General features: G+C 34.0%; 53 protein-coding genes (2 of these 53 cut by a window edge). 17 read left to right on the top strand and 36 right to left on the bottom strand.

Going from position 1 to position 57,671, the window contains the following annotated elements; genetic code table 11:
• The 6 genes from ACNQGH_RS10605 to ppsA form a co-directional block, all read right to left on the bottom strand.
• Positions 1-841: the 5' portion of an alpha-ketoacid dehydrogenase subunit beta gene (locus tag ACNQGH_RS10605; protein ID WP_417955979.1), read on the bottom strand. 158 nt of this gene lie to the left of the window's left edge; only the first 841 of its 999 coding nucleotides appear in the window; it begins with the start codon at positions 839-841; its stop codon lies beyond the left edge, outside the window.
• A 19-nt stretch (positions 842-860) separates the two neighbouring features.
• The gene (locus ACNQGH_RS10610; protein WP_417955980.1) at positions 861-1,133 is read right to left on the bottom strand and encodes a zinc ribbon domain-containing protein; all 273 of its coding nucleotides are present in this window, start codon (positions 1,131-1,133) and stop codon (positions 861-863) included.
• Positions 1,134-1,417: 284 nt separating this feature from the next.
• Positions 1,418-2,413, bottom strand: coding sequence for a pyruvate dehydrogenase (acetyl-transferring) E1 component subunit alpha (gene pdhA, locus ACNQGH_RS10615; protein ID WP_417955981.1), 996 nt, complete (start codon positions 2,411-2,413; stop codon positions 1,418-1,420).
• A 63-nt stretch (positions 2,414-2,476) separates the two neighbouring features.
• Positions 2,477-3,988, bottom strand: a complete 1,512-nt coding sequence (locus tag ACNQGH_RS10620; RefSeq protein WP_417955982.1) for a trypsin-like peptidase domain-containing protein — start codon at positions 3,986-3,988, stop codon at positions 2,477-2,479.
• Between the two features lie 24 nt (positions 3,989-4,012).
• On the bottom strand, positions 4,013-4,768 hold the full coding sequence (locus ACNQGH_RS10625; protein ID WP_417955983.1) for an SDR family oxidoreductase: 756 nt from the start codon (positions 4,766-4,768) through the stop codon (positions 4,013-4,015).
• A gap of 10 nt (positions 4,769-4,778) precedes the next feature.
• Positions 4,779-7,199, bottom strand: coding sequence for a phosphoenolpyruvate synthase (gene ppsA, locus ACNQGH_RS10630; protein WP_417955984.1), 2,421 nt, complete (start codon positions 7,197-7,199; stop codon positions 4,779-4,781).
• A gap of 574 nt (positions 7,200-7,773) precedes the next feature.
• Between ppsA and ACNQGH_RS10635 the strand changes: the two genes are divergently transcribed.
• The 6 genes from ACNQGH_RS10635 (at position 7,774) to ACNQGH_RS10660 (ending at position 14,657) form a co-directional block, all read left to right on the top strand.
• Positions 7,774-10,095, top strand: coding sequence for a PAS domain S-box protein (locus ACNQGH_RS10635; protein ID WP_417955985.1), 2,322 nt, complete (start codon positions 7,774-7,776; stop codon positions 10,093-10,095).
• Positions 10,096-10,101: 6 nt separating this feature from the next.
• Positions 10,102-10,815 (top strand): sensor histidine kinase, encoded by a 714-nt coding sequence (locus ACNQGH_RS10640; protein ID WP_417955986.1) that lies wholly within the window; start codon positions 10,102-10,104, stop codon positions 10,813-10,815.
• A gap of 32 nt (positions 10,816-10,847) precedes the next feature.
• Positions 10,848-11,258 (top strand): response regulator, encoded by a 411-nt coding sequence (locus tag ACNQGH_RS10645; protein WP_417955987.1) that lies wholly within the window; start codon positions 10,848-10,850, stop codon positions 11,256-11,258.
• 22 nt (positions 11,259-11,280) lie between these two features.
• Positions 11,281-11,691, top strand: a complete 411-nt coding sequence (locus ACNQGH_RS10650) for a response regulator (protein ID WP_417955988.1) — start codon at positions 11,281-11,283, stop codon at positions 11,689-11,691.
• A 20-nt stretch (positions 11,692-11,711) separates the two neighbouring features.
• Complete coding sequence (locus ACNQGH_RS10655; protein ID WP_417955989.1) at positions 11,712-14,072, top strand: response regulator; 2,361 nt, start codon at positions 11,712-11,714, stop codon at positions 14,070-14,072.
• A gap of 225 nt (positions 14,073-14,297) precedes the next feature.
• Entirely contained in the window at positions 14,298-14,657 is a 360-nt protein-coding gene (locus tag ACNQGH_RS10660; RefSeq protein ID WP_417955990.1) for a response regulator transcription factor, read from the top strand.
• Between the two features lie 94 nt (positions 14,658-14,751).
• Here ACNQGH_RS10660 and ACNQGH_RS10665 read toward each other — a convergent pair whose 3' ends face one another.
• The 13 genes from ACNQGH_RS10665 to truA all read right to left on the bottom strand — a co-directional run bounded on the left by ACNQGH_RS10665 (position 14,752) and on the right by truA (position 28,401).
• On the bottom strand, positions 14,752-15,198 hold the full coding sequence (locus ACNQGH_RS10665) for an endo-arabinase (protein ID WP_417955991.1): 447 nt from the start codon (positions 15,196-15,198) through the stop codon (positions 14,752-14,754).
• Positions 15,199-15,745: 547 nt separating this feature from the next.
• Positions 15,746-16,165, bottom strand: coding sequence for a cupin domain-containing protein (locus ACNQGH_RS10670; protein WP_417955992.1), 420 nt, complete (start codon positions 16,163-16,165; stop codon positions 15,746-15,748).
• A gap of 638 nt (positions 16,166-16,803) precedes the next feature.
• A complete protein-coding gene (locus tag ACNQGH_RS10675) occupies positions 16,804-17,292 on the bottom strand; it encodes a hypothetical protein (RefSeq protein WP_417955993.1) in 489 nt (162 codons plus the stop codon).
• 254 nt (positions 17,293-17,546) lie between these two features.
• Positions 17,547-18,332, bottom strand: a complete 786-nt coding sequence (locus ACNQGH_RS10680; protein ID WP_417955994.1) for a hypothetical protein — start codon at positions 18,330-18,332, stop codon at positions 17,547-17,549.
• A gap of 484 nt (positions 18,333-18,816) precedes the next feature.
• Complete coding sequence (locus ACNQGH_RS10685; RefSeq protein ID WP_417955995.1) at positions 18,817-19,656, bottom strand: SDR family NAD(P)-dependent oxidoreductase; 840 nt, start codon at positions 19,654-19,656, stop codon at positions 18,817-18,819.
• Positions 19,649-20,638, bottom strand: a complete 990-nt coding sequence (locus ACNQGH_RS10690) for an NAD-dependent epimerase/dehydratase family protein (RefSeq protein ID WP_417955996.1) — start codon at positions 20,636-20,638, stop codon at positions 19,649-19,651. The genes ACNQGH_RS10685 and ACNQGH_RS10690 overlap by 8 nt, the downstream gene beginning before the upstream one ends.
• Positions 20,635-21,324 (bottom strand): CPBP family intramembrane glutamic endopeptidase, encoded by a 690-nt coding sequence (locus ACNQGH_RS10695; protein ID WP_417955997.1) that lies wholly within the window; start codon positions 21,322-21,324, stop codon positions 20,635-20,637. Before ACNQGH_RS10695 ends, ACNQGH_RS10690 begins: the two co-directional genes overlap by 4 nt.
• A gap of 10 nt (positions 21,325-21,334) precedes the next feature.
• On the bottom strand, positions 21,335-22,030 hold the full coding sequence (locus ACNQGH_RS10700; RefSeq protein WP_417955998.1) for a DUF6134 family protein: 696 nt from the start codon (positions 22,028-22,030) through the stop codon (positions 21,335-21,337).
• A 108-nt stretch (positions 22,031-22,138) separates the two neighbouring features.
• Entirely contained in the window at positions 22,139-22,495 is a 357-nt protein-coding gene (locus ACNQGH_RS10705; protein WP_417955999.1) for a hypothetical protein, read from the bottom strand.
• A 110-nt stretch (positions 22,496-22,605) separates the two neighbouring features.
• Positions 22,606-23,709 carry a helix-turn-helix domain-containing protein gene (locus ACNQGH_RS10710; protein WP_417956000.1) on the bottom strand — a complete coding sequence of 368 codons (1,104 nt, stop codon included), beginning with the start codon at positions 23,707-23,709 and terminating at the stop codon, positions 22,606-22,608.
• A 421-nt stretch (positions 23,710-24,130) separates the two neighbouring features.
• Positions 24,131-25,519 carry a dihydrolipoyl dehydrogenase gene (lpdA, locus tag ACNQGH_RS10715; protein ID WP_417956001.1) on the bottom strand — a complete coding sequence of 463 codons (1,389 nt, stop codon included), beginning with the start codon at positions 25,517-25,519 and terminating at the stop codon, positions 24,131-24,133.
• Positions 25,520-25,852: 333 nt separating this feature from the next.
• A complete protein-coding gene (locus tag ACNQGH_RS10720; RefSeq protein ID WP_417956002.1) occupies positions 25,853-27,607 on the bottom strand; it encodes an ABC transporter ATP-binding protein in 1,755 nt (584 codons plus the stop codon).
• Between the two features lie 59 nt (positions 27,608-27,666).
• Positions 27,667-28,401 (bottom strand): tRNA pseudouridine(38-40) synthase TruA, encoded by a 735-nt coding sequence (gene truA, locus ACNQGH_RS10725; RefSeq protein WP_417956003.1) that lies wholly within the window; start codon positions 28,399-28,401, stop codon positions 27,667-27,669.
• A gap of 225 nt (positions 28,402-28,626) precedes the next feature.
• Here truA and ACNQGH_RS10730 point away from each other — a divergent pair, with 225 nt between their 5' ends.
• Positions 28,627-29,124 (top strand): metallophosphoesterase family protein, encoded by a 498-nt coding sequence (locus tag ACNQGH_RS10730; protein WP_417956004.1) that lies wholly within the window; start codon positions 28,627-28,629, stop codon positions 29,122-29,124.
• A gap of 3 nt (positions 29,125-29,127) precedes the next feature.
• Here the strand turns inward: ACNQGH_RS10730 and ACNQGH_RS10735 are convergent, their stop codons facing one another.
• The 3 genes from ACNQGH_RS10735 to ACNQGH_RS10745 all read right to left on the bottom strand — a co-directional run bounded on the left by ACNQGH_RS10735 (position 29,128) and on the right by ACNQGH_RS10745 (position 32,063).
• Complete coding sequence (locus ACNQGH_RS10735) at positions 29,128-30,819, bottom strand: tetratricopeptide repeat-containing sensor histidine kinase (protein WP_417956005.1); 1,692 nt, start codon at positions 30,817-30,819, stop codon at positions 29,128-29,130.
• A 24-nt stretch (positions 30,820-30,843) separates the two neighbouring features.
• A complete protein-coding gene (locus ACNQGH_RS10740) occupies positions 30,844-31,506 on the bottom strand; it encodes a response regulator (protein WP_417956006.1) in 663 nt (220 codons plus the stop codon).
• Positions 31,507-31,649: 143 nt separating this feature from the next.
• Positions 31,650-32,063, bottom strand: a complete 414-nt coding sequence (locus ACNQGH_RS10745; protein ID WP_417956007.1) for a DUF4293 domain-containing protein — start codon at positions 32,061-32,063, stop codon at positions 31,650-31,652.
• A gap of 181 nt (positions 32,064-32,244) precedes the next feature.
• On the opposite strand from ACNQGH_RS10745, the gene rho reads away from it, so the two are divergent.
• Positions 32,245-34,017 (top strand): transcription termination factor Rho, encoded by a 1,773-nt coding sequence (gene rho / locus ACNQGH_RS10750; protein ID WP_417956008.1) that lies wholly within the window; start codon positions 32,245-32,247, stop codon positions 34,015-34,017.
• A gap of 119 nt (positions 34,018-34,136) precedes the next feature.
• Here rho and ACNQGH_RS10755 read toward each other — a convergent pair whose 3' ends face one another.
• The 3 genes from ACNQGH_RS10755 to ACNQGH_RS10765 form a co-directional block, all read right to left on the bottom strand.
• Positions 34,137-35,372 carry an RsmB/NOP family class I SAM-dependent RNA methyltransferase gene (locus ACNQGH_RS10755; RefSeq protein WP_417956009.1) on the bottom strand — a complete coding sequence of 412 codons (1,236 nt, stop codon included), beginning with the start codon at positions 35,370-35,372 and terminating at the stop codon, positions 34,137-34,139.
• A 142-nt stretch (positions 35,373-35,514) separates the two neighbouring features.
• Positions 35,515-37,476: a KUP/HAK/KT family potassium transporter gene (locus ACNQGH_RS10760; RefSeq protein WP_417956010.1), complete on the bottom strand. Its 1,962-nt coding sequence runs from the start codon at positions 37,474-37,476 to the stop codon at positions 35,515-35,517.
• 125 nt (positions 37,477-37,601) lie between these two features.
• Positions 37,602-39,071 carry a hypothetical protein gene (locus ACNQGH_RS10765; protein ID WP_417956011.1) on the bottom strand — a complete coding sequence of 490 codons (1,470 nt, stop codon included), beginning with the start codon at positions 39,069-39,071 and terminating at the stop codon, positions 37,602-37,604.
• A gap of 115 nt (positions 39,072-39,186) precedes the next feature.
• On the opposite strand from ACNQGH_RS10765, the gene ACNQGH_RS10770 reads away from it, so the two are divergent.
• On the top strand, positions 39,187-40,251 hold the full coding sequence (locus ACNQGH_RS10770; protein WP_417956012.1) for a WD40/YVTN/BNR-like repeat-containing protein: 1,065 nt from the start codon (positions 39,187-39,189) through the stop codon (positions 40,249-40,251).
• A 67-nt stretch (positions 40,252-40,318) separates the two neighbouring features.
• On the opposite strand, the gene ACNQGH_RS10775 is transcribed toward ACNQGH_RS10770, so the two are convergent.
• The 4 genes from ACNQGH_RS10775 to ACNQGH_RS10790 form a co-directional block, all read right to left on the bottom strand.
• Positions 40,319-40,777 carry a sensor of ECF-type sigma factor gene (locus ACNQGH_RS10775; protein WP_417956013.1) on the bottom strand — a complete coding sequence of 153 codons (459 nt, stop codon included), beginning with the start codon at positions 40,775-40,777 and terminating at the stop codon, positions 40,319-40,321.
• 41 nt (positions 40,778-40,818) lie between these two features.
• Positions 40,819-41,232: a hypothetical protein gene (locus ACNQGH_RS10780; RefSeq protein WP_417956014.1), complete on the bottom strand. Its 414-nt coding sequence runs from the start codon at positions 41,230-41,232 to the stop codon at positions 40,819-40,821.
• 33 nt (positions 41,233-41,265) lie between these two features.
• The gene (locus ACNQGH_RS10785; protein ID WP_417956015.1) at positions 41,266-41,808 is read right to left on the bottom strand and encodes an RNA polymerase sigma factor; all 543 of its coding nucleotides are present in this window, start codon (positions 41,806-41,808) and stop codon (positions 41,266-41,268) included.
• 62 nt (positions 41,809-41,870) lie between these two features.
• On the bottom strand, positions 41,871-43,061 hold the full coding sequence (locus ACNQGH_RS10790) for an SRPBCC family protein (protein ID WP_417956016.1): 1,191 nt from the start codon (positions 43,059-43,061) through the stop codon (positions 41,871-41,873).
• A 292-nt stretch (positions 43,062-43,353) separates the two neighbouring features.
• Between ACNQGH_RS10790 and ACNQGH_RS10795 the strand changes: the two genes are divergently transcribed.
• Together ACNQGH_RS10795 and ACNQGH_RS10800 are read left to right on the top strand one after the other, a co-directional pair.
• The gene (locus ACNQGH_RS10795; RefSeq protein ID WP_417956017.1) at positions 43,354-45,390 is read left to right on the top strand and encodes a dipeptidyl-peptidase 3 family protein; all 2,037 of its coding nucleotides are present in this window, start codon (positions 43,354-43,356) and stop codon (positions 45,388-45,390) included.
• A gap of 342 nt (positions 45,391-45,732) precedes the next feature.
• Positions 45,733-46,122, top strand: a complete 390-nt coding sequence (locus ACNQGH_RS10800) for a pyrophosphohydrolase domain-containing protein (RefSeq protein WP_417956018.1) — start codon at positions 45,733-45,735, stop codon at positions 46,120-46,122.
• Between the two features lie 87 nt (positions 46,123-46,209).
• Here ACNQGH_RS10800 and ACNQGH_RS10805 read toward each other — a convergent pair whose 3' ends face one another.
• The gene (locus ACNQGH_RS10805) at positions 46,210-47,277 is read right to left on the bottom strand and encodes a branched-chain amino acid aminotransferase (protein WP_417956019.1); all 1,068 of its coding nucleotides are present in this window, start codon (positions 47,275-47,277) and stop codon (positions 46,210-46,212) included.
• A 307-nt stretch (positions 47,278-47,584) separates the two neighbouring features.
• On the opposite strand from ACNQGH_RS10805, the gene mnmC2 reads away from it, so the two are divergent.
• A complete protein-coding gene (mnmC2, locus tag ACNQGH_RS10810; protein WP_417956020.1) occupies positions 47,585-48,247 on the top strand; it encodes a tRNA (5-methylaminomethyl-2-thiouridine)(34)-methyltransferase MnmC2 in 663 nt (220 codons plus the stop codon).
• A gap of 148 nt (positions 48,248-48,395) precedes the next feature.
• A complete protein-coding gene (locus ACNQGH_RS10815; RefSeq protein WP_417956021.1) occupies positions 48,396-48,593 on the top strand; it encodes a hypothetical protein in 198 nt (65 codons plus the stop codon).
• A gap of 32 nt (positions 48,594-48,625) precedes the next feature.
• Here the strand turns inward: ACNQGH_RS10815 and ACNQGH_RS10820 are convergent, their stop codons facing one another.
• A complete protein-coding gene (locus tag ACNQGH_RS10820; protein ID WP_417956022.1) occupies positions 48,626-49,567 on the bottom strand; it encodes a LysR substrate-binding domain-containing protein in 942 nt (313 codons plus the stop codon).
• Between the two features lie 431 nt (positions 49,568-49,998).
• Between ACNQGH_RS10820 and can the strand changes: the two genes are divergently transcribed.
• Positions 49,999-50,634: a carbonate dehydratase gene (gene can, locus ACNQGH_RS10825; protein WP_417956023.1), complete on the top strand. Its 636-nt coding sequence runs from the start codon at positions 49,999-50,001 to the stop codon at positions 50,632-50,634.
• Positions 50,635-50,659: 25 nt separating this feature from the next.
• Here the strand turns inward: can and ACNQGH_RS10830 are convergent, their stop codons facing one another.
• From ACNQGH_RS10830 to ACNQGH_RS10840, 3 genes are all read right to left on the bottom strand, one after another.
• Positions 50,660-51,862 (bottom strand): LETM1-related biofilm-associated protein, encoded by a 1,203-nt coding sequence (locus tag ACNQGH_RS10830; RefSeq protein ID WP_417956024.1) that lies wholly within the window; start codon positions 51,860-51,862, stop codon positions 50,660-50,662.
• A gap of 86 nt (positions 51,863-51,948) precedes the next feature.
• A complete protein-coding gene (locus ACNQGH_RS10835) occupies positions 51,949-52,518 on the bottom strand; it encodes a YdeI/OmpD-associated family protein (RefSeq protein WP_417956025.1) in 570 nt (189 codons plus the stop codon).
• A 17-nt stretch (positions 52,519-52,535) separates the two neighbouring features.
• The gene (locus ACNQGH_RS10840) at positions 52,536-53,063 is read right to left on the bottom strand and encodes a superoxide dismutase family protein (protein ID WP_417956026.1); all 528 of its coding nucleotides are present in this window, start codon (positions 53,061-53,063) and stop codon (positions 52,536-52,538) included.
• 240 nt (positions 53,064-53,303) lie between these two features.
• Here ACNQGH_RS10840 and ACNQGH_RS10845 point away from each other — a divergent pair, with 240 nt between their 5' ends.
• From ACNQGH_RS10845 to ACNQGH_RS10855, 3 genes are all read left to right on the top strand, one after another.
• Positions 53,304-54,221, top strand: a complete 918-nt coding sequence (locus ACNQGH_RS10845; RefSeq protein WP_417956027.1) for a YihY/virulence factor BrkB family protein — start codon at positions 53,304-53,306, stop codon at positions 54,219-54,221.
• Between the two features lie 130 nt (positions 54,222-54,351).
• Positions 54,352-54,780 carry an META domain-containing protein gene (locus tag ACNQGH_RS10850; RefSeq protein ID WP_417956028.1) on the top strand — a complete coding sequence of 143 codons (429 nt, stop codon included), beginning with the start codon at positions 54,352-54,354 and terminating at the stop codon, positions 54,778-54,780.
• 97 nt (positions 54,781-54,877) lie between these two features.
• Positions 54,878-55,402 (top strand): DUF4251 domain-containing protein, encoded by a 525-nt coding sequence (locus ACNQGH_RS10855; protein ID WP_417956029.1) that lies wholly within the window; start codon positions 54,878-54,880, stop codon positions 55,400-55,402.
• Positions 55,403-55,484: 82 nt separating this feature from the next.
• On the opposite strand, the gene ACNQGH_RS10860 is transcribed toward ACNQGH_RS10855, so the two are convergent.
• Positions 55,485-57,275: an acyl-CoA dehydrogenase family protein gene (locus ACNQGH_RS10860; protein ID WP_417956030.1), complete on the bottom strand. Its 1,791-nt coding sequence runs from the start codon at positions 57,273-57,275 to the stop codon at positions 55,485-55,487.
• A 124-nt stretch (positions 57,276-57,399) separates the two neighbouring features.
• Positions 57,400-57,671, bottom strand: partial view of an acetyl-CoA C-acyltransferase gene (locus ACNQGH_RS10865; RefSeq protein ID WP_417956031.1) — the 3' portion only. It continues 910 nt past the right edge of the window; only the last 272 of its 1,182 coding nucleotides appear in the window; its start codon lies beyond the right edge, outside the window; its stop codon occupies positions 57,400-57,402.

Genomic DNA, 57,671 nt, shown 5'->3' on the forward strand with positions numbered 1-57,671 from the left:
GTGCACTGATTTCTGAAGAAATACTAACCGAACGCCACGCCTGTTCCACAACAAGTACACGATTCGTTTTAGCGACAGAAGCCAATACGGTTTTCTCATCCAATGGTCGCAAAATCCTCAGATCAATGACTTCAGCATCAATCCCCGCAGAAGCTAATTCGGCTGCGGCTTCCAAACATTTATAAACCCCTGTTCCATAGGTAATAATCGAAATGGCTGTCCCTTCTCTCAACACCTTGGCTTTAGAAATATCTACAGTTCCTATATCTGCCCCTATTTCTTCTTCCATATTCAGCATGGCCGTATATTCAAAAAGTACAACTGGATTCTGACTTTGCAAGGCGGTGTGTAACATACACCGCGCATCTTGGTGTGTTCCCACAGACAAAATAATTAATCCTGGTATGTGTGCATAAAATGGTTCCCAGCTATATGAATGTTGCGCTCCCAACTCACCGCCAATGCCACAAGCCATCCGTATGACCACCGGGGCATGCCATTGTCCGCCGGACATATGCCGTAAAATGGCCGCATTGTTTACAATCTGGTCCATGGCAATCAAACTGAAAGTAGCGCTCACCACTTCAATAATTGGTTTCGTTCCAGCCATCGCTGCTCCGATTCCAGCTCCCACAAAACCAGCTTGAGAAGCCGGTACATCCATAATACGCTCTTCTCCAAATTCTTGCAGAAACCCTTTGCTTGCCGAAAAAGACCCCCCGCAACGGCCCACACCTTCTCCCATCAAAAAAACGCGTTCGTCATTTTGCAACGCTTCGCGAAGACTTTGATTCAAAGCCTCCCGATAGGTGATTTTTATTTTACCGTTACTGTTTTCCATGGATTGAACCGTTTATTTTTTAGATGATGAATCGTTTATTTTTCCAACGCTTTAATGCAGGTAAAATGGTTAACGCCTTTTGAACCATATACTGAGGAAGATTGTTTTTCTCCATATGAGCTTTTACGGCATTTTTCATTTCTTCCAAATTCATTTCCGGATTCTTAAAGTGACTGTCTTCATAGCAATACCTGCAATAATCATTATTTTTAAGGCCGTTGTTTTCTGTCCCTTTTACTTCTTCTGTTGTCAAGGGCATTCCGCAACTTTGACAAAAATGAACATTTTCCATCTTGATTTTTTTTTAAATAGTTAGTTTTTTTTCATTGTTGTAAACGAATTTTGTTAATTACGCTGCAGATTTCTTGGTCCGCTTCTGCAAAATGAACTGCGATCTTAATTTTTATTTCAATTTTGCTTTAAAAGGCGCTACATAAAGTCCTTTAATGTGGATGAATTACTTTTCCATCGTTTTAACATGGGGTAAAATAGCTACCGCTTTTTGAATTGCATATTTATCAAGTTCTACTTTTTTCATTTGACTTTGACCATTTATTTTATTATCCATAGTTCATATCAAAATGCCGGTTCATTGTAAACAAATTTTGTTAATTGGTCTAAAGGCTCCCAAGTTCCTGCTTCCGCAAAATTCAGTGCAATCTTAATTTTCGTTTCAATTTTGCTCTCAAATTCGGCAATTTCACTCTCCGTAATCCATTGATGTTGCAAAAGAAACTGCTCGAATTGAAGAATGGGATCTCTTTTTTTCCATTCTTCTGCTTCCTTTTTATCGCGGTATAATTCGGTATCAGGCAGGGAGTACAACCCAAAACGGTACGTGTTGCAAACCAAAAAATAAGGTTTGCCGCTGCTTCTTATTTTTTCGACGGCCATATCGGCAGCCGCCGCAACAGCCATCAAATCCATTCCGTCGACCGCTGCAGATTCAATTCCGTAAGTGGAACCTTTTTTTTCAATCTCAGTCACGGCAGGTGAATGTTTTATAGTGGTTCCCATAGCATACACATTGTTTTCGCAAACAAATAAAATGGGAACTTTCCAAAGTGAAGCTAGATTCATGGCTTCATGAAACACTCCTTCTTCAACAGCGCTTTCGCAAAAAAAACAGCAGCTAATATTTGTTTTCTTTTGTTTTTTTGAGGCTAAAGCCATTCCAACAGCAATAGGAAGGTGGCTGGACACAATACCATTACGTCCATAAAAATTATTGGAAGCGTCAAACAAATTCATTGCACCGCCACGACCCCGGCTGCAGCCTTCCGCTTTGCCGTACATTTCAGCCATAATAACATCCGCATCAATGCCACGAGCCAAGGCATGCCCATGAACGCGGTAGCTGCTTAAAACAGTATCATCATCTCTTAAAGCCTGAGTTACACCTACAGCAACCGCTTCTTCACCTATATATAAGTGCAAAAAACCGCTGATTTTGCCTTTTTTGCATTGTTCGGCTGCTTTCTCCTCAAATCGTCGAATGAGCAGCATCTGATAAAAAAGAAGCAATCCTTTCTTAGCATTCATGGGGTTTTGTGTTTGGTCTAATTGTGCCATCCTTAATGTTATTAGATTGGTGGTTTTTTCATCCAAATGATAAATCGTACTTCTTCTCGGTTTTTACAATCCAAAAGCATAATAGTAGTAGGTAGAATCGCCGGCATATTTTCCTTCCAACATAATACCTCCTTTTTGGGCCTGAACGGCTTCCATAAAGGAATTAATTGTTGATACAGCTCTATTGTTGACTGACGTGATTACAAACCCTTCGCGTATGTTGGTGTATCTTTTCAGTTTTCCCTCATAAAGTTTTGTGACCTTTAGTCCATTTCTAACATTGTAACTTTTTTGGTCTTCCTTATTAATTGGAACAAGTTCCACACCCAGATCCCTGAGTAAATTTTTTCCTTCAGTTTTTATAATTTTAGTAGTTGCTTCTTGTTTTTTTAGGGTTACAATAAGATCTTTTTTTTCTTTACCGTTTCGGATCAGCGTAATTTTCACTTTATCTCCGGGATGTTTTCGCATAATAATCTCCTGTAATTTTGCTGCAGAAACGGTTTCAAAATCATCAATGCTGATTATTACATCTTTCTCTCTGATGCCGGCTTCTTTTGCGGGTCCGTTTACCATCACGCTGTCCACATAAACACCATTGGCACGGCCAATATTTATTTCTTTGGCAAGCGTGCTGTTCAAATCGCGGATACTGATTCCTAAAACACCTCTTTTAACTGATCCGAAATTCATCAGATCATCAGCAACTTTTTTCACAATGTCTACAGGAATTGCAAAAGCATAACCCGCATAAACTCCCGTAGGTGTAGCTATTGCAGTATTGATTCCAATTAATCTTCCATCTAATGTCACTAATGCACTGCCGCTGTTTCCGGGATTCACTGCCGCATCGGTTTGTATGAATGATTCAATGGCGCCCTGATCACTTAAAATATTTATATTTCGGGCTTTGGCACTTACTATTCCTGCTGTAACAGTTGAGGCAAGATTAAAGGGATTCCCCACGGCAACCACCCATTCTCCTACTTCAATAGTATCAATATCGCCATATCTGATAAAAGAGAGGTTTTTTTCGTCAATTTTAAGGAGCGCTAGATCCGTCTGTGGATCGGTGCCTATGATTTTAGCAGGATAGGAACGTCCGTCAAACAATGTGATATTAATATCATCGGCATCTTTTACTAAGTGATTATTGGTAATGATGTATCCGTCAGGCGTGAGTATTACGCCCGATCCACTGCCAATTAATGGTTCCGAGTCGTATTGTTGTTGGAATTTAAATTGTCTTAAAAGAGGATCATCTTTAAAAAAATCTTTTAATGGGTCGGGTAAATTATAAAATCCATTCCCTTCTTCATTTCCATCCTGTTGTATTTGTGATTTAAAAAGACATTTGATATGGACTACTCCAGGTGTGGCTATCTTAGCGGCTAGTTTGAAGTCTACAATGCCTGCATAGGAAGCTTTCTCAGGGCCGGAGCCTGCATTTTTCTGGATAGCTTCAATATTTTTTTCATTTTCTTTATCCTGTGACTGGCATCCCTGAAATGACAGAAGAATAATCAACCAATAAATTCCGTGACTTTTCCAATTCCTTTTTTTTAATGGTATCATGACTGAAATTGATTTTAGTAAAAATTATTGCGCCACAAAGCCACCGTCTACAGCCATAGCATGTCCGGTTACAAAAGAGGCATCGTCAGAACACATCCACACTACTGCGTTAGCTATTTCTTCCGGAAGTCCAAAACGGCCTACAGGCTCCAGGCCTGTGAACTGTTTTACAGCTTCTTTATTGTTTCCGGTAAGCCTGTCTATCATTGGTGTTTGTATTACTCCCGGACAGACGGCATTCACTCGGATTCCGAGTTTTGCGCATTCCAGTGCCGGAGTCTTTGTTAATCCTACAACACCATGTTTAGACGCTACATAGGCAGGTAAGCCTGCGAATCCAACCAGTCCGGCTACAGACGAGCAATTGACAATCACGCCTTTTCCTTGTTTGAGTATTTCGGGGATTTCGTATTTCATGCAAAGCCAAATTCCTTTTAGGTTTATGCTAATGGTTTTGTCCCAATTTTCCTCAGTACAATCCTGCGTAGGAGCTGATGCTCCTTCTATTCCCGCATTATTATATGCATAATCCAATCGGCCAAAAGCAGCAATGGTTTTCTCCACCATCGCTTTTACATCGGTAGCTTTTGATACATCACATTTGATAAAAATGGCTTCTCCTCCCATTTCCTTTATCAGGGTCACTGTTTCATTGTTCTCTACCCAATCTATAACGGCTACTTTAGCTCCCTTTTTGGCGAAAGCAAGTGCAGTTGCGCTACCGATTCCTGATGAACCGCCAGTTACAATTGCCTCTTTATTTTTGAATGTGCTTTCCATAATAGCATTATTACATTAGAATTTTTCTCTTTGTTTTCTTTTCTGCTTCCAAAATATTCTCAATTCCTTTTATTAGAGCATCAGGATTAAATGAAATGCTGTCGATGCCTTCATTAACTAAAAATTTAGCGAATTCTGGAATGTCGCTCGGGGCCTGTCCACACAATCCGACTTTTATTTCAAAACGTTTGGCGACCCGAATTGTTTCTTTAATCAAATGTTTTATGGCTGGATTTTCCTCATCAAACAAGTAGCTCACTAATGCGGAGTCGCGGTCCAGACCCAATGTGAGTTGGGTTAAATCATTGGAGCCAATAGAAAACCCGTCAAAGAGTTTGGCAAATTCATCTGCCATTAATACATTACTTGGAATTTCAATCATTACATACACTTCCAGTCCATTGATGCCTTGTACCAATCCATTTTTAGCCATTTCATTAAGGACATTTTCCCCTTCTTCGAATGTTCTGCAAAAAGGAATCATCAGCTTTACATTATGGAGTCCCATTTCATTTCGTACTTTTTTCATAGCTTCGCATTCCATAGCAAAACCTTTTCGATAAAAATCACTGTAATAACGGGAAGCGCCACGAAAACCAATCATAGGGTTTTCTTCCTGAGGCTCATAATATTTTCCTCCAATGAGGTTAGCATATTCATTACTTTTAAAATCACTCATTCGTACAATCACCTCTTTTGGATAGAAAGCGGCCGCAACTATAGCCACTGCTTCGGCCAGTTTGTCAATGAAATAATTTTTAGGGTCGTCATAGCCTTTAGTTAATACTGCTATTGCTGCTGTAATTTTCTCATCGGTTATTTTTTCGGGTTCACACAATGCCAGCGGATGGATTTTTATAGTATTTGAAATAGCAAATTCCATTCGCATCAGACCCACACCCTGGTTGGGATAATGACTTAATTCGAAAGCTCTTTCCGGATCGGCAAGAATTAGCATGGGATCTGTTTTTGGCATTTCGAGTTTGCTGAAATCCTGTTCCGTTATTTCCCATTCCAGTAATCCCTGGTATATATTTCCTTCCTTACCTTCAGCACAGGAAACAGTAATTTCCTGTCCATTTTTTATCGCCGCAGTGGCATTGCCACAGCCCACTACCGCAACGGTTCCTAATTCACGAGCTACAATAGCGGCATGGCTGGTGCGTCCGCCTTTGTTAGTAATAATCGCCGAAGCTCTTTTCATGATGGGATCCCAATCCGGATTAGTCAAATCCGTAACTATAATTTCTCCATCTTGTAATAAATCGCCCTCCTGAGGATTGTTTAGAATTCGGGCTTTTCCCGAAGCAATCTTATCCCCAAGAGCAATTCCTTGAGCTAAAAGGGTACTTTTTTCTTTCAGTTTGTAGATTTCCCGAACCTGTTTATTTGCTTTTCCATAAACGGTTTCCGGACGTGCCTGAACAATAAAAAGCTGGTTGTTGAGACCGTCTTTCGCCCATTCAATATCCATTGCTTTTTTATAATGTTTTTCAATTTTGTAACACCATTGGGAAAGCTGAACAACTTCTTTATCGTTTAGCGAAAACCGGTTTTGCTTTGCTATGGAGGTGTCTGTATTAACAATTGTATTTTCGGCCGATGTTTTCGCTGATTTATCGGCATAAATCATTGTGAACTCTTTTCTTCCACACTGTCTTTTTAGAATAGGATCTAAATCTGTATTTTCTAAAGTAGGTTTAAAGACCATCCATTCATCCGGTGTAACGGTACCTTGAACAATATTTTCTCCTAATCCCCATATGCTATTGATGATTATGGTATTTTCGAATCCACTATCCGGATCAATGGTAAATGCCACACCAGAAGCTGCTTTATCGCTTCGAACCATCTGCTGTACGCCAACAGAAATTGCAATATCTAATTTGGCGAAGCCCATGTCATGACGGTATTTTATGGCGCGGTCTGTAAATAAGGATACAAAGCAACGGTGGATCGCATCGATTAACTGTTCCCTACCATTGATATTTAAAAACGACTGCATTTGACCGGCAAAACTCGCCGCTGGTAAATCCTCCGACGTCGCGCTGCTTCGTACCGCTACGTCAAGATTATTTACGCCGCATTGTTCACTAAGTGATTGGTAAGCAGCGTCTATTTCATCTCCAATTTCTTCTGGAATTGCTGCTGACGAAATAAGATTTCTGGCTTTTTCTCCAATGGAAGAAAGATTAGAATACAGTTTAGTATCCAATGAAAACAATAAATCTTGAAGCGGTTTCTCCAGATTATTTGTTTTACGGAAGAGGCGGTAGGCTTCTGCAGTAACCGCATAGCCATTAGGAATGCTGACACCTATTGGACTGAGCTGATTGTACATTTCGCCAAGGGAGGCATTTTTACCGCCAACTTTACCAATGGCCTCGATACCAATTTGGTTAAAAAACAGAATGTATTTGTATTTTGCCATTTCGTATGTTTTTTAATAATAGACCAATTATTAGTGAACAATTGAGAAATAGATGGGGCAGATTTTTTTAGTTGATCCGACAGTGAATTTTGTAATTCGAAAGTAGGTTTGAATGTACTTCGTTTTGTGGTTAAAAGAAAAGGATAGTAGGTATTCCTTCTTGTTAAAACCCATACTGTAAATTTAATCAATTAATTATTTTATTTGTATAAAAACCGGTATTTTTTTTTTGTGTTATTGGAAATTAAGTAATTAAAATACAGTGGTTTGTGTGTTTTTTGTCTTGTTAGGGAAACACTAATGAAAAGAAGATTTTTTTTTGCCTTTTGTGATAAAATTAAAAAGATTATGGCAGTATAAATGATTAAATAGTAATAAATAATAGATAAGAAAATAATTGTAATTCTTTGAAAATATTAAAGTTAGATAAATATTGATAATACAAAAAAAAAATTATTTTTGTAGTTGCAATAGTTTAGTACGTTTAATAGGACAGAGTAAGTGTAAATAAAAACATTTACTTTGGGCCTAAAAATGCTGTACCATTGGTAATAAAGAAAAAGCCCCCCAATTGATGAAAATATATCCGATCCCGGAAAATGAAATAGAAAGACTCAAAGCACTGAAAACGTATTCAATTATGGATTCTTTGCCGGAAAAGGAATATGATTCAATAACCCAACTTGCCTCTTATATTTGTGCAACTCCTATAGCATTAGTAAGTTTATTGGATAAAGAAAGGCAATGGTTTAAATCCAGTGTTGGATTAGGGATTACTGAAACCCCAAGAGACTTATTTTTTTGTCAATATGCGATTATGGGTAATGACGTTTACGAGGTCAATAATGCAAAGGAAAATGAGTTGTTTGCCTATAATCCTCTAGTGACAGGGAATCCTAATATTCGGTTTTATGCAGGAGCACCGCTTCAGGATAAAAATGGCTTTAATTTAGGATCGCTTTGTGTTATAGATACAGAACCCAGAACGCTGACTAATGAACAAAAAAATGCTTTAAAATTACTAGCCAATCAAGTAGCCTTATTATTGGATTTGCGAAAAAGGAATACGGATTTTATTAAATCTGAGAAAGAGTTCCAGAATTTTATAGAACTTTCAAAAGATTTGGTTTGTATTGCAAACGTGGATGGTTTCTTTTATAAAGTTAATCCGGCATTTACAGCTGTATTGGGGTATTCTAAAGAGGAATTAGAAGGTAAGCCATTTATAGATTTCATTCATCCGGAGGATTTAGATAAAACGTTAAAAGAAATAGAAAAACTTTTTGTAGAAAGGACAAACATTAGTTTTGAAAACCGTTATCGCTGTAAAAATGGCAAGTATGTTTTATTGAGTTGGAATACATCTCCAGATCCGGACACCGGGAATTTATATTGTATTGCCAGGGATGTGACCAAGGAGAAAGAGGCAGAATTAGATTTAATAAATAGTAATAAATTATTAGATGAATCGCAAAGTATCGCCAAAATAGGAAGCTGGAAATTTGATTTAGTGACAAAAGATCTTATTTGGTCTAAAGGACATTATCAGATTTTTGATTTAGAAGAAATGCCTGCCGATCAGCTTTTTAAGGCATATCAAAGCAAAATTCATCCTGATGATTTATCGAATCTTGACAAAGCACTTGAAAAAACATTAACTGCTGGTGCTGACCTGTGCTATAATCATAGAGTCTTGTTTTCTAACGGAAATATAAAATATGTTGTAGGTATAGGGAAACCTTATAAAAATGAAAAAGGAGAGGTAGTTGGGATTCAGGGTACCATTCAGGATATTACGGACAAAACAATAGCGGAACAAAAAATAGAAGAAAAAGGGAAAGAAATACAAGATATCAAATCGGCATTGGATGAAGCAGCAATTGTAGCCGTTACGGATCAAAAAGGTATTTTTTCTTATGTTAATGAAAATTTCTGTACCGTTTCTAAATATTCTAAAGAAGAACTGATTGGACATGATCAGCAAATAATTAGTACGGGGTATCATTCGATAGAATTTAGGAGAGATGTATTTGGGACAATTGCCAATGGAAATGTTTGGAAAGGAGAAGTAATGAACAGAGCAAAAGACGGCTCTTTTTATTGGGAAAGTGCCACTATTGTTCCTTTTTTAAACGAAAAAGGAAAGCCCTATCAATACATAGCGATTAGCACTGATATCACCCAGGAAAAATTAGCAAAAGAGAATTTAAATACAGCCTTAGCTGATCTCGAAAAAAAGAATAAAGAGCTTGATCAGTATGCTTATGTTGTTTCACATGACCTTAAAGCACCGTTAAGAGCCATTAATAATCTTTCGGAGTGGATTGTCGAAGATATGCCTGAAATGCCTGATACAGTGAGTGCCAATTTTGAATTATTACGCGGTCGCATACAGCGGATGGAAAACCTGATTAATGGTGTTTTGGAATATTCCAGAATTGGTAGAACAAAAATTGAAAAGGAAACAACTGATTTAAAAAAGATGTTACATCAGATTATTGATTCTGTTGTCCCTATTGAAGGATTCGAAGTTTTCATCGTGGATACTATCCCAGTTATTGAAACGGAAAGAATACTTTTACAACAGGTTTTTAGTAATCTGATAAGCAATTCAGTTAAGTATAATGATAAGGCCATTGGTAAAATAGAATGTCTGTATGAAATATTACCTGATTCTCATCAGTTTACCATAAAAGACAATGGTCCTGGTATAGCAGAAGAATATCATAAAAAAGTATTTGAAGTTTTCCAAACTATTGAAGCACGGGATAAAAAAGAAAGTACTGGTATTGGTTTATCTATTGTTAAAAAAATAATTGAAGAAAAAGGGGGTGCTATTTATATAGAATCTGAAAATAACAAAGGAACAAGTTTTATTTTTACGCTTCCTAAATAAATGAATATGACAGTATCAGAAAAAAAATGTCAGGAGGAATTAGCTGCCCTTAAAAAGGAATTTGAAGAGTTCGTTTATATCGTATCGCATGATATAAAAACACCAATGAGAGCCATTTCAAACTTGACAACCTGGATTGAAGAAGATTTGGGAAGTAATGCGGATAAAGCTATTCTAGACAACTTCAGGTTACTAAAAAACAGAGTCGAGCGTCTTGAAAAAATGATGAATGCTTTACTTGAACTTTCTCGTGTCAACAGTAGTGAAATGGAGTTGTATGAAGTGAATATCCCTAAATCAGTTAACGATTGTGTTGAAATGCTAGAAGATAAGTCAAATGTCGAATTTCACTTCACATATAACCTAAAAAACGAAAACACGGTCACTTTGGGTAAGAAATTGCAAAAAGTACTGTTTCATTTATTTGATAATGCCATCCGATTTCATGATAAAGAAAAAAAGAATGTTTTTGTTGAAATAATCGAAAATGAAACAGATTATGAAATAAAAATAAGCGATGATGGCCCGGGAATACCCGAAGAAGTAAAAGAGAAAATTTTTTCGATTTTTTATACCGTAAATTCTAAAGATATTGTAGATTCGACCGGTGCGGGATTAGCAATTACCAATAAAATAATTAAATTGGCGGGAGGTAGATTACACTATGCTCCAATGGCAACTAACGGTTCGGTTTTTACATTTAATTGGCCTAAGCAATAAAAATAAAAAATAAAAAATAAAAAATAAAAATTATGACACAAAGATTGGTAAACATTTTATTGGTTGAGGACGATGAGGTTGATGTGATGAATGTTAAAAGGGCATTCTCCAAAAATAATATTAAAAATCCGCTTTTTGTGGCAGGGAATGGGGTTGAAGCTTTAGAAATGCTTGACGATAAGATTATTCCTTTACCCAAAATTATTATTTTAGACATTAACATGCCAAAAATGAACGGAATAGAATTCTTGAAAGTTTTAAGGGAAAATGAAAGACTTAAAAATATTTCTGTTTTTGTCATGACTACTTCAAATGAAGATAGTGATAAAATTAAAGCCTACAATCTGAACGTAGCCGGATATATTTTAAAACCGTTATCTTTTGAAAAATTTGTTGTTTCGGTTTCCACACTTAATAATTTTTGGCAATTGTGTGAAATGTAAATTTTTTTTATAAATTTACGTTATGACGAATTCAAATATCTTGCTAGTAGACAGTTGTCGTGCTGATGTTGAAAATGTAAAAAATGCATTTTCTGAAATTGGTATTAAATCTACTTTGCATTTGGCTCAAAATGACGCTGAAGCTTGGTTAATGTTGCAGGGAGATAGTAAGATATCACCCATTCCAAAAATTGTATTAATAGACATTAATGAGGAAAGCGTAAACGGAATAAAGCTGTTAAGTAAGATGCGAATTCATCCTGATTTAAAATCAATTTTAGTTTTTGTAATAACAAGAACTGATAATGATGTAAATAAAGCGGCAGCTTTAAATTTAAACATAGCCGGATACATGCATAAACCATTTGAAAGCAAAAATACCACCAATTTTTTTTCAGTACTTAATGACTATTGGAATATCATTGAATTTTAGGTGAAAAAAAATAAAATTATATGGCTATTGCTTTAAAAATACTGATAATCGACGATGATAAAGTTGATTCGATTACCATAATTCGTTCAATATCCCATTCTGGAATTATTGCCGATGTTGAAAGTGCTTTTTCAGCTAAAGAAGGTATTGAAAAGATTAAGTCATTTCATTATGACCTGATTTTTTTAGACTACATGATGCCTGATAGTGACGGTATTTCTTTTTTAAAAAAATTGAGAGACATAGGGATAGAAACACCTGTTATTTTTGTCACTTCGCAAGGGGATGAGAAAATTGCCAGCCAGGCTATTTTGGGCGGGGCTTCGGATTATATTCCAAAAACATTACTGACTCCTGATGGCATTTCGCAAAGTATCAGAAATGCAATTAAACTTCACAATAGCCTTGAACTGCGTAAAAAAACAGAATTAGCTTTAACTATTAATGTCAACAGGCTTTATGAAGCTCAAAAATTGGCCAAGATTGGGAGTTGGGAAATAAATCTAAATGACGGGGGCGTTTTTTTCTCGGAAGAAGTTTTCAATATTTTTGAAATTGACAAAAATAGCATTCCTTCCATAGCACTGATCAAATCATGTTTAATTAATTCAGACGATATTGAACTTTTTGAAAATAATCTCAATTATGTCAAAAATAGTAATTCAGAAGTACAGTTTAGCCATAGTATATTGTGTGAAGACGGAACGATTAAGTACATTAATGAGTTTATAAAGTGTTTGAAAGATGATCATAATGTGCCATTTAGGATTTTGGGTACCATTCAGGATATCAGTGAGCAAAAACGTATTGAAAAGGAGTTAATAAATGCTAAAGATATTGCAGAACAATCCGTTAAAGTTAAAGAACAGTTTTTGACTAACATGAGTCATGAAATCCGTACTCCAATGAACGGAATTATAGGATTTGCACGAATTCTGGAAGGCACAAATTTAGACAGTGATCAGAAGCAGAGCGTGGACGCCATAAAAAGAGCCAGTAAAAACTTATTGGTTATCATTAATGACATCTTAGACTTTTCTAAAATAGATGCAGATAAAATGACATTTGAAGATGTAAATTTCTCCTTGTCAAAAAATATAAATTCAGTAATTGAATTGCTTTCTCCGATTTCAAAAGAGAAAAAAATAAAATTATTGTGTGAAATAGATTCTGAAATAAATGATTTTTTGATTGGGGATCCGACACGTTTATCACAAATATTAATTAATCTGGTTGGAAATGCTTTAAAATTTACCGAGAAAGGATATGTTGAGTTAATCGTTTCCCAGGAGAAAGAATCTGAATTTGATGCTTTTATCCGATTTACTATTATAGATACAGGTATTGGTATTCCTGAAAATAAGATTGATTCCATTTTTGAAAGTTTTAATCAGGCATCAAATGAAACGACGCGAAAATTTGGAGGAACCGGTTTAGGACTTACGATCACTCGTAAACTCATTGAATTGCAAGGCGGAACGTTGACTGTAGAAAGTGAAGTTGCCAAAGGAAGTGAGTTTTCATTTTTATTACAATATAAAAAAGGTCAAAAAGGAATTGTTGAGCCGGTAAAAGCAAAAAAAGAACAATTGTCCTCTAATTTCCTAAAAAACGTAAAAATACTTTTAGTTGAGGATAATGAACTCAATCAGCTTTTGGCAATCAAGATATTTGAAAAATGGGAAAAAGTAATTGATATAGCCAATAATGGAAAAATAGCCATCGACAAAATAGAAAAGAATGAGTATGATATTATTCTAATGGACATACAAATGCCGGAAATGGATGGAAATGAAGTTACAAGATATATACGAACCAATATGGGGTCTAAATCAAATATCCCAATAATAGCATTGACTGCGCACGCTACATTAGTTGAAGAAAAGAGAAGTTTAGAAAGCGGTATGAATGATTATCTGTCTAAACCTTTTGATTTTAATGTATTGCTTGAAAAATTACACCACAATTTAATGAATGCAAATAATAATAAATCTTTTGGTTTATCAGAAGTAAAAGAAGAAGAAATTGTTGAAAAATTAATAAATTTTAAATATTTAAATGAATTTGCCGATGGTGATACCGTTTTTATCAAAAAAATGATGTCGTTGTTTTTACATAATGCCCCACCAGCTTTAGAATCCATAATTGAGGCAAATGCGATTGATAATATAATAGTTTTGAAAGCGGAAGTGCATAAATTAAAATCTTCCATAAGTTTACTGGGAATAGCAAGCGCCTCAAAATGTATTGAAATTATTGAAAATGAAATAGAAAGAAATCCTCTGGGACAAAAGCGCAAAGAGGAAGTCGAAAGTTTTTATGAAATCTGCCAGCTTGTTTTCAACGAATTGGAAACAATACATGGTTTTTCTAAAATTTAGCCGGCCGGCAAAACCAAATCGCGCAGAACAAGGTAAATGGTATAATGAGGAATAGTTTTTTTATACAATAAAGATTTTCAAAATGATTTCACAGCAAATTTTTAATACATTGATACTGTTAACCATTTAAAAAGTTTATTTTTGAGAAAAGTGTATGGTGTTTTTAACAACGACAAAACGTGGTTTTTTCAAAGATTTTATTTTCTAAGTAACTTAATACAAAAAATGAAAATACTAATAGCCGAAGATGATGAGATGATGCTAAAAACGATGGAGTTTAAGCTAATTCGTGAAGGATATGAAGTCATTTCATGCCCGGACGGTAAAATTGCATTGGATAAAATAGTTTCGGAGAATCCAGACCTTATACTGACAGATATAGAAATGCCTTTTGCTTCCGGATTAGATATCGTTGCTAAAGTAAAAGTGGAGCTAAAACTAAAGATCCCACTAATTATACTATCAGCGGTAGGTTTAGAAAAAACAGTATTAAAAGCTTTTGAATTAGGGGCTGATGATTTTATAACAAAACCTTTTAGTCCTAATGAGTTAATCGTTAGAATCAAGCGACTTTTAGTGAAATAAATAATTTAAAACTCCTTCTTAATTGTTTACAACAAGAAGTTTTTTCCTCTTTACCACGATGGCTTAGAACTTACCTTGTTCAATTCCAGTCAAGTTATTTTGGTTTATAAATATGAATGGATTGTCCCACTAATTTCCACTTCCCCTTTATTTTCTCTAATAAACGGATTTCATAAGAGAATGTTTTTTTTCCATCTTTGGCTGTCGATTCTTCATTATGGCTTACCCAGGCATTATTTTCATGGATACTCATTTTATAGTTAGTGTTCACTGAAAAACCGCCGTCACCCATTGCATCAGGATTTGTATTAATCATTGCAGTTGGAGGGACATCTATTGTAATACCCTCTGGAGTTGAAACTAAAATCCTACTGTATGGCTGAATGTACCAGCATTCCGTATGACCTTTACTATCGCGGGCTCTCCATGTGGCTGATTCTTTTTCCAGCAGTTTTTTTATTGATTCAGATGCATCAGTTTTTTGACTGTAACCTGTTAGGCATATACTTATAACTAAGAAAAATGACAATTTCCATTTCATGAGAATAGTGTTTTATGTAATTGTATAAAAAAGTACTGTGTTAAAATATTGATTTGGGCTAAAATATAAAAGTACTTTAGCTTCGGCTTAATGAACGTAAATATATGCTTTTTTCGGATGATTTATAGGTCTCAAACAGAATGTGGTGGTAACCATTTCGCTATTGAAAGTTTTTTACAACGCTACAATTGATTTGGGACTAAATAAAGATTTATTTCCCGGCTAAAACTAAACTTCCAGGCGGAAAACTTTCCATTATTGATATTATTGTTTTAATACGTTTGACTGTTTTTATCGTAGCAATTAATTATTGTGGTTTTAAAGATCTTATTTCTCTTTAAGACCAGTTAAATACTCTTGTTTTTTTAGGAAATTGAAGGTAGCCTGAGCCTTGTTGTTGAAAAGCGGAATAGTTTATTGAATGGTACTATAGCAATGGCCACTCATAAAAAAAAATCCATCTTGTGAAAACGAGACGGATTGTGTTCTTTTTAAATTGGTATTTATAAATGAAATCAAATGAATTGTTTGGACAAAAGAGGGTGTATTATTTTTTCTTAGCCGGGGGCATCATTGAATTCATTTTTTTTTGCATCATTGGTTTCATCTCTGTCACAATAAGTTTTATTGTGGTGGTTCCAACATTTTTGGCCATATGTGTTACGGCAGGCATATACATGGCAGTACCTGCTTTGATTTCCATAGCAGTTGCTGTTTTGCCTTTTTCAGTGATTTCAATCTTTCCGCTGGTCAGAGCATATATAACATGGTTAGGATGACTGTGCCAAGGCGCTATCATTCCCGGTTTGAATTCAACCTCCATTACTCTCACTTTATCATTTTCAAGGAGGATTTTTTTATACACATTTGCTGCCGCTTTCATTGGATCCTGTGCATATAAATTCGTAGCCTGTAGTAGGAATAATCCAAAGAGCAGTGTAACTAAAATCATTTTGATTGTTTTCATCTTTTTTTAATTTAAATTATTAGCTGTTTTAATTTAATTTTTTCTACTTGCATGGCTTTTTGGGAGTGCCTTTTTTTTTAAGTAGTCGATGTTTTTCCTATTTTATCTTTGATGTGAGTCGGAATTGACAAGAAATATAAACAGAATTGTCGGTAGTATTCTTGTTTGTCCGTAACTGCTTGTGGCTTTTAAAATACGCTTATAATCGGATTAGATTTACTATAAGTTGTGGCGTAATTTATTCGTTTTTTTGAGAGGCACAATACAGGCGTCATTTTTATGAGGGTACTAATTTACAAAAAAAAAAGAACTGGATGTTAAATAATTCCTATTTTTTAAAGGTTAATTAGTTGATTTTTAATGTTTTATTTTTTTTAATCGCCGTTAGATAATTTGCATCAAAAATCCGTTTTACCTGTTCCGATGAGGAAGGCAAAACGGATTTAGTATTTCAATTTATTATAACTAAATACATTCGAAAAGTGTTAGGCTGATGTTATTATTTATCAGAGCTGAAGTCTAGAATTACAAGTGAAGATCGTAACTGTTGTGCATTAAAATATTGTTTTAAAGTTAAAAATATCATTTTTAAAAACATTTATCTGGTGCTGTCTTTATTTTTTTAGTGCACCACATTTCTAATTTTGGCTAAATGTTGAAAAGTCTTTTTCACCATCGCCGTAAATGACATCATGTAATTTAATAGTACTGGAGGATTGATCAATAATTTCCCAAGGATCTATTGTTTCGACAAAATTTAATGGGGATGTAAAAGAAATATCGAATTTTAAATTTGAAAAATTATCGATATAACCATTATTATCTGTTATTGACCATGTTCCATTGTAAGTATTAGTTCCGTCTGAGGCAATTAACAAATTGTTTTCCTCAAAACTAAAAGTAAGCACTTTGAAATCAATTGTTTTATTGAGATCGGAGTCACAATAAAGATCTATTTTCAAAGTTCCGTCAGTAACAATAATAGTAACATTATTCGGGTTATCTACTGGAGTTACACCATTTGAACGATGGCCGGTTTTTAAATCTTCTGCACTTGGAGCGCAAGCAGAATTAATTTTAATAATTATCAATACCGGCCTTAAACTGAATTGTCTTAGTGTTTTCATAGCAAATAAATTAAATTATTAATTTTAACATTTCACTACATAAATAACATACAATACAATCAAATTTACGAATTTATATTAGTTTATTTGTTAAAATAATAAAATAATTTCAATGATATTAATGTTTTTTTTATTGAATTAAAAGCAAAAAAATCTGACTTTCTTTAATAATTCTGAAAAAGATTGTCTTGATTTATCTAATCTTTCAACTAGTTTAAGATTCAATAAATTGAGATTTATTTAAACCTTTCTATTTACTTGATAATGATCCTGTTTTTTGAAGTAGCAACTTTACTGTAAATTGCTTCAAGAGCGTAGTGTTTAATAAAGCCAGGTAGTTTCTTTAATTCCTTAATTTGATTCAGGATCGAACGTTTAATCGCACGTGACATTTTAATCAAATTATCGGTATTATCATCGATCTCCATAGTTAATATGGATTGGATAATTTCTTTTTTCATTACCTGTCCGGTCATTCCTTGTTCAGTAATTGCATTGAATTGATTAAATTTTTCTGCAATTCTTAAATTTTGAATACCCTGATAGCTATAATTTGGTTGTTTGTTTAAAAAAGTTTTTTTCAGTTTTGAAATAAGGGAATCATTTATTGTGTGCACCGTATCTTCAGTTTCAACTTTTATAATAGAAAATGTAAAAGGAATGTTCTTTTTGAAATGTAGTATGGTATTTATACTTCGACTACTGGTTACTACTGCTGAATGGTGTTTTCTTAGGGTTGAATTGTGTCCGGACAGGCCGAAGCTGTGTTTGATATATCCCTCGGTGCAATAGGCAAATAAAATCGATGATTTACTTAATGATTCAATACTGAGTGTGGTATCGTCAGAAAACATAAGGTTAACCTGGATAAAAGTAATACCATTTATAAAAGACAGCCCATCAATATTTCCCTTAATTAAATCTGAATCTAAGGTTAAATTAAATTCGTTATTGTTTGAATTTAAAACCCCTTTAAAAGAGGTTCCGAGTTCATTAAAAACTTCATTTATTGTTCCGGTATTAAGATAAATATTTTTCATAAGACGTACTTTTAAATCATTAAAAAAAAGAAAAATTGAATTCGTTTATTTATGCTATTCAAAGTACGGGATTAGGTGTAAATTTTTTGTTGTATAATTATTTATAAATGTTTTATAATTAATTGTTAATTAGATGGGTACTGTGATTTACAGCTTTAAAAAAAATGTTTTTTTAAGCTGTCTTACAGCATTAAACATACGTAACATTTTACTTATTATAGTGTGAGGGAGATGCAAAAAAAACTAAGTTAATGGTTGTATTATACATTTTTAAAGTAAAGTTTTATTAATGGAACAGACCCATGAAAAAAAAATCCGACCTGCTTTCAAATCGGATTTTTATTATTTTGTAGAGACGCGCTGCAATACGTCTCTAGGTGGTGTTTGTCTTATGTGTTACTTCATCGTACACAGGTGCAGCGGTATTCATAAGGGCTCATTTTTGGCTGTTTTTACAAATGCTTTAGCATCTGTCGCGGTGGTATCAATGTACACTAGTGATGAGTTGGTCCTGATTTTGATTTCCAGTATTGTATGACTTGAATTTATTGATATGATTATTGGCAATCATTTTAATGATGAAGGAGGGCAACAACTTATCGATTATCAAAAATAGTTTATTCATACGTCCTGGAATAATAATTTCTTTTCGGTTTAATAAACCTTTTATAGCTATTGGCGCAACCTCTTCCGGATTCATTATTGACTGACGTGCCAGCCAGTTATTGGACTTGTTGGTCATTACTATTGTTGCATTTGTGTTCATGCCGCCGGGGCAAATTACACTTACATTTATACCGTCGGAACTCAATTCTCCACGCAGACTTTTTGAAAAAGAATAGATGTAGGATTTAGTGGCACCATACACTTGTTTTTTTGCCAGATAAAAGAAACTGCTAAGACTGCCTACATTTAAAATGTGGGAGGGTTTATTCGTTTTCAGCATGGTAAGAAACAGGCTGGTGAGCAGTGTCGTTACAATCACATTTAACTTCAGCTGTTTTTGATAAAAACTGACACATCCTTCGCTAAAAAACATGGTACTGCTTATCCCTACATTATTGATGAGCATATTAACAGGTAGCCGAAGTTTTTCTACTTCTTTAAAGACCAAGAAACAATTCTCTTCAATAGCAAGGTCTTTTTCTATTGCAACGACATCAATATTATATTTTTGTTCTAATGAGTCTGCAAAAGAATGAAGTTTAGATTCAGGTAATGCCACAAGAATTAAGTTCATTTTTCTTGATGCGCATTCAATTGCCAATGCCTTTCCGAATCCTTCGCTGGCACCGGTTATCAGGGTATATAAATTGTTATACATGACTTTGATTATTTAAAAAATGAATAGTTTGGTGTAATGCTTCTCCGAGTGGAGTTATTTTGTATCCTAATTCTTCGATTGCTTTATCACTGGAGAAGGCGTAGTTATTGAAAATATAGTCAATTGACTTTGCTGTAAAAAGCGGAGGGTTCCCTATGATTTTATAGTTCAGTAATTGTAAAAGCGCTAATGCTTTAAATATATTTTTTGAAAGAGGGATTATATGTCCATTGCAGGAAGATAGAGCTCTAATTTGATTAAAAAATTCTTGGTATGAAATATTTACTCCGCCGAGGATATATTTTTCTCCACTTTTTCCTTTCTCCATCGCCAGCAGGTGACCATTTATTATATCATCTATGAAGGCAAAACTGACTTGGTATGTGCCAGGTGAAGGAATCAGAGTGATTTTCTTTTTTAAGAACATATTTATCACAGCATTGGCCGTAAGTGAATGAGAAACATTTCCGGGACCATAAATTTTTGAAGGGCTCACAATAACGGCATTCATACCCTCGGTTGTGTGTTGAAATATTATATCTTCACTTAATTTTTTTGTTAAATCATAAGCATTACTAATCTTAGTGGTTCGAGAGTTTTCTTCGTTCAGCGGATTGTTAAGCGATGGTCCAATCACGCCACAGGTGCTTGTAAAGACTGTTTTTTCTATACCTGATTGCAAGATCGCCTGAATGACATTACGAGTTCCTTCAACATTTGCATTATGGAAATCAGAATAATTTTTTATAGACAGGCCGACTTTTGCTGCCGTATGATATACCTGTTGACATCCTTTCATAGCAGCCACTACGCTTTCTTTATCTAAAATGTCGCCTTTAAAAATGGTAATATTTGGATGTTGCAATACTCTTTTTGCTGAATCTGAACGAACAATTGCATGGACTTTATTTCCCATGTTTGCCAGTGTATGTGCAAGATTATTACCTACATACCCCGTGGCGCCTGTTATTAAAATTTTCATGATTTTGCTATTTTAAAGTTGGTTAAATTAAATCGGCAAAGACTAAGTTCATAAACTAAAGAAAAACCGATATGAAGAATAATGGCTGGCCAAGCCGCATCAAATAAGATGCTTAAAAAACAAACCAAAATTCCAAAAGGAATGCAAGCCCACATTTCTTTTTTGCTGTTAAAAATGTGTACTGAAACATAAAGGAAGGTATTTACCAAAAAGGCTAATGGGGTTCCAACCCGACTGATACAATCAAAAAGTAAAAAACCCCTGAACCATAATTCATACGCAAACAGAAATAGAGATCTGATGATGAAATAAGAAACAAAAAAATCTGGGGATAAATGACCAGGGTTTCCAGATGATTCCTGTTTATTTTCATAGGTGGATTTACTTTGTCTGAATGCAATGATCACTATTGCCATAAAAATCAGAATGTATGGAAAGACTAATAAAAGATCAGGTGTTTTATTGCCTGTCAGCACTTTTAAAATGGAATGTTTTACTAAAATTCCAGGAGCAAGTCCAAGTACAATTATTCCCATGATATGGAAACCGATAAGTTTACCGGGTCTTGATGTGAACGTACCATTATCATTGATTAATCGGTTACTGTTGTATGTTTTGCTTATCCAACTGAGGACGAAAAATAGAACATAACTAAAGAGATAGATCATATTATTTGTTGTTAGCATGACTCTTGTTTTAAGGTTTAAGAATTACTTCTGCTGAATAGAATGTATGGTCAATCTTAATTTTAGTGCAGATGCCCTCTTCGTAATAAAAGCAGTTGCTAGTGCCATTAGGGAACTTCATTTTGTATCCTCCATCAGCTGTTTTTGTTATTTTGACAAAGCATTGTTGTTTGTCACAATACACAGAATTTGAAGTTACGGGCTCTTGGAAATACAGAGTTAACAAGTTTGAGCTGATAGTAGGAAATGGAAGTTTCACTTTTTCTCCATTTTCCGATACTTCATACTTATCAATAACAAGTTTTGTTTGTTTGTCCAGTTTTGTAGTACCATTGGTTTTTCTGAATTGAGAGGAATAAATCAGTTTTCCATTTTCAAAAGAGGAAGACTCTCTTGCCAACATTGTGATTGGTACAATGGCTTTGGTTCTTATTTCGGAAATTAACAATAGTTCTGATTTATTCCCAATACTGTTTTTTTCAAGTCGCAGCCAGCCAATATCATTTCCCCTTTGCATTATTTTATAATTCAGTTGTACGTTTTGGGCAATTGACAGTACTGGCAAAAACAGCATAAGTTGTATAAGAAGATTTCCGAGAAAGCTGTGGATACTGGCTTTCAAAAAATTACTTATTTTTGAAAAGACCTTAATCCAGGTTTGATAATAGTACTTTTTCAATAAAGTACAAATAATAAAAAGTATCATGATTGATGTTTTTAAGTCGTGAATGATTAACTACTGGAATTGAACACAACAAAACGATTTCCAAAAAAGAGGCGTTTCTAAAATAGTTGCCCTTTGATTGCTAGGAGTTTAATTTGGAATCGAAAATTCTCCAAAGTCAAAATCACTCATTTCTATAGCCCCGATGACAATAACACTAACTAAACCACTAGACATAAGGCCGATGGTTTTCAATGTCGAAAATTTCTTCGCTTGAATTTCTTTGATTTTGAAGATAGGAACAGTTACTTCATGGTTGTTGATCATAAAAGTGACTGTGTTGTCATTTGCAGTCTTTAGTGCTGCCTTAATGAATTTTGTGTCTTGTCTTATTTTGTAGTTTTTGCCTACAATTAATGGCGTTTCTTTCAAATCTATTGCTTTATAAGTATAGCAACTTTGGAACAGGAAAGAAATAATAACGAAGTAAATGATGGAATTTTTCATGATTTCTAGACTTTTAAATTCAGTCTCAAAATTATGACAACAGAAAAAAGGAATTATCCAAGATTATCGAACGTATAGGAATTAGGACAAGTTGGATAATCCTGGACAGTTTATTTCTCTCTAAATTCAGAAGGAGTAACATGGGTAAATTTCTTGAAAGCGGTATAAAACGTGGACTTAGAGTTAAATCCACATTCTAGTCCAATAGCAACTATCGTATAGGCTGAGTAGTTTGATTTTGTGAGGTATTTTTTTGCTTTTTCGACTCTCAAATAATTGATGTAATCCGAAAAATTATATCCGCTTTCCTGGTTAATTAAATGAGATAATTTACTCGTGCTTATTTTCATTTCGAAAGCCAATTTTTCTAAACTAAATGTCGGATCACGAAATCTTTTGTTTTTTTCGATATAGGCTCTAATCTGTTGAAATTTATTTTCTTCTATATGGTTGCTGTGTGGAATGCTAATTTTATGTTTCTCTTCGAAGGCAATCGCTTTTCTTAATGCAATTCGTTCGATCATTAATGAATAATTGTAAAATCCCTGATAACTGATCCAATATAATAAAGAAGTGCTGCTCAAACGCAATGGGTAATAAATAAAAACTTGTGGGTTTAAAGTTTTGTCTAAATTTAATAAAATGGCACAAACCCACATGAGTATAACTATACTGCCAAAAAACATGAAATTTTTAAGCCATCTTAAATCATCAAAAGCTAAAATGGGCAGGTAGAGTTCGGAATAGTTAAAAAGTATTAAAATTGCTTTGATAAAAAGAAATATGGAGTACAGTGCATTTACAATTTCTTCTATTTGTACATATCCTGCGATAAATAAATTGTTTTTTTCATTATAGAAATAAGGGATAAATGCAATTCGTATCACTACTTCCAAAATAAATAAGGTAAAGGAAATATAGACAAAGGAAACTAACTTTTTTTCAATTTTAAGGTAGTGGACTAAAAAAAAATAAAAAGAGGGAAAAATAAGGACATACCATGGAATTTGTAATCTTTGAATAAAAAATGGAGCATCTATAAAAACAGTTTCCAACAAACAAGCCTGGAGATTATTCAACATTAAAAAGGCAACCACAAAATTGAGGTAAATGATAGTTTTGTCTTTTCTGTTTTTTGAGCACTGTGTGGCAATTATAAAAGCAATTCCAAGCAATACCCCTGAGATCATTAAAAAATCGAATAGGTGTTTCATCTTTACCCTTTTTGATATTAATAGACTCTATAGGTTGTTTTGGGGTGTTATTATTTTTTGAAAATATTTCGGCACATTATAAATTCCTGAACTAGGATTTTACCTTTTGGTTTGTTGTATTAAAACCTCACGTAAATTTAATTTATTTTTCTTATAAAAATACTTTTATAATGAGTTATACGCAAATCTATAAATGCTTTCTTTGGTCTTGCTAAATTAGTTTTATGTTTTTTTTATTGGTGAAGAAAAACTATTTTCATTGGCAGGTTGTAGTTGATATTTTGGTAGCTAGTTTGTTATTTAAAAAAACGACTATTTTATTGGAGAATCATGTAATAAGTGTGCAAAAAAAATCCGACTTGCTTTCACAAATCGGATTAATAAATCTGAAATTAAAAATCGTTAATCTACAATCTGAAATTTATAAATGTATTACCTCACCGTATGCATCCGCAACAGCTTCCATAACCGCTTCACTCATTGTTGGGTGGGGGTGAATTGATTTTAAGATTTCGTGTCCTGTAGTTTCAAGTTTACGAGCCACAACTGCTTCAGCAATCATATCCGTAACTCCTGCCCCAATCATATGGCAACCCAACCATTCGCCGTATTTAGCATCAAAGATCACTTTTACAAAACCATCTGGTGTTCCGGCAGCTTTAGCTTTTCCTGAGGCTGAGAATGGAAATTTACCAATTTTCAGTTCGTACCCTTTTTCTTTAGCTTGTTTTTCGGTCAAACCTACTGAAGCGATTTCAGGAGTTGCATATGTACAACCCGGTACGTTTCCGTAATCGATAGGTTCTACGTGAAGGCCTGCGATTTTCTCTACACAATTGATTCCTTCAGCAGAAGCTACGTGAGCTAATGCTTGCCCTGGTGTCACATCGCCAATAGCATAATATCCAGGAATATTGGTTTGATTGTATGCGTTTACCAAGATTTTATCTCTGTCAGTAGCAATACCTACTTCTTCTAATCCTATGTTTTCAATATTGGTTTTGATTCCAACTGCTGAAAGTAAAATCTCAGCTTCTAGAGCTTCTTCTCCTTTGGCCGTTTTTACAAATGCTTTAACACCTGCTCCGGTAGTATCAATTCGTTCAACTGAAGAGCTGGTCATGATTTTGATTCCAGCTTTTTTCAAAGAACGTTCCATTTGTTTTGAAATGTCTTCGTCTTCAACGGGAACTACATTTGGCATGAATTCTACAATGGTAACATCAGTTCCCATAGCATTATAAAAATGTGCAAATTCTACTCCAATAGCTCCGGACCCTACAATAATCATGGACTTAGGTTGCGCAGGCAAACTCATTGCTTGTCTATAACCAATTACTTTTACACCATCTTGTGGCAAGTTTGGCAATTCACGAGAACGGGCCCCGGTTGCAATGATTATATGGTCAGCACTGTATTCAGTAACTTTATTGTCTTTGTCAGTAACATCAACTTTTTTTCCTGGTTTTAGTTTTCCAAAACCATCAATCACGTCAATTTTATTTTTTTTCATCAAGAATTGAACACCTTTGCTCATTCCGTCAGCTACACTACGACTGCGTTGTACGACAGCAGGGAAGTCTTTGTCAAATGATGAAACAGTCAATCCGTAATCAGAAGCGTGTTTTAGATAATCAAAAACCTGAGCTGATTTTAGTAATGCTTTTGTTGGGATACAACCCCAGTTCAAGCATACTCCGCCTAAGTTTTCTTTTTCAATCACGGCTACTTTAAAGCCTAATTGGGATGCTCTAATGGCTGTAACATATCCTCCAGGACCACTTCCTAAAACTATAATATCGTATTTCATTTTTTAAGTATTTATTTTTTTAGTTATAAAAATGGAATTCGCAAAAGCTCATTTCATTTTATATCCGTTTTTACTAAATTAATTGATTTGGCGAATTTAAGGATTTATTCTGTTTTGAGAAAATTTCAATGAAATAAAGTAATAAAGTAACAAAATTTCAAAAAAACACTGTTATTTTAAAAAGGCTTACAGTATTGTCAATACAGGGATAGCTTTTTTTTAGCCGCAAATTCGTGAATTTTTAATTGAAAATTAAAAATTTAGTGCCTTTTGTATCTTGTCAAACAAAAAACTTTACAGTCTTTGCGGTAGAAAAAACGTAACAAAAAACACTTAATTAGCTACTGAAAATTGAGAATCATACAAGTTCTTGTAATATCCACTTTCACGGTTGATTAGCTCTTGATGTGTGCCTTGTTCCACAATTAGTCCTTTATCCATTACCACAATTTTATCGGCATTGACAATAGTTGCAAGTCGATGCGCAATTACTATCGAAGTTCTGCCTTCGGTAATGGTTTCAGTGGCGCGTTGAATCAATTCTTCGGAATACGTATCAATCGATGACGTAGCTTCGTCCAGAATCAAAATACTGGGGTTGCTCACATAGGCTCTTAAAAAAGCAATTAACTGGCGCTGCCCTGACGAAAGCATTACGCCACGCTCTTTAACGTCAAAATCATAATTGTCCGGTAAACTCATGATAAAATTATGAACGCCAATTTTTTTGGCTGCAGTCAAAACCTGTTCTCTGCTTATCGCTGGATCATTCAAAGTGATATTATTGAAAATAGTATCGGCAAAAAGAAAAACATCCTGCAAAACCACTGCGATTTGTCTGCGTAATGTGCTTAAAGTGTAATGCTCGATGTTGTGATTATCGATATAAATTGAACCACTGTTGATTTCGTAAAAACGGTTTAGCAAATTGATAATTGTGGATTTCCCTGCTCCTGTGGAACCTACAATAGCAATGGTTTGTCCGGCATTTACTTCAAGGTCAATCCCTTTAATGACATCTTCTTCAGGAATATAACCAAAACGGACATTTTCGAATCTAATATCTCCCTTAAAAATGGGTGCTTCAATTGTTCCTGTATCTTGTATCTGATCTTGGGTATCCAAAATATCAAAAACACGATTGGCAGCAATCATTCCCAGTTGCATTTCGTTGAATTTATCTGCAATTTGACGCAACGGATTAAATAACATTCCAATAAACATGGTGTACGAAAACAAATCCCCAAAAGTCGTGAAATGATCTCCATTCAATATTTTTATTCCACCGTACAGTACAATAAATCCTAATGTCAAAGAAGAAATAATATCAGCAATAGGGAAGAAGATGGAGTTATAGAGAATAGTTTTTATCCAAGCTCTGTTGTGTTTGTCGTTAATGCTTTTGAATTTTTCATATTCAATATCTTCTCTGTTGAAGAGTTGAACAATCTTCATTCCTGTAACACGTTCCTGAACAAAAGAGTTCATGTTGGCAATTTGCGTACGCACTTCTTCAAAAGCAACTTGCATTTTCTTTTGGAAAATTCGGGTGATGAAAACTAATATTGGCATGGCAATAATTACAATCCAAGTCAATGTCCAGTTCATGTAAAACATGAAAATAAGTACAACAAGCATTTTCATCAAATCGCTGATAATCATAAACAGTCCCTGGCTGAAAATTCGTGCGATAGATTCAATGTCCGATACCGAACGTGTAACGAGTTGTCCTACAGGAACAAGGTCAAAATACTTCATTCTAAAGCTCAACAGGTGTCTGAATAGTTTTGTTCGAATGTCTTTAACTATATCCTGACCGAGCCAGTTTGCCCAATACACAAAGTAAAATTGCGAAAATACTTCCATTAAAAGAACCACTCCCATCAGGATTACATACATCAGTAGTCCATTTTGGTCATGAGTTTTTATGTAACCGTCGACCGTTTGCTTCAATAGATAGGGGCGTAGTGCCGCAAAAATTGACAGTGAAATGGCAAAAATAATCACGCCGTCAAAACGCCATTGATACGGTTTCGTATAGTGTAATATTCGTTTGAATAATCGGGTATCAAATGCTTTTGCTTTCATGTTTTTTTTTCTTTAAGTCTTATGCTTTAGGCAGACTGCTTAAAACTGGTGGACTAAAACTATAAATAATCGTATTCTATTTGGGTTAAATATAAACCATGGGCCGGAACTGAAAAACCAGCCTTATCGCGGTTTTTACTTTCTATAATGGCAATAAAATCAGCCAATGTAATCTTGTGTAATCCTATGTTTATTAATGTTCCCACAATGGCACGAACCATATTTCGTAAAAAGCGATTGGCCGAAATCGTAAAAATAAGGCTGCCGTTTTCTTGTTTCCAATAGGCTTCAGAAATTGTGCAGTCAAAGGTATTCACATCTGTATTCACTTTCGAGAAACATTGAAAATCAGTAAAATTAAACAATAATTTAGCCGCTTCATTCATTAAATCCACATCTAATTTTTGATGGAAATACCAACTTTGTTCTTGCAAAAAAACATCTTTAAAGGTGTTGATATGGTATTCATATGTTCTTTTGGTAGCGTCAAAACGCGTATGCGCTTGATCGTGAACGGGAATGATAGCATAAACAACAATATCTTTGGGCAGGTAGGAGTTAAGTTTGTGAACTAAATTTGGAATGTCAAATGATGTTTCAAAATCAAAATGAGCGTACATTTTCTTGGCGTGAACACCAGTATCAGTGCGTCCGGCTCCCATAAGATTGATTTCAGTATTCAATAGCACTGAAAATGCCTTGTTCATCATTTCCTGAACCGATGCAGCGTTAGGCTGGTATTGCCAACCGTGATAGTGGGCTCCGTTATATGCTAATTTTATGAAATACCTCAAGTGATTTTTTTTGAAGTGACAAAGATACTTATTAATTTTTGTGTCACGAAGTTGCTATGGCGCAAAAGTTTGTTAAGTTTTAAATGGATTTTTTATTTGGAATTTGAATGTCTAATTTTACCCCAAAATCCTTGCCCAGATAGCAGTGGAAAATCTTTATTGCTTTTCTTTAAAAATGTAAAGATTGAAACGAATAGATGGAAATAGCTCCAAATACAACCAGTTTTGAAAAAAATATTACTGCTTTCAGATACACACAGTCACATTGATGATACCATTTTGAAATATGTCGCTCAGGTTGATGAAGTTTGGCATGCGGGAGATATTGGTGATTTGGCTGTAACCGATGCCATAAAAAAACTAAAACCGTTGCGCTGTGTTTATGGTAATATCGATGACGCTAAGGCGAGATTGGAATTCCCGTTGCACAACCGCTTTATGTGTGAGAGAGTGGATGTTTGGATTATACATATTGGTGGTTATCCGGGGAAATACAATCCCAATATTAAAGCGGAGATGGATGTGAATCCTCCAAAATTATTTATCTGTGGGCATTCGCATATTCTAAAAGTGATCTTTGATAAAAAGTATAATTTATTACACATGAATCCTGGTGCAGCAGGCAAAAGTGGCTTTCATAAGGTGCGCACGATGTTGCGTTTTTTGATTGATGGCGATAAAATCAAGGATTTGGAAATTATTGAAATAGAGCAAAAGGGGTAGCAATTATTTTTCTACAACCGGTACAACGATATAAATTGATGTTCCATGATTTTGTTTGGAATCGATAGAAATACTGCCTTTTAAATTGTTGATTCTCGCCTGAATCTGATTGAGTCCAAAGCCTTCAAGATTATGAAAATGGGCAGTGTTAAAGCCTTTTCCATTATCGTAGACATGAATTTGTAGTGATTTATTGTTTTCCTGAACAGTAATCTTTGCAGTGCTTGCCTTGCTGTGTTTGATAATATTATTCAATAATTCACTGATAATAAAATAAATTTTCATTTCAAATTCTTCATTATAACGCGTTTTTGTAGGTACCAGACTTGAATATTTAAATTCAATTACTGAGTTTGAATTTTTTTCACATAGATCTTCCAGTGCATAAAATAAACCAAAACGGGCCAAAAGTGTAGGCATCAGTTCATGTGACAAATCGCGAACTTTATCATGCGCTTCCACTAAAATAGCTTTAGTTTTTAGTATCTCCTGAGGAGGAGATTGATTTTGGGAAGTAAAAACATTTAAATGCAATCCTGCCGAAGACAACAAAGCACTTATGTTATCATGTAAAAAGGAAGCGATTTTTTTTCTTTCTAATTCCTGTCCGTTTATGGATGCATTGATTATGTTTTCCTGAATTTTACTTTGCAAATCTTTGAGTTTGTTGTTCTGTTTTAGTTTTGAATTCTGAAATGAAATGTAAAAAAGAATGATGATTAAAAGCAATAATGAAATCACTATAATGCTGATTTTTTTGTTTTTAGATTGCGTTTCCAGTAATAATTCCTGTTTCGTTTTGTATTTAGTTTCTATTTTGTCAATCTCTCTTTTGTATTCATCTATTTCGAGATTAATGCCGGCAACATTAATTTTTTTGAGTTTTTCTTCCGTATTCAGTTGCGCTGTGATGGTGTTGTAAAGAGCCAGGTTTTCGTATGCTTTTTGAAACTCACCTGTTTTTATTAAAAATTTAGAATATTCTTGATGTGTAAAGGATAAATCTGATTTTTCATTTCCTTCATTTCCAAATTTTATGGCGTTTTGAAAAAAGAAGTTGGCTTTTTTAGTGTCATTTTTATAACCATAATACATACCATTAAGCATATTTAGGGCAACTATTGTAGATTCATCACCGTATTTTTGGTGGTATTTGTTTATATATTCTAAATAGGGATAGCCTTTGTCAAATTGACCAATATCAAAATAAGCCCAAGTTATATTGAGTTTCGTAAATACTGTCTGGCTTAAATCGTTTGTTCTTTTACTGTATTGTAATGATTTTTTGTAACAAACAATTCCTTTCTCATATTGTTTCTTATCAAAACAATAGATGTTCCCCAAATTGTTATAGAGCCAATTTTTTAATTGATTATTATTGGTCTTTTTGGCATAAAGCAGGCCTTTGTTGTAATAGAAAAAGGCTTTGTCAAATTCAGCTAATTCATCAAAATTTGCTGCGATCGTGTTGTAGGTGGAGGCGATAAGATAATCATCTTTGATAGCAATGGCATAATGCAAAGCGATCCGGGCTTTTACCAGAGATTTTTCAAAATAACCCCCTTTCATGCATTTATTAGCCTCTTTTGATAATAGTGTGATTTCTTTTTTGGAAAGTGTTTTTTCCTGGGCAAAAGAAGGAGCGCTAAAAAAAGTTAGCAAAAGAAGCACTATGTTAATTCGAAATAGAGCCATGAAAAAGTTCTTTAACTGCTTAGTTTATGATTTAATCAAATTATTTTTAAGTGCATATTTGACTAAGCTGATCGTGTTTTTTGCATCTAGTTTCTTCATTATGTTTTTACGATGCGTTTCAACGGTATTGACACTGATGAATAGTTGCTCACTGATTTCCTTACCACTATATTCCAGTGAAATCAAAATAATGATTTCCAATTCGCGTCCTGTCAGAATTGAATTTGTATCCAGCTCGTTTTTGTTTAGTTTTGGATTGCTCTTTGTTAAAGAATTAAAGATTTTTTCTCGAACCGGTGTGCAAAAATATTCTTCTCCTCTCGAAATTGCTTCAATGGCTTCAACGATATTTTCACCGGCACATTGTTTTGTTAAATAACCACTCGCACCAAGCTTCATGATTTCTTTTATCAGTTTCAGATCATCGTAACTCGAAAGAATAATGACCTTACAAGGAAAACCCTTCTCAGCAAATTCTTTGATAACCTCAATTCCGTCCTTTTCCGGCATATTAATGTCTAAAACAAGAATGTCAGCTTTGTTATTCGTGACGTCATCATAAATGGTGGTGCCATTTAGAGAAAATCCCACCACTTCATAATTAGGAATAGTCTGAAGTAAAGTACTGATTCCATCAATAAGTATTTGATGATCGTCCGCTAAGTGGATTCTGATTTTTGTTTTCATAATAGAATTACTACGATTCAAATTTATAAAATTTTAATGAATCATTTAGTAAGATTTTTATTATTTTTTAAAAGATATTTAACAAAAAAACCCGAATTGTTACATCCGGGTTTTCTTCGCACTAATAAATTAAGTTTATAGGTTTATCTCAATCTGTCCACAGATTTTACAAGATCTTCATCCTTTTTGATGGCCTTATTAGCCAAGACTAATAATACGATAGCAACTACAGGTAGAAACATCCCAATACCTTTCTCCGAAACAGCTACTGTTTCTCCAGATAAGTTTAGTGAACGATATACAAACAATCCTAATAAAATTAAATTTAAAATTATGTTCAATCTGCCAATAACAAATTGATTTTGTCTTTTTTTATAAGATATGATACCTAATAAAGTAAGCGTTGTGCTTAAACCAAATAAGATTACATAGACCTGATCTTGCATGAATAAAAAATCAGTACCATTGTTCATTGTCCATAAAGGAATGAAAAAGGGTAAAATTCCTGTCACTACAAAAGCAAGAAATAGATAAATGGTTTGAATTCTTTGTATCATGGTTTGAATTTGTTCTACAAAAATATATTTTCTTTTTTATAAATACTATTGTATGATAAAATTTTATTCGTATTATTGCATGACAATACCGTAAGCACTTCATACTGCGGTTGATTCAAAATAAAAAAGTTTACTACCTATCTTTACATTTTTCCAAAATAATTAAACTCATAGAACATTCATGTTTGATATTTCTGCATTAAAAGAAATGAAGCTATCTGAGCTTCAAGAAATAGCTAAATCAGCTAAAACCATAAAGTTTAACGGTGTAAAAAAAGAGACATTAATTAGTCAAATTTTAGAGCATCAAGTGGCTGCTAACGTTGATTCAGCATTAGATACTAAAAAGGAAAGTAACGTTGAAGACGATAAACCCAAGAGAACGAGAATCGTTCCTGTTAAAAAAGTTGCGATTCAAAAAGCTGTAAAAAACACTCTTTTCGATAAAGAGGATGTTGCAACAGAAATAAGTATTCCGGTTGAAGCAAAGCTTCAGGCTGAACCAATACCAAAAGAAGAGGAGGTTGCTCCAATTCAAGAAGAACTGGCAGATACTGAAAAAAAAGTAGGGAAGATTATTAAATTTAATAAATCGGCCTACGAAAAGAAAATTGCTTTAAAAAAGGATAAGGAAGAGGTAAAAGAGGCTACCAAAGAGAATGAGGAGGTTACAGATGTTGTAGTGGAAGAGAAAGCAGAAGTTGCTGCTGCGCCGGTAAAAAAGATTAATCCAAATCAATTACATAAACAGAACCAAAACCAAAATCCAAACCAAAACGGGAATCAGAATCCAAATTTTAAAAATAAGAAAAGTAATTTTGCTGCGTCTGACTTTGAATTTGACGGAATTATAGAAAGTGAAGGTGTTCTTGAAATGATGCCTGACGGATATGGTTTTTTGCGTTCCTCAGATTATAATTATTTAGCGTCACCAGATGATATTTATTTATCGACTTCTCAAATCAGATTATTCGGTCTTAAAACAGGAGATACCGTAAAAGGAGTGGTTCGTCCACCAAAAGAAGGAGAGAAATTTTTCCCATTGGTAAGAGTTTTAAAAATAAACGGACACGATCCTCAAGTGGTTCGTGATCGGGTTTCATTCGAACATTTAACGCCTGTCTTTCCTTCGGAGAAATTCAAATTAGCGGAAAAGCAAAGCACTATTTCAACGCGAATTATCGATTTGTTTTCACCAATAGGAAAAGGACAACGCGGAATGATTGTGGCACAACCTAAAACCGGTAAAACGATGTTGCTTAAGGAAATTGCCAATGCAATTGCGGCGAATCATCCTGAAGTGTATTTAATCGTTTTGTTGATTGATGAACGCCCGGAAGAGGTTACCGATATGCAACGCAGTGTGCGTGGGGAAGTAATTGCTTCTACGTTTGACAGGGAACCACAAGAACATGTGAAAATTGCAAATATCGTACTTGAAAAAGCGAAACGACTTGTGGAATGTGGACATGATGTGGTGATTCTGTTGGATTCCATTACACGTTTGGCCAGAGCTTACAACACAGTTCAGCCTGCTTCAGGTAAAGTGTTAAGTGGTGGTGTGGATGCCAATGCATTGCAAAAACCAAAACGTTTCTTTGGAGCTGCCCGTAATGTGGAAAATGGAGGTTCATTAAGCATTATTGCAACTGCATTGACTGAGACTGGTTCGAAAATGGATGAAGTTATTTTTGAAGAATTTAAAGGTACTGGTAATATGGAATTGCAATTGGATAGAAAAATTGCAAACAAACGTATTTTCCCGGCTATCGATTTAACTTCTTCAAGCACAAGACGCGACGATATGTTGTTGGATCAAAAAACATTGCAAAGAATGTGGATTATGCGAAAATATCTTTCGGATATGAATCCGGTAGAAGCTATGGATTTCATTAATGATCGTTTTAAGAAAACCAAGAATAATGAAGAGTTTTTAATCTCAATGAATGATTAAATTTTTCTGTTAGATATGAAAAAGCCCCAATTTTTTGGGGCTTTTTTGCTTTTAGCAAATATTGAAACAAAAAAAAGTCCACTTTTTACGTGGACTTTTTATATCGTTTAAACTTATAATTAAGCTTTAACTTCTTTTGTTTCTTCTTTTCGTTCCAATAATGCCATATAGAATCCATCAAAACCAGATTCTGACGCCAAGATTTTTTGGTCTTTAACAAAATTGAATTGTTTTCCAATAGTTGTAGTCAGGAAACGAGCAATTTGTTCTTGATTTTCTGATGGTAGAATAGAACAGGTGGCGTACACTAATTTTCCTCCCGGTTTTACAATTTTAGAATAACTTTCTAAAACTTCCGATTGTACTTTACGGATATTATCAATAAACTCTGGTTTTAATTTCCATTTAGCATCCGGATTTCTTTTCAGAACCCCTAAGCCGCTACACGGTGCGTCAATTAAAACACGATCCGCTTTTTCGTGTAATTTCTTAATGATTTTTGTTGAGTCAATAATACGGTATTCAATATTGAATGCACCATCTCTTTTTGCCCTGATTTTTAACTGCTTCAATTTACTTTCATACAAATCCATAGCGATTAACTGTCCTTTGTTTTCCATTAAGGAAGCAATGTGTAATGTTTTTCCGCCAGCGCCAGCGCAGGTATCAACAACACGCATTCCTGGTTTTACATCAAGGAAAGCAGCCACTAATTGAGAGTTGGCATCCTGAACTTCAAAGAAACCTTGCTTAAAAGCGTCAGTTAAGAAAACATTGGCTCTTTCTTTTAGGACCAAAGCATCAGGTTGATTTTTCAGGGTTTCTGTTTCAATGTTTAAATCCATCAAAATAGCACGCAGCGCTTCCCTGGTTGTCTTAAGTGTATTTACTCTTAGGATTACTTTGGCAGGTTGGTTTTGAGCCGTAATTTCAGTTGCCCAAACTTTCTCTCCTAATTCTTTAACTCCTAATTCATCCATCCAATCCGGAATGGATTCTTTTAAAGCTCTTACTTTTGAAAGTTCGTCAAAACGTCCTTTTATTTTTCTTTCAGGAGTTCCTTCCAGTTGACGCCAATCAGGAATAGGATACCCTCTTAAAACTGCCCATACGGAAAACATTCTCCACAGATTGTCTCTGTCAAAAGGTTCTTTTACTTCGGCTATTTCTGCGTACAATCTTTTCCAACGTACGATTTCGTAGATGGTTTCGGCAACAAATTTTCTGTCAGAGCTTCCCCAACGTTTGTCTTTTTTTAAGGATCTTGCTACCACTTTATCCGCATATTCGCCTTCATTAAATATGGCATTCAAAGCATCAATGGTAGTATAAACTAAATTTCTGTGTAATCTCATTTTAAATAATTGAGGTGCAAAGGTACTATTAATTGATTGAATGTTATATTTTTAATAATGAATGTTCTTTTTAAATTTTTTGATATAAAAAAAACACTGTTTTAGCTACAGTGTTTTTTGTAAAGTATAGGGTGAAAAATCCTTATTTAACTCTTGTTAAACCAATATTTTCAGGAGCATGGAGTACCATTGGGAATTTTTCTATTTTAACTGAGCTACTGTCCAGACCAAAGGCTCTTTCTTCAGATAAACTTAGTTTTTTAATAAAGAAATACGAATTCATAATTATTTTTTCATGCCAAAGTAAATCACTATCATTGGAAAGGAACTTTTCAGACAGTACAAATTTGAAATCGCCTATAATATTGTTTTTATTCAAAGATTCATATCTGCTGGTTATATCTACTTCTCCTTTTTGTACCATGTCCTTAATTACTTCTTTGAACATCAGGTTTATTTTTGTAGGTTCTCTAAATCCTAAATTAAAATCAACGCGATACAAATCATCTTTGACCATTTCCGTTACTTTATATTCTGTTTTATAAGGTTCAGTCAATATGTTTACGTGTACAAACCAATAAATATCGGCTCTTTTAGGTCTTTTTTGTAAAATAGAATACATTACTTTTTCTTCTATCTCATCAATTCTGCCCGCATTAGTCATGTATACTAAATGAGTGGCATATTTTGGTATCGATAAATCAGCACTTAACTCAACAAGAACTTTTTTATAATCTTCAATCTTAACAATTTTGGTGTAACTCTTGTTGATTTTCTTGGCCAAATACCAAATGGTCATTACAGATATTAAAAGTGTTGCTATAAAAAGTGTTACATAACCACCCTCTGCAAACTTGGTAATATTGGCTGCTAAAAAGCTAAATTCAATTATTAAATAAATGGTAATTAACGGTACGATAAAATACAATTTTACCCTTTTCATTATCAAATAAAAATTAAGCAAAATAGTGGTCATTATCATGCATAAAATAATGGCTAATCCATAAGCATGCTCCATGTTACTGGATTCTTCGAAGTGCAATACAATTCCCACACAACCAAAAAACAGCAGCCAGTTTATAGATGGAATATATAATTGTCCTTTTAATTCGGTAGGATATTTTATTTTTACTTTAGGCCAAAAGTTCAATCGCATGGCTTCATTTATTAATGTAAATGAGCCGCTGATCAATGCTTGTGAAGCAATTACAGCAGCGAGTGTTGCAATAATAATACCCATGGGTTGAAACCAATCGGGCATAATAAGATAGAACGGGTTTCCATTTTTTCCGCCTAAACTTTGTAATGTTTCCCCTTCGTGATGTATTAAGTAAGCGGCTTGTCCAAAATAATTAAGGACTAAGGCAGTTTTTACAAAAATCCAGCTAATTCTGATGTTTTTTCGACCACAATGTCCCATGTCTGAATATAACGCTTCTGCACCAGTTGTACAAAGAAATACAAAACCTAATACAAAAAAACCTTCAGGATGAATGGATAATAAATGATAGGCATAATAGGGGTTCAAGGCTTTGAAAACCTCCGTATGTTGTGTAATTTGTATAGCGCCCAAGACCGCTAGCATACCAAACCAAAGCAGCATCATTGGAGCGAAAAATTTACCTACTAATTTGGTTCCGAATTGTTGAATTGCGAACAACACAAATAGAATTCCTATTACAATTGGGATTGTATTTATATGAGGATAGTACGTTCTGATTCCTTCAACAGCAGAAGATACTGATATGGGAGGGGTTATGATTCCATCAGCCAACAAGGCGCTTCCGCCTATAATTGCGGGGACTATTAACCATTGAATTTTTGTTTTTTTGACTAAAGCATATAAAGCAAAAATACCACCTTCACCATGATTGTCAGCACTTAAGGTAATGAGAACGTATTTTATGGTAGTTTGTAAGGTAAGTGTCCAAAATACAGCTGAAATCCCTCCTAAAACAACATCTGCATTAATAACATGATCACCAAGTATGGCTTTCATTACATATAAAGGTGAAGTTCCAATATCACCGTAAATTATTCCTAATGAAACTAATAACCCGCCTAATGTTAATTTAGTATGCAGATCTTTGTGCGATGCGCTCATGTAATATTTTTAAAAAACTCGTCAAATTTACTCTTTTTAAATATATTAGAGCTGTTTATTTAATAAAATGACAAAAAAAAACACAGTTATTACAACCGTGTTTTTTAATTTGTTAAACTGTGTTTTTACGACCTTCTATTGTCGTTTCTTGATGAAGAATTTCCTCTTTGTTGTTCCGCTCTTTGTGGAGCTGCTTCTCTGGAAGAGTTTCCTCTTTGTTGTTCTGCTCTTTGTGGCGCTGCTTCTCTGGAAGAATTACCTCTGTTTTGAGAGTAGTCCCTTTGTTGTTGTGGTTGTTGTGCTCTTTGTGGCGCAGCTTCTCCGGAAGAATTACCTCTGTTTTGAGAGTAGTCCCTTTGTTGTTGTGGTTGTTGTGCTCTTTGTGGCGCAGCTTCTCCGGAAGAATTACCTCTGTTTTGAGAATAATCCCTTTGTTGTTGTGCCCTTTGTGGGGCAGCTTCTCCTGAAGAATTACCTCTGTTTTGAGAGTAGTCCCTTTGTTGTTGTGCTCTTTGTGGCGCAGCTTCTCCGGAAGAATTACCTCTGTTTTGAGAGTAGTCCCTTTGTTGTTGTGCTCTTTGTGGCGCAGCTTCTCCGGAAGAATTACCTCTGTTTTGAGAGTAGTCCCTTTGTTGTTGTCCCCTTTGTGGCGCAGCTTCTCCGGAAGAATTACCCCTGTTTTGAGAGTAGTCCCTTTGTTGTTGTCCCCTTTGTGGCGGAGCTTCTGTGGAAGGATTAGTTCTGTTTTGTGAATAATCTATTTGATTTCCTGTTCTTTGGGACATTACTTCTCTAGAAGAATTGGTTCTGTTTTGATAACCATTTTCATTTCTTGAACCAACATTTCTTGATCCTCTTCTTTGGTCTAATTCATAACGATTTGTTACTTGTGAATTTCTTCTTGAAAAAGCATAATTTGGGTGTTGTCTTTCATATCCATTGGAACGTCTTGTACTGTATAATCCAATAGCAATACTACTTCTTCTTGAGGTAACATAATTGTAATTGTTGTTTACATTCAAGCAAATATTAATGTTGTTTCTATATCTGAAAATTGGGAATGGATTCCAGGCATAATAATAAGAAGGATAATAACCCCAATTCCAGGTTGAATAATACGGACGGTAATTAGAAGCCCAAAAAGAAGCATAAATGAGTGGTGTATTGTAATACACAGGCTCGTAAATGTAATTTTGACCATACATATAGACGTCTCCTACAACTTGTACGTGAACATTGTTGTATCTGTCTTTCTCAACATCGATTGTAGCGACATCCTGATATACATCCTGATCAATTACAGACTGGATGATAATCACGTGGGTTCTATTTTCTACGGATTCAATTACTCGCAAGTAATCAACTTCGTTATCATTATTCAAATCTAAATTTGATATTTGAAGTTGTGGATCGTTTAACCGTCTTTCAAAATCCTGAAGATCTCTTGAATCTCCAAAAATGGATGCAACTGCGCGTAAATCTAAATTATCACTAATTTCATTATTCATTGCATTTACCGTAGTTCTATCTTGCGCATGTATTTGTGTGGCGAAAACAGAAGTCAATAGACTTAAAAGAAGTATTTTAGTTTTCATAATTAATAATATTAAGTTTAATGTTTTTTCAATATCCAATTACTGTGCCAATAAATTTAGAGACCATTAGTATTAACATTTTTAATTGTAGATTAGCGTTGGAAAATTATATAAAATGAGGAAAATTATTTTGATTGTATTGGTTTTAAATGTCTTTGTGTCTTGCAAAACAAATAGTTGTGTTGTTGAAAAGCCTAATGGTGGGGGCTTTCAGTCTGTTCAAATTGATACATTATTTCAAGATAAAGTGAGCATTAGAGCCATTCTAATTGATGCAAATAAAATTTGGTATGCTGCTGATAATTCCAGATTTGGTTTTTATGATTTGGAAAAAAAGATAAAAAATGAAAGCCATATCAGGAAAGATAGTTTGAAGTTTGAATTCAGAAGCATTGCGCAAACATCTTCAGCGATTTTTATACTTAACGTTTCAAATCCGGCTTTATTATATAAAATTTCTAAAGACGGCTCAGAAACAAAATTGGTTTATGAGGAAAACCATGAAAAAGTATTTTATGATAGTATGCAATTTTGGAATGATAGAGAAGGAATAGCTATAGGGGATCCAATAACCAATTGTCTTACTATAATAACAACACGCGACGGTGGTAATTCGTGGAATAAAATTGCGTGTGATAAATTGCCAAAAATAGTTGATGGGGAAGCAGCTTTTGCGGCAAGTAACACTAATATTGTTATTAAAGGAAATAAGACCTGGATTGTTACAGGCGGAAAAAAGGCAAGGGTTTTTTACTCATCTGATAAAGGAAAAACCTGGGAAGTGTTTGATACACCTATAGTTCAGGGGAAAATTATGACTGGAATTTTTACGGCTGATTTTTACAATTCCAAAAAAGGATTTATAGCTGGTGGCAATTACGAATTACCGGACCAAAATTTCTCCAACAAGGCTTCAACAACTAACGGAGGGGAAAATTGGGTGTTAAAATCTGACAATAAGGGGTTTGGTTATGCTTCCTGCTTACAGTATGTTCCGAACAGTAATGGAAGAGAATTAGTTTCGGTCGGTGCATCCGGATTGTATTATTCGTCGGATAGTGGCAATTCATGGAAACAATTATCGGGCGATTCCAGTCTTTTTACGATTCGATTTTTAGATAATCGTACCGCCATTGCAGCGGGAAAAAATAAAATGGTTCGCTTAAATTTTAAAAAATAAAAACACCTCAGATAATAGAATAAACCATTAAATAGGGTGTTTTTATTGAATTAATAGAGCCTAAGTATTATTTCCTTGGACCTTTATCTCGGTATTGTTGCAATAATTTCCTGTTGAAATCCTCTTCAGATTTTCTTAGTTTAATGATTTTAATTGCCGGAAGGACTGTTTTAAGATTTGTAGTGAATTTTTTTCGCAATAGAAATAATTCTTCTTCATTACTTTCCATTTGAGCAAGAAAAGCACTGGCTTCTTTTTCGGTCATTTTATCTAAACCGCCATCATTTATTCTTTTCATTAAGGTTTTCATTTTTTGATGTCTCAATTCAAATTGCTTATCATCAAAAGTATTATACATTGGCCAAAACTTTTCTGCTTCACCAGGAGTTAAATCTAATTCGGTGGTCAGAAAAGCTACTTTCAGAGCTTTGATTTGTTCTTTTTTTTCTTTCATTTTTTCGACTTGCGCATAAAAATTGAAAGAGGAAAGGAGCAATAGTATCGGTAAAATTTTTTTAATGTTCATTGTTGTATTTTTAAGTTCAATTTCAGTATTAAAAGGTATTGTTAGTCTATGATAAGATTTTCGGCATCAGAATTTACAGATAACAAATCCTCAACAGTCTTATCTTCAATCACTACAGTGGTCTTTATTTTATTGATGTCGTCAGAGTCCAGCTCGCTAATCAGATCGTATTGATTCATATTAGATTGATAGGTAAGATAATTTTCTAATGTAGTGGAATCTAATTCTTTTGTTTTTTTTGTGTAGGTGTTTACAATAGGTATCATCAGCGCAATTGCTAAAATTGCTGCTGCCATCCTCATTAGTATCTTTCTTTTTTGAAAAAGAGAAATTACTTTTGGTTCCTCTTTTGGCAATTGTTGTAAAACTTTTGTCGAAAAATTTTCAAAGTAATGATCTGGAGTTTTAAATCCTGATTCAATTTTCGGTTCGTTTTCTAGTTTAAATGCTTTCATAATGTTCATTAGACTTAATTAGATGCAAAAGGTTTAATTTGCCGTTACAAAGGCTTCAATTTTTTTTACGGCATGATGATAGGATGCTTTCAAAGCGCCGACAGATGTCCCTAATATTTCTGATATTTGTTCGTATTTTAATTCTTCAAAATACTTCATTTTGAAAACTAATTGTTGTTTTTCCGGTAAAGCGGCAATGGCTTTTTGTAATTTTATCTGAATGTCGTTTCCGTCGAAAAACACATCGGCTTTTAGATTATCAATAGTTTTGTTTTGTAATGTTTCAGATGAAATCCCATTAATTTTTGCTTTTTGATTCAAAAAGGTTAGTGCTTCATTAGTAGCAATGCGATACATCCAGGAAAAAAGCTTGCTGTCGCCTTTAAAATTTTTCAAATGTTGAAATACCTTTATAAAAGTATTTTGCAGCACATCATCAGTATCATCGTGACTCAATACAATAGTACGAATGTGATTGTACAATGGCCTTTGATAATCTTGTAAGAGTTGTTGAAACGCTTGGTTTTGCGTCTCAGGGTTCAATAGTTTTTGGATGAATTCCTTTTCCTCTTGCAAAGCTATTATTTATCAGTTAGAATGGAATTTATCAAATAGGTTTAATCGATAATAAAAAAATATTAAAATTCAGATTGTTCTTCTTCCTTTTTTGGAGCAACTGGTTTTTTTATAACCGGTTTTGGTTTTACAACGGGCTCTGTTTTTACAGCTTCAGTGGTTTTCACAACAGGCTCCGTTGTTATGGCAGCTTCAGCTTTTACAACCGCCGGTTTGTAAATTTTGATGGGTTCCACTTTTGATTTTATTGGGTAATAAATTTCAGTGACCCACTTCGATGGATTTTTTATTTCGGTTTTGTCTATCAAATAAATTTCAAGATGTGAAAATGGCGCGCCTGATGCTAAACGATTCGCATTGAGGTACTGTCTTGTTTTATCCAAAGCTTTGTCTCTGTGGGAATAATCGCCAGTTAAAGTAGTTTTTACGGCTTCAAATGCTTCTAGTTTTCCGGAATAAAGGTCACTTCCTTCGCTTGTGTAAATTTGATTTTTTATTGGTACACATATTGAGATTTTGGTAAGTCCGTTTACTACGTCATAAGTGTGATAGAGTAAGAAGGGTTTTCCTGTAATTTGAAGGCCATTTTTTGTACAAAAAGTAATAATTTTTGGAGCAACAATTTTAAAATTCTTAGCAACGTTACTAATTTTACTGGTGAAAGTCTGATGCAAATAAAAAGTCTCTGGTTTCTTTACTACACCGTCTACTTTTACTGTATAGGTATTTATTTCATAATCTAAGGTTTTGTCTAAATTGGTCAAGCTTTTTTCATACCTGTCACCTATGATTTTTGCAACGCCTCCATTAAAAGCAGAATAAATTTTGAAAAGAAAACTCATTTTTCCTTTTGTTTTCCAAGTCACTTTTGTTCCTCCTACAGTGTCTTTGAAACTCCAAAAAATAGCAGAAGAAGTTTCGTCTGAATTCATTTTTTGAGAAATACTGTCATTTTCTTTTACAAAAATCGTTTTTATATTACCATTGCTGTCTTTTCCTTCCCAGGAATAAGAAGCACCTTTTCCAATTGTATTTTGAGGATAAGTTATTTTCATTTCGGGATCTTCGGTAGTCCAGGATCCAAAATCTTTCCAGTTTTTAAAATCATTTACATAATTAAATACTGCTGGTTTTGGGGAATTAATGACTTTACTTCTTTCTATAGTGAAATCTCCCTTTTGTGTGGCAATAAAAATTGACAATGCAACTAAACTAAGTAATAATAAAAGAAATATATATTTTAAAATCCTCATGATAATAGGCTGTTTTAACTTGTAAAGTTAGAAATTTTATTAATACTGTAAGGTAACTATTAAAAAATTATAATATTTGTTATTTGGGTTCGCTATAGTAGGATTAATTTTTTTTGAACTCAATTTCTGTATATTTAACTCAGAATCCAAAAAAATATTGGCTGAAAATCGGAACTATTATTTTATTTATTTTCAAAGCAGCGACAATTTAAGTAGCGGTTTTTATTATTTATTTAAAGAATGTGTATATTTGTTGAATAATAACTTGTTTAATCTCTAAATAGTATTAATAATGAAATTACTTAAAATTGCTGGATTTTTTACGACTCTTGCTGTTTCCGTTATTTGTAATGCACAGGTAACAAAAACCACGGCAGTAAAAACGATTGGGACAGCTCCTTTCGATTATGTTGTAGAACAATTTGCCGACATTAAAGTGTTACGTTATCGAATTCCTGATTGGAAAAATCTAACGCTAAAAGAACAAAAATTAGTTTATTATTTGACTCAGGCCGGAACTTCAGGTCGTGATATAATGTGGGATCAGCACTATAAATACAATCTGAAAATCAGAAAAGCATTAGAGAATATTTACAAAAATTATAAAGGAGACAAAACTTCCGCTAACTGGAAAAATTTCGAAATATATCTTAAAAGAGTTTGGTTTTCAAATGGAATCCACCATCATTATTCTAGTGATAAAATCAAGCCAGGTTTTTCTTCAGATTATTTTGCAGGGCTGTTGAAGGTTACTAAAACGACATTGTCTCCAGCTATTGCTGCTATTATTTTTAATGATGTTGACGCAAAAAAAGTGAATCTTGATGAATCAAAAGGGTTATTGGAAGGTTCGGCCATTAACTTCTATGAAAAAGGAATTTCATTAAAAGAAGTGGAAGATTTTTATGCTAAAAAAACAAGCCCAGATCCTAAGAAACCGTATTCTTATGGTTTGAATTCTAAATTAGTACGCAATTCAAAAGGACAATTGACAGAAAAAGTTTGGAAAAGTGGTGGCATGTATGGTCCTGCAATTGATAAAATTATTTATTGGCTGGAAAAGGCAAAAGCTGTTGCTGAAAATCAAAAGCAGGCAGATGCTTTGGGATTATTGATCAGTTATTATAAAACAGGTAGCTTAAAAACCTGGGATGACTATAATATAGCCTGGTTAAAAGCAACTGAAGGTAACATTGATTATATTAATGGTTTTATCGAAGTGTACAATGATCCATTAGGATACAGAGGTTCTTATGAGGGAATCGTTCAGATAAAAGATTTTGATATGTCGGCAAAAATGGAAGTAGTTTCCAAAAATGCGCAATGGTTTGAAGATAATTCGCCATTAATGCCCGAACATAAAAAGAAAAATGTTGTTGGCGTTTCTTATAAAACAGTTATTGTAGCGGGAGAATCGGGTGATGCTTCGCCAAGTACGCCTATTGGAGTAAACCTTCCAAATGCAGATTGGATCCGTGCGGAACATGGTTCAAAATCAGTTTCTTTAGGAAATATTATTGATTCGTATGCTAAAGCTGCCGGAAAAGGAAAATTAGAGGAATTTGCTAATGACGAGCAAGAAATTGTTTTGGCCAAAAAATATGGCGAAATAGGGGATAAGATGCATACAGCCTTACACGAAGTGGTGGGCCATGCTTCAGGACAAATAAATCCTGGTGTGGGAACTCCTAAAGAGTCATTGAAAAGTTATGCTTCGACACTTGAAGAAGGAAGGGCAGATCTAGTTGGATTATACTATTTGTACAACCCAAAATTACAGGAGTTAGGGTTGGTTGATGATTGGAAAAAACTGGGAATGGAATCTTACGACAGTTACATCAGGAATGGGTTAATGACTCAGTTAGTGCGTTTGGAATTAGGCGCCAATATTGAAGAAGCTCACATGAGAAACCGTCAATGGGTAAGTTCATGGGTTTTTGAAAAAGGACAAAAAGACAATGTTATAGAGAAAATCACTCGTAATGGAAAAACGTATTTCAATATTACAGATTATGAAAAGTTACACGATTTATTCGGGCAATTATTAAGAGAAGTACAAAGAATCAAATCAGAAGGTGATTTTAACGCAGGAAAAGCTTTAGTAGAAAATTATGGTGTGAAAGTAGATCAAAAACTGCATGCTGAAGTTTTGGAACGCAACAAGCAATTCGCTTCGGCTGCTTATAGCGGTTTTGTAAATCCGGTATTGGTTCCGAAATTAGACAAAACGGGTAAAATTATTTCGATTGAAGTGCAACAACCAAAAACATTTGCAGAACAAATGTTGAAATACGCTAAAAACTTTGGATTTTTACCTTTGGAAAATTAGAAGTATGATTAATTTTTAAAAAATAATGCTCACTTTTAGTGGGCATTATTTTATTGCAAAAAATAAAGAAATTAGCGTTTAAAAAATATCTTTATCATAAACAGGATTCCAATAAAAATTAAGAAACCTATTAATATCTTGTAATTTCCCTTGTAAAACTCTTTATGTACTCCCAAATCTTTTCGGTAGGCATATACTGCTGCAATAACAAAAGCAACAAAAAAACAGCCTGCAAACACTAATTGTCCTTGACTAAACATAGTTTAAATTATTTCAGGCAAATTTAGCTAATTGTTTAGAAATAGTTGCTAATTTGGCTTTCCATTTAATAAAAATAAAAACATGCAAAAACAAATAGACTCCGTTAAGGAATTTCATACCGCATTTAAAATAGGGCATAATGAAATTCCTACGGCCAATTTAGGAGAAAGTAAACACGCGCTTCGGTATAACCTGATGAAAGAGGAAAACGAAGAATACCTGGAAGCAGTTCAAAATAATGACTTGACAGAAATTGCGGACGCGCTTGGCGATATGATGTATATTCTATGTGGAACTATTATTGAGCATGGTCTGCAACATAAAATTGAAGCAGTTTTTGACGAAATTCAACGCAGCAATATGAGTAAATTGGGTGAAGATGGAAAACCTCTTTACCGTGAAGACGGAAAGGTAATGAAAGGGCCTAATTATTTCAAGCCTGATTTTTCAAAAATACTGGGGAATAAATAGCAAATCGGAAAGTTGAATATTTGATCATACTAAAAGAAGCGATTCCCTTATTGAAAATCGCTTCTTTTATAAATTTGAATTCTAAAATTATACTTTAACAGTCCAGCCAAAAGTATCTTCTTCCAGTTTATTTTGAATGTTGGTCAATTTATCTTTTAATTGCAATGCGAAAGAATTTTCGATTTTTGGTAATTCATGATAAACATCCTTATAAGAGAATCCGGAAATAGGACTTACCACCGCAGCGGTTCCTGCTCCAAAGATTTCTTTCAAAGTTCCATTTTTAGAAGCTTCAACCAGTTCAGAAACAATAACTGGACGAATTTCTACGTCTATATCTTCACTTTTTGCTAAATCTATCAGCGTTTTTCGGGTTACGCCATCAAGGATTCTTTCGCTTACGGGAGCAGTCAGTAAAGTGTCATTGATTCTAAAAAATACATTCATTGTACCTGCTTCTTCAAGTCTGGTATGCGTTGCATCATCAGTCCAAATTACTTGTTGAAATCCTTCTTTATTAGCTAAGTCAGTAGGGTAAAATTGTGCTGCATAATTTCCAGCAGCTTTTGCAGCTCCTATTCCTCCATTTGCAGCTCTACTGAAATGTTCCGCAATGAGTACCTTAACATCACCAGAGTAATATGAGGTTACAGGCGATAAAATAATCATGAATTTATATTCATCTGACGGATTTGCAATCACTCCGGTACCAGTCGCGATCATAAACGGTCTGATGTACATCGCGTTTCCTTTTCCCTTTTTTATCCAGGCTTCATCTAATTGCAACAATTGATTTAGACCATTCATAAATACATCTTCAGGAACTTCCGGCATAGCCATTCTTACAGCAGATTTATTGAAACGCTTGTAATTTTCATCAGGTCTGAAAAGCCAAATATCATTTTTGTCATCTTTGTATGCTTTCATACCTTCAAAAATAGCTTGGCCATAATGAAAAACTCTTGTAGATGGATCTAACAAAAAAGGAGCATAAGGTTTAATGACCGGTTTTTGCCATTCCCCATTTTTAAAATCACACTCGAATAAATGATCTGTAAAAACAGAACCAAAGCTTAAGTTTCCAAAATCCACTTCATTTATTTTTGAAGAAGGAGCTTTTATTATTTCAATTTTACTAGTTTGAGTCGTACTCATAATAAAGGAGATTATTTTATTTTTATTTTTAAAAGTGATATGCTTGAGCATTAAAACCTTTGATTTTATAAAAGGTACTTTAATGTTTGCAAAATTAAATAAAAATCAATGAAATACTTATGATTATTTTATTAATTATAGCATTTAACTGTGATTTATTTATATTTTAAAAAATTGAAAAAAATAGAGCCAATTTATATGGAATTTATAAAAAATATAGATTTTTTGAGACTATTACGTTTTAGTTTTGATTAAATTTGACCGTCTGATATTGTTATAAAACAAAGAACAACCTCAAATTATAATTTTGAAAAGAGAAATAATCCAAACGCTGGATGGTTCCACAACCATTCATTTACAGGAATGGGACGAATGTTATCATTCTAAACACGGTGCCATACAAGAAGCACAGCATGTTTTTATCAAAAATGGGTTGTCGCTATTTCAAAATAGACAAATTTCTATTTTAGAAATTGGTTTTGGAACAGGTCTGAATGCCTTTATCACTTTTTTGGAAGGATCAAAAATGAATCAATCAATCGATTATGTCGGAGTGGAGGCTTATCCAATTTCCTCCGAAGAAGTCGGGTTGATGAATTATGTTGAAGAGCTGAATGCCAGCAATGAAAGTGCTGTATTTGAAAGAATGCATGAAAGTAATTGGGAGGAAAAGATAGTTTTAAGGGATGATTTTACGTTGACCAAAAGGAAACAGTTTTTTGAAGAAATTGATGATTTTGAAAAATTTGATTTAATATATTTTGATGCTTTTGGGTATCGGGTCCAACCTGAATTATGGAGTGCAGCCATTTTTGAAAAAATGTATAATGCTCTTAAAGCCAATGGTGTATTGGTTACTTATGCTGCGCGTGGAGTGGTAAAGAGGAGTATGATAGAAGTAGGTTTTACAGTTGAGAAATTAGCGGGGCCTCCGGGTAAAAGAGAAATGTTTCGCGCTGGTAAAAAATAAAAAAACAAAACTTTTGAGTTTGAAAACATACTTTAATTTGAAATAAAATAAAATAATAAAAAGTATGTTAATTTGTGATGTTATTTATTTTAAAAATGTACTTTTACAATAGTTAATAAAAATTGATAACCCAAAATCTTAATTTATTATGTCGAAAATTATGTTCGATTACACAAAATCAGTGCTTGAAAGAGTAAGTTTTGACCCGATGCTTTTTTGCAAAGAATTAGAAAAAGCAATTAAAACGTTATTGCCATACGAAATGGAACAATTACGAGAATGGTTATTAAATTTCACGATTGGAAAACCAGAATTAAAAGAATGTTTGCTGATCGTTAGTACATAAATAAAAAAAGGAACCTTAATCGGTTCCTTTTTTTATTTTTTTTGAATTGGACTAATAATTTCAACGTTTTGGAAAACAATTGCTCCTTTTATTACTCCGGCAATTGTACTTCTAAGGGCATCAATTATTTGAATTTTCAATTCGCTTTTAGGGAAAATCAGACTGACTTCCCGTGCAGGTTTCGGCTCCTTAAAATGACGTAATTTCATTTTGTCCGATTCTTTCAAATCTAAGGTATGTAAATAAGGAAGCAAGGTGGTTCCCAAACCTTCGTCGGCCAATTTTATTAAAGTTTCAAAACTTCCACTTTGTATTTGAAAATGATTCATTTCGTTTTTACCGGCACTTTTGCATAAATTTAAAATTCCTTCTCGAAAACAATGTCCATCTTGCAATAGCAGGATTTCATCTAAGTTCAAATCAGAGACTTCTATTTCTTCTTTTTGAAAATTATGGTGACTCTCCGGTATGTAAGCAACAAAAGGTTCAAAGTATAAAACAATTTCCTTGATTTTTTCTTCCATCAAAGGAGTTGCTGCAATTGCGGCATCAAGATGACCGTTATTGAGTTTGGCAATAATCTCTTCCGTGTTTAACTCTTCAATTATAAGTTTTACCTTTGGATGTTTTTTGATAAAATTATTCAAAAACATCGGTAATAATGTTGGCATAATAGTAGGGATTATCCCTAATCTGAATTCACCGCCAATAAAACCTTTTTGCTGCTCTACAATATCTTGAATTCTATTGGCTTCGTTAACAATATTCTTAGCCTGATTGACAATTTTTTGTCCAATATCCGTAAGCTGAATTGGTTTTTTTGTCCTGTCAAATATTTGAATACTTAATTCTTCCTCAATTTTTTGAATTTGCATGCTCAAAGTAGGCTGAGTTACAAAACATTTTTCGGCAGCAAGAGTGAAATTTTTATGTTCGGCTACAGCCAAAACATATTTTAATTGCGTGATTGTCATGGTTATAATGATTTCTGATGCAAATTTAGTAAAACTATAACTTTTTACTATGGAGTTTTGAATAAAACTTCTATTAAATTTTCAGTTGCAAGTAATTAAATCAAAAAGAGCTTGTTAGGTTAGGAGCAACAGGTCTGCTGATGTGAAAGGAATACGGGCTGATTGTAAATTAGCATCACATCGTTAAAAATTAAAAGAGAATCTTTAATTAACATTGGGAAATTAAGGACGGAGAGACGAATTTTATGAGGAGCGGTTGTAGTACTGAACAAGGAAAAAGAATAGGAATGCTGTGGGTTGCGTTAGGGAAGAATTGTAACAATACTGGAGCATATGTGAAATAATCACTAAAATTGGAAATCATTTTTTTTTTAGTAAATAAAACTATTAATTTTATTTTACATTTGAATCCACTAAGACAGTAATTCTTTATGAGCGATTTTTATAAAAAAATATTAGAAAATAATAAAAAATGGGTGGAAACATCTCTAGCCAGCGATCCTAATTATTTCGCAGATTTGGCTAAAGGACAAACACCGCCTTTATTATGGATTGGTTGTTCGGATAGCAGAGTTCCGGCTAATGAAATTGTGGGTGCAAAACCAGGGGAGGTATTTGTTCATAGAAATATTGCCAATATGGTAGTACATTCTGATATGAATATGTTAAGTGTTCTGGATTATGCAGTAAACGTTCTGAAAGTAAAGCATGTACTGGTATGTGGGCATTATGGTTGTGGAGGTGTTAAAGCCGCTATGGGAAATGAATCAATAGGGATCATTGACAACTGGATTCGTCATATTAAAGATGTATACCGTCTGCATCATGAATATTTAGATTCGATAGTTGATGAAAATGATCGATTTAATGCTTTCGTAGAAATTAATGTAAAGGAACAGGTATTTGACTTGTCAAAGACATCAATTGTACAAGCTGCATGGAAAAATGGACAGGAATTAACGTTGCATGGCTGGGCCTATGGATTGAATTCTGGATTTGTAACGGATCTGAATGTCAACATCAGTTCCAATAAAGATTTGGATGATGTATATCAATTGAAATTTTAAAATAAATCGCTCTCGGGCGATTTATTTATTCGATTTCTTCCAGATTTTCATTGAAAGCCGATGGTAATAGCGTCGGTATGAACTTTATCAAAATGGGTAATAGCAAACTTCCCCCCGGCAGTAAAAATATAGTCAAAGAAGGAATAGTTTTGCAAATATCCAATAGTTGTTTTTTTACTTTTTTCTTTTCCTTTTCATTTAAATCTCTGCGGGTAGAATAGGCTAACAGCAGCATTAATTCTTTGCTTTGAACAATTTCCTTTATCAATCTACTTTTATTGCGGCTGACTAAAGTAACAACACTTTGAGTGGTTTGATCATAAAAGTGCTTGACCGGGTTGGAGTAATTGAAGTAGGGAATTTCTTTTTTATGTCTGGTAATAAATTCATTAGTACTGCTGATGCTCTGATTGACAAAATCGTCTGAAATCGATAACGTTTCAGCTAATGAATGTAAAAAATAGGCTTCATTATTTTCAATTATTCCATCACTCCACAGGGCCATTCCGGCAATGTCTATTAAATAATATTTTTCTAATTCATTTGTAAAATAATCCAGTTGAAGCGTTTCCAGGCTTTGGACAGAAACTCTCGAGAATTTGCTGTAGCGAATGGAAGCTTCAAAAAGTTTAATTAACAGATCATCATATTGAGTTTTGTTTGACTTTATTTTTAGCGCAAGTGTGACAATATTAACGATCGTCTCTTCAATTTTTTTTAAGTATTTTTCAGGAATTGCCCCATGAATTAAATATTGACGAAAAGCAAGAACATCAATAAACAAAAGTGCATTGGTCACAAGATGCGAGAAGTTTTTACTGATGATAGTATCATTAGTCTGAACGCGTTCATCAATTATTTTTTCCAGTGTTAGGGAAAGAGAATGTTTAGGGAGTATTTTTTTGAATAAATTGAATCCCTGGGGATTCATTTGATTGTAAAAAGCAACTGTTTCCTGTATGAATTTTTCAGGGTTGATTTCTTCCTTAGTCAGACAAAAGACGTCGTACAAAGTATTTAATAAAGCAACTTTAGAAATCTCGTCTTTAAACCAGCCTTTGGTTTCAATTGTGCTTACGGTTTCAAATGTAATTATATGGCCGTATATAAAACCTGTACTTCTAACTTTTTGATAAAATGAATCAGTAGTTTTAGAAACAGTTTCCTTTGAAAATTTTTGTTCAATAAAAAATTTATCTATCCAACCTGATGCCGAGGGGTTAATCATTACTTTAATTTGAAGCTACAAAGCTATGTTTTTTTATGGTTGTGTAGAAAAGTTTAGCTTAAGTTTTAATTATTTATTGCAAAATATTAATCTCTGGATTTTTTATTTAGAGAACAAAGATTTATGATTTGGGCTATCCTATTGTTTCTGGTTTCTTCTCTTTTAGCCTGATTGAGCCAATAAAGATAACTTTTCCTATACGAAGGACTGAAATTTTTATAGTTTTCGAATGCGGCACTATTTATGTCAAAAGCGATTTCCAGATCTAAGGGCACAATCAAATTCTCTACAGCGTCCAATGAAGTCCAGGTACCGTTTTTTTTAGCAATTTCAATTTTTGCTAATCCACTTTCATGCATCAGATTTTCTTTGAGGAGCTTTTCGATATATGTTTTATTGAGTTTACTCCAAACACTTTTATCTTTTCTTGGAGAAAAAACTTGTTTCCTGCGCTCTTCGTCCATTTTTCTTACTGTTGAATCAATCCAACCGAAACAAATGGCAACTTGAACTGCTTCTTCCCATCGCATACTTTCAAATTCACTGCTTACTTTGTAAAAAATCAGATGCACCCCTTTTGAAGAGTGATGATTTTTATTCAACCAATCACGCCATTCCTGTGTGTTTTTAAAATAGAGGTGCTCTTTATCTTCCAATTGAATCCTTAAAAAAACTATTTAATAATAGCTGAACAAGCTACTCTTGCGCCCGCATTACCAGCTGGTTGAGAAATAAAATCGTCTGCTCCCTGGTGAACGATAAGTCCTTTTCCTAAAATATCCTTATTTGTATCACCACAATCAATACACCATTCGTCAGTTGTTAAAGTAATGGTTCCGTTTCCTTTTTCATCAGCAATAAAATTTCCAATATCGCCTTTGTGATATTCACCAACTCCCCATTTACCATGTTTTTTGAATGTTGGGTTCCAATGCCCTCCTGCAGAGCTTCCATCAGCGGCCGTACAATCTGACTTCTCATGAATATGTATGGCATGAACACCTGGTTTTAGTCCAGCTAATTTTGCAACGAAAGTCACTTTGCCATCTTTTTCCACAAAAGTTGCAGTTCCGGAAACGTGGCTTTCACTTTTTGGTTCGAAAGCAATAACTAATTTTTTATCAGGATTAGAAAGAGAATTGGTTTTACAACCAATAAAAAGGGCTAATGCTATGCTGAACAGTAGAGGGAATTTTTTCATAAGATGTTTTATTTCAAAGGTAAGAAAATTTTGTATTAGAGATAATAGGATTGTGTTTTAATAATTCAATTTTATGGGAATTTTACAATATTCATTTTAAATAGGGAATCAATTTATTTGTAGTTTTGAAAGTAGCGGGCAATTGACATAGACCTCGGATCTAAACTGCTTTTGTATTAAATAAAAGTAAATCAACCTATCGATTTTTTCTTAGGAAAGAATATAAATTAGCATTAAAACATGAAGCATAAAGAGATAGCTATTATAAGCTGGGATTTATTAAAGCGAACTTATCGGGAATTTGATGATGATAACGCCATAAAATTAAGTGCTTCATTGTCCTATTACACCATATTTTCACTGCCTCCCTTATTAATTATTATTTTGTCTATTTTTAGTTTTTTCTTTGGACGGGAAGCGGTCACCGGAAGATTTTTTGGACAAATAAACGGAATGGTTGGTAATGAAGCTGCGATTCAAATTCAGGAAACCATTAAGAATATTGAATTGTCCGATAGTGTAACATTTGCAACGATATTTGGCGGGATTATGCTGTTGATAGGCGCTTCGGGTGTTTTTGCCGAAATTCAAAGCTCCATAAATTTTATTTGGGGACTGAAAGCAAAACCCAATAAGGGAATTATGAAATTTATTAAAAACAGACTGATGTCATTTTCCATGATTGCCTCAGTTGGTTTTTTGTTAATGGTCAGTCTGATGGTAAATACAGTAATGGACATTGTAAACACGCGATTGCTCGTTTATTTTCCTGACACGACGGTTTATATATTTTATGTTTTTAACACCTTAGTTTTATTTGCGACTACAACACTGTTGTTCTCCATTATTTTCAAAACACTGCCTGATGGAAATATTGCATGGAAAGATGCTTTGATAGGATCCAGTTTTACTTCCTTTTTCTTTATGTTTGGTAAATTTGCCATCGGTTTTTACCTGGGAAGTTCGACCGTAGCAACCGTTTATGGCGCTGCAGGCTCAATTATTATTATTTTAATCTGGGTATATTATTCCGCTATAATCTTATATTTTGGAGCTGAATTCACTAAAGTGTATGCCAATGCACATGGAAAAAAAATCATTCCAAATGCTTATGCTGTTAGTATTAAGGTGGAAGTTATAGAGATTAAAAAGAAATAAATTGTTTCTTAGATTTTGGGAGCTCGAGATGCGATTTTCAAAGTTTTTATTTTTGTAATATTTTTTTTTAAAACCTTAAAACTGGCAGTATTTTTGCTTTATTTTTGATAGAATAAAAGAAAAAAAATACATGAAAAAAATAATTTTGGTACTAGCTATTTTCTGTTTGGTATTTGTTTCCTGTAGTTCATTTAAAACAGCCGGGAATAATGCAGCTTCGCTTGAGGGAACTTGGGAGTTAAATTATGTAACAGGACCAAGAATAGCCTTTGAGGGCTTGTATCCAAATAAAAAACCTACCATCAGTTTCGATTTAAAAGAGAACAGTGTTTCAGGAAGCAACAGTTGCAACCGTTATTCCGGAAAATTAAATGCGGACAAGCATAAAATCAGTTTCAAAGAACCAATGACAGTTACCAAAATGTTTTGTCCCGGTGAGGGAGAGAATATTTACATGTCTACGCTTCAAAAAATAGATTCCTATTCCATTTCAGAAGAGGGTAAGACATTGAATTTCATCATGGGTGATATCGTGATGATGCGTTTTGAGAGAAAATAAATTCAAAATTTTAAATTAAATTGTAGCAATTTCGAAGGCGCATTTAATAGTTGTAAATGATAAAATGGTTAAAACTTAATATTAAAAAATGGATGCCATGAAAACAAAAATATCAATTTTAGTATTGTTTCTTTCGCTGATGGTAACGGCAAGTTATGCGCAGGAAAAAAGTAAGAAACAATTAAGGGAGGAACGCAAAATCGAAAAAGAGAAACAAATAGCATCTTTGGTTGATTCTAAAGCGTTTGTTTTTATTGGAAGAACAGCCCTAGGTCAAGGGTTCAGAAGTATAGATTTGACCACTAATTCAAATTATGTTGAATTTAAGCCAGATGAAATCACGAGTGAAATGCCTTTTTTTGGTAGAGGTTATAGTGGCATTGCCTATGGTAGCAGGGACGGTGGCATGAATTTTAAAGGGAGTCCAAAAGAATTTACTGTTGAAAAAGGGAGAAAAGCCTATCAAATAAAAGCGACTGTTAAGGGAGAAACGGATGTATACACGCTATTTCTTTCCGTTTCTTTTGGAGGCAGTGCAACACTTACAATTAATTCTAATAATCGAAGTCCGATTTCCTATAATGGAGAAATCAGACCTATAGAAAAAAAGAAAGTCGACTGATTTTCGATTGAGTTAAAAAGCCGTTTTGTTTCACTGAACAAGACGGCTTTTTAATTAATAAACTTAAAAATAGCTTTGTATTCTAGAAACAATATTCGTTTTCTGCTACTAATTTTGTAGTGATTGTTTCTCTTAATCCTACAATATTGGGCATGTTGGTATATTTTGTAAAACGACGTAAACCCATTAACATCATACGTTGTTCATCCCCTTCAGCAAAAGAGATTACACTTTCTTTTCCTTTTTGAGTAACGGTATCTACTGCTTTATATAAGTATAATTTTGCCATGGCAATTTGTTCCTGTACTTTGATTTCGCCTTCTTTTTTGGCTAATTTTTCGGTTCTGAGAATAGTACTTTCTGCCATGTAAATTTCAATCAGAATATCGGAAGCTGCCATCAGTAACTGTTGGTGTGCATCTAAATCCGGACCATATTTTTGAACAGCTCCACCTGCAACCATTAGAAATGCTTTTTTCAATTTACCAATCATTTCTTTCTCTTCTGCAAATAATTCAGAATAATCAGGAGTGTCAAAAGAAGGAATTCCCATTAATTCTTCTTGTACTTTTGATGCTGGTCCAAGTAAATCAACGTGTCCTTTCATGGCTTTTTTGATTAACATTCCTACCGATAACATTCTGTTGATTTCGTTAGTTCCTTCATAAATTCGGGCAATTCGAGCGTCTCTCCAGGCACTTTCCATTGGTGTGTCTTCCGAGAATCCCATTCCACCGAAGATTTGGATTCCTTCATCTGCACAGTTTTGAATATCTTCAGAAACGGCCACTTTTAGAATAGAGCATTCAATGGCATATTCTTCAATCCCTTTTAATTCGGCTTCCTGATGGGTAGCCCCTTCTGTTTCACGCGACGCAATTCGATCTTCAATATCTTTCGCAGCACGATATGTTGCACTTTCTCCGGCATAACATGAAGTTGCCATTTCAGCTAATTTTGCCCGAATAGCCCCAAACTGAGAAATAGCGGTATTGAATTGAATTCTTTCATTAGCGTATTTTGTTGAGTTTGAAATAACTCGGCGTTGTGCATCCAAACAGGCAGCGGCCAATTTAATTCGGCCTACATTCAAAGCATTCATAGCTATTTTGAAACCATTCCCTCTTTCGGATAACATGTTTTCAACAGGAACTTTAGTATCTGCAAAGAAAACCTGACGTGTAGAAGAAGAGCGAATTCCTAATTTGTGTTCTTCTTCGTTCATAGAAATACCATTATTTGGATCGTTTTCCACAATAAAGCCGGTTATATTTTTATCATCGCCTATACGGGCAAAAACAATAAAGACATTACAAAATCCAGCATTTGTAATCCACATTTTTTGTCCTGTGATTTTATAATGTGTTCCATCCTCAGATAATACCGCTTTTGTTTTTCCAGAATTGGCATCACTACCAGCGCCTGGTTCAGTCAGACAATACGCTCCAAACCACTCACCAGAGGCCAATTTTGTAACATATTTTCGCTTTTGTTCTTCAGTACCATACAAAGTAATTGGCATGGTTCCAATTCCTGTATGTGCTCCAAAAGCAGAAGAAAATGAGCCAGTTGCTCCCGAAATATAATCGCAAACCAAAACAGAATTAACAAATCCCATTCCCATTCCGCCATAAGCTTCAGGAACTGCGATACTCAAAAATCCCATCTCAGCTGCCTTTTGCATACTTTCTACCGTTAAGGCAAAATCTCTTTTTTCAAAACGATCTTTGTTAGGCCAGATTTCTTTGTCTACAAACTCTTTTACAGAGTCACGCATCATTAATTGTTCTTCATTAAAATCTTCAGGAGTGAAGACATCTTCGCACTTTGTTTCTTTTACGAGGAATTGACCTCCTCTTGTTTTGTCGCTCATGACTTATTATTTTAAATTTTGAATTTTTAAATTATTTTGTATTCCTTCCTGCGAAGTTTTTATTTATTTCTATTTTTTCGTCAATCTTGTCATTCCGAAGAACAAGGAATCCCGAAGAAGAATGTTACATCAATTCATAAATCCCTGCGCTTCCTTGTCCCGTTCCTACACACATACTCACAATCCCATATTTGCTTCCTCTGTTTTTCATTTCGTCAAATAATTGAACAGACAATTTTGCTCCGGTACAACCTAGCGGATGACCTAATGCAATTGCTCCGCCGTTTACGTTTACGATATCAGGATTTAATCCTAATTCACGAATTACCGCTAATGATTGCGATGCAAATGCTTCATTCAGCTCAATTAGATCAATATCTTTCAATTGTAATCCTG

The sequence above is a fragment of the Flavobacterium kochi genome, assembly GCF_048286715.1.
In the GTDB taxonomy this organism is placed as follows: Bacteria; Bacteroidota; Bacteroidia; order Flavobacteriales; family Flavobacteriaceae; genus Flavobacterium.

Bases quoted from the DNA above. Each gene is read 5' to 3' on its own strand.
- ACNQGH_RS10740 (WP_417956006.1), bottom strand. From the start codon at position 31,506: ATGAAAACAAAAATCAGAATCCACTTAGCGGACGATCATCAAATACTT.
- ACNQGH_RS10660 (WP_417955990.1), top strand. From the start codon at position 14,298: ATGAAAATACTAATAGCCGAAGATGATGAGATGATGCTAAAAACGATG.
- ACNQGH_RS10755 (WP_417956009.1), bottom strand. From the start codon at position 35,372: ATGAGATTACACAGAAATTTAGTTTATACTACCATTGATGCTTTGAAT.
- ACNQGH_RS10845 (WP_417956027.1), top strand. From the start codon at position 53,304: ATGAAGCATAAAGAGATAGCTATTATAAGCTGGGATTTATTAAAGCGA.
- ACNQGH_RS10855 (WP_417956029.1), top strand. From the start codon at position 54,878: ATGAAAACAAAAATATCAATTTTAGTATTGTTTCTTTCGCTGATGGTA.
- ACNQGH_RS10610 (WP_417955980.1), bottom strand. From the start codon at position 1,133: ATGGAAAATGTTCATTTTTGTCAAAGTTGCGGAATGCCCTTGACAACA.
- ACNQGH_RS10805 (WP_417956019.1), bottom strand. From the start codon at position 47,277: ATGAGTACGACTCAAACTAGTAAAATTGAAATAATAAAAGCTCCTTCT.
- ACNQGH_RS10700 (WP_417955998.1), bottom strand. From the start codon at position 22,030: ATGATACTTTTTATTATTTGTACTTTATTGAAAAAGTACTATTATCAA.
- ACNQGH_RS10795 (WP_417956017.1), top strand. From the start codon at position 43,354: ATGAAATTACTTAAAATTGCTGGATTTTTTACGACTCTTGCTGTTTCC.
- ACNQGH_RS10670 (WP_417955992.1), bottom strand. From the start codon at position 16,165: ATGAAAACAATCAAAATGATTTTAGTTACACTGCTCTTTGGATTATTC.
- lpdA (WP_417956001.1), bottom strand. From the start codon at position 25,519: ATGAAATACGATATTATAGTTTTAGGAAGTGGTCCTGGAGGATATGTT.
- rho (WP_417956008.1), top strand. From the start codon at position 32,245: ATGTTTGATATTTCTGCATTAAAAGAAATGAAGCTATCTGAGCTTCAA.
- ACNQGH_RS10635 (WP_417955985.1), top strand. From the start codon at position 7,774: ATGAAAATATATCCGATCCCGGAAAATGAAATAGAAAGACTCAAAGCA.
- ACNQGH_RS10745 (WP_417956007.1), bottom strand. From the start codon at position 32,063: ATGATACAAAGAATTCAAACCATTTATCTATTTCTTGCTTTTGTAGTG.
- ACNQGH_RS10685 (WP_417955995.1), bottom strand. From the start codon at position 19,656: ATGTATAACAATTTATATACCCTGATAACCGGTGCCAGCGAAGGATTC.
- ACNQGH_RS10770 (WP_417956012.1), top strand. From the start codon at position 39,187: ATGAGGAAAATTATTTTGATTGTATTGGTTTTAAATGTCTTTGTGTCT.
- ACNQGH_RS10765 (WP_417956011.1), bottom strand. From the start codon at position 39,071: ATGAAAACTAAAATACTTCTTTTAAGTCTATTGACTTCTGTTTTCGCC.
- ACNQGH_RS10620 (WP_417955982.1), bottom strand. From the start codon at position 3,988: ATGATACCATTAAAAAAAAGGAATTGGAAAAGTCACGGAATTTATTGG.
- ACNQGH_RS10780 (WP_417956014.1), bottom strand. From the start codon at position 41,232: ATGAAAGCATTTAAACTAGAAAACGAACCGAAAATTGAATCAGGATTT.
- ACNQGH_RS10645 (WP_417955987.1), top strand. From the start codon at position 10,848: ATGACACAAAGATTGGTAAACATTTTATTGGTTGAGGACGATGAGGTT.
- ACNQGH_RS10695 (WP_417955997.1), bottom strand. From the start codon at position 21,324: ATGCTAACAACAAATAATATGATCTATCTCTTTAGTTATGTTCTATTT.
- pdhA (WP_417955981.1), bottom strand. From the start codon at position 2,413: ATGGCACAATTAGACCAAACACAAAACCCCATGAATGCTAAGAAAGGA.
- ACNQGH_RS10820 (WP_417956022.1), bottom strand. From the start codon at position 49,567: ATGACAATCACGCAATTAAAATATGTTTTGGCTGTAGCCGAACATAAA.
- ACNQGH_RS10690 (WP_417955996.1), bottom strand. From the start codon at position 20,638: ATGAAAATTTTAATAACAGGCGCCACGGGGTATGTAGGTAATAATCTT.
- ppsA (WP_417955984.1), bottom strand. From the start codon at position 7,199: ATGGCAAAATACAAATACATTCTGTTTTTTAACCAAATTGGTATCGAG.
- ACNQGH_RS10680 (WP_417955994.1), bottom strand. From the start codon at position 18,332: ATGAAAAATATTTATCTTAATACCGGAACAATAAATGAAGTTTTTAAT.
- ACNQGH_RS10735 (WP_417956005.1), bottom strand. From the start codon at position 30,819: ATGGCTCTATTTCGAATTAACATAGTGCTTCTTTTGCTAACTTTTTTT.
- ACNQGH_RS10655 (WP_417955989.1), top strand. From the start codon at position 11,712: ATGGCTATTGCTTTAAAAATACTGATAATCGACGATGATAAAGTTGAT.
- ACNQGH_RS10625 (WP_417955983.1), bottom strand. From the start codon at position 4,768: ATGGAAAGCACATTCAAAAATAAAGAGGCAATTGTAACTGGCGGTTCA.
- ACNQGH_RS10830 (WP_417956024.1), bottom strand. From the start codon at position 51,862: ATGATTAACCCCTCGGCATCAGGTTGGATAGATAAATTTTTTATTGAA.
- ACNQGH_RS10815 (WP_417956021.1), top strand. From the start codon at position 48,396: ATGTCGAAAATTATGTTCGATTACACAAAATCAGTGCTTGAAAGAGTA.
- ACNQGH_RS10710 (WP_417956000.1), bottom strand. From the start codon at position 23,709: ATGAAACACCTATTCGATTTTTTAATGATCTCAGGGGTATTGCTTGGA.
- ACNQGH_RS10840 (WP_417956026.1), bottom strand. From the start codon at position 53,063: ATGAAAAAATTCCCTCTACTGTTCAGCATAGCATTAGCCCTTTTTATT.
- ACNQGH_RS10860 (WP_417956030.1), bottom strand. From the start codon at position 57,275: ATGAGCGACAAAACAAGAGGAGGTCAATTCCTCGTAAAAGAAACAAAG.
- ACNQGH_RS10775 (WP_417956013.1), bottom strand. From the start codon at position 40,777: ATGAACATTAAAAAAATTTTACCGATACTATTGCTCCTTTCCTCTTTC.
- ACNQGH_RS10790 (WP_417956016.1), bottom strand. From the start codon at position 43,061: ATGAGGATTTTAAAATATATATTTCTTTTATTATTACTTAGTTTAGTT.
- ACNQGH_RS10760 (WP_417956010.1), bottom strand. From the start codon at position 37,476: ATGAGCGCATCGCACAAAGATCTGCATACTAAATTAACATTAGGCGGG.
- ACNQGH_RS10720 (WP_417956002.1), bottom strand. From the start codon at position 27,607: ATGAAAGCAAAAGCATTTGATACCCGATTATTCAAACGAATATTACAC.
- ACNQGH_RS10705 (WP_417955999.1), bottom strand. From the start codon at position 22,495: ATGAAAAATTCCATCATTTACTTCGTTATTATTTCTTTCCTGTTCCAA.
- ACNQGH_RS10800 (WP_417956018.1), top strand. From the start codon at position 45,733: ATGCAAAAACAAATAGACTCCGTTAAGGAATTTCATACCGCATTTAAA.
- ACNQGH_RS10640 (WP_417955986.1), top strand. From the start codon at position 10,102: ATGACAGTATCAGAAAAAAAATGTCAGGAGGAATTAGCTGCCCTTAAA.
- ACNQGH_RS10665 (WP_417955991.1), bottom strand. From the start codon at position 15,198: ATGAAATGGAAATTGTCATTTTTCTTAGTTATAAGTATATGCCTAACA.
- ACNQGH_RS10675 (WP_417955993.1), bottom strand. From the start codon at position 17,292: ATGAAAACACTAAGACAATTCAGTTTAAGGCCGGTATTGATAATTATT.
- ACNQGH_RS10850 (WP_417956028.1), top strand. From the start codon at position 54,352: ATGAAAAAAATAATTTTGGTACTAGCTATTTTCTGTTTGGTATTTGTT.
- ACNQGH_RS10650 (WP_417955988.1), top strand. From the start codon at position 11,281: ATGACGAATTCAAATATCTTGCTAGTAGACAGTTGTCGTGCTGATGTT.
- can (WP_417956023.1), top strand. From the start codon at position 49,999: ATGAGCGATTTTTATAAAAAAATATTAGAAAATAATAAAAAATGGGTG.